The sequence below is a fragment of the Actinoplanes sp. NPDC051851 genome (assembly GCF_040681165.1).
Taxonomy (GTDB): Bacteria; Actinomycetota; Actinomycetes; order Mycobacteriales; family Micromonosporaceae; genus Actinoplanes.
Map to the genome: position 1 here is coordinate 1 of NZ_JBFAYF010000033.1, position 56,688 is coordinate 56,688.

At 71.8% G+C, this 56,688-nt stretch carries 52 protein-coding genes and 1 pseudogene (1 of these 53 only partly in view); 18 read left to right on the top strand and 35 right to left on the bottom strand.

Annotated elements, in window-relative coordinates; translation table 11 throughout:
* Positions 1-134: 134 nt before the first annotated feature.
* The 4 genes from infB to rimP form a co-directional block, all read right to left on the bottom strand.
* Positions 135-3,251, bottom strand: coding sequence for a translation initiation factor IF-2 (infB, locus tag AB0M08_RS27870; protein WP_364499191.1), 3,117 nt, complete (start codon positions 3,249-3,251; stop codon positions 135-137).
* Positions 3,252-3,358: 107 nt separating this feature from the next.
* Entirely contained in the window at positions 3,359-3,772 is a 414-nt protein-coding gene (locus tag AB0M08_RS27875) for a YlxR family protein (protein ID WP_364499194.1), read from the bottom strand.
* Positions 3,723-4,739, bottom strand: coding sequence for a transcription termination factor NusA (gene nusA / locus AB0M08_RS27880; RefSeq protein WP_364499196.1), 1,017 nt, complete (start codon positions 4,737-4,739; stop codon positions 3,723-3,725). The genes AB0M08_RS27875 and nusA overlap by 50 nt, the downstream gene beginning before the upstream one ends.
* On the bottom strand, positions 4,736-5,362 hold the full coding sequence (gene rimP / locus AB0M08_RS27885; RefSeq protein WP_364499199.1) for a ribosome maturation factor RimP: 627 nt from the start codon (positions 5,360-5,362) through the stop codon (positions 4,736-4,738). The genes nusA and rimP overlap by 4 nt, the downstream gene beginning before the upstream one ends.
* A 197-nt stretch (positions 5,363-5,559) precedes the next feature.
* Between rimP and AB0M08_RS27890 the strand changes: the two genes are divergently transcribed.
* From AB0M08_RS27890 to AB0M08_RS27900, 3 genes are read left to right on the top strand one after another with little or no spacing between them, the layout of a single operon-like run.
* On the top strand, positions 5,560-6,012 hold the full coding sequence (locus tag AB0M08_RS27890) for a hypothetical protein (protein ID WP_364499201.1): 453 nt from the start codon (positions 5,560-5,562) through the stop codon (positions 6,010-6,012).
* Between the two features lie 45 nt (positions 6,013-6,057).
* Complete coding sequence (locus AB0M08_RS27895; RefSeq protein ID WP_364499204.1) at positions 6,058-6,486, top strand: ferritin-like domain-containing protein; 429 nt, start codon at positions 6,058-6,060, stop codon at positions 6,484-6,486.
* 38 nt (positions 6,487-6,524) lie between these two features.
* Positions 6,525-7,232, top strand: coding sequence for a nucleotidyltransferase domain-containing protein (locus AB0M08_RS27900; RefSeq protein WP_364499207.1), 708 nt, complete (start codon positions 6,525-6,527; stop codon positions 7,230-7,232).
* Between the two features lie 17 nt (positions 7,233-7,249).
* Here the strand turns inward: AB0M08_RS27900 and map are convergent, their stop codons facing one another.
* Positions 7,250-8,107 (bottom strand): type I methionyl aminopeptidase, encoded by an 858-nt coding sequence (map, locus tag AB0M08_RS27905; protein WP_364499209.1) that lies wholly within the window; start codon positions 8,105-8,107, stop codon positions 7,250-7,252.
* 71 nt (positions 8,108-8,178) lie between these two features.
* On the opposite strand from map, the gene AB0M08_RS27910 reads away from it, so the two are divergent.
* Complete coding sequence (locus AB0M08_RS27910; protein ID WP_364499212.1) at positions 8,179-8,490, top strand: STAS domain-containing protein; 312 nt, start codon at positions 8,179-8,181, stop codon at positions 8,488-8,490.
* Here the strand turns inward: AB0M08_RS27910 and AB0M08_RS27915 are convergent.
* From AB0M08_RS27915 to AB0M08_RS27945, 7 genes are all read right to left on the bottom strand, one after another.
* Positions 8,480-12,019 (bottom strand): SpoIIE family protein phosphatase, encoded by a 3,540-nt coding sequence (locus AB0M08_RS27915; RefSeq protein WP_364499215.1) that lies wholly within the window; start codon positions 12,017-12,019, stop codon positions 8,480-8,482. The genes AB0M08_RS27910 and AB0M08_RS27915 overlap by 11 nt on opposite strands.
* A gap of 107 nt (positions 12,020-12,126) precedes the next feature.
* Positions 12,127-12,858, bottom strand: a complete 732-nt coding sequence (locus AB0M08_RS27920; RefSeq protein WP_364499218.1) for a gamma-glutamyl-gamma-aminobutyrate hydrolase family protein — start codon at positions 12,856-12,858, stop codon at positions 12,127-12,129.
* Positions 12,859-12,872: 14 nt separating this feature from the next.
* Entirely contained in the window at positions 12,873-13,568 is a 696-nt protein-coding gene (locus AB0M08_RS27925) for a gamma-glutamyl-gamma-aminobutyrate hydrolase family protein (protein WP_364499221.1), read from the bottom strand.
* A gap of 181 nt (positions 13,569-13,749) precedes the next feature.
* Positions 13,750-14,514 (bottom strand): 3-oxoacyl-ACP reductase, encoded by a 765-nt coding sequence (locus tag AB0M08_RS27930; protein WP_364499224.1) that lies wholly within the window; start codon positions 14,512-14,514, stop codon positions 13,750-13,752.
* The gene (locus tag AB0M08_RS27935) at positions 14,515-15,876 is read right to left on the bottom strand and encodes an aldehyde dehydrogenase family protein (protein ID WP_364499226.1); all 1,362 of its coding nucleotides are present in this window, start codon (positions 15,874-15,876) and stop codon (positions 14,515-14,517) included.
* Between the two features lie 16 nt (positions 15,877-15,892).
* Complete coding sequence (locus AB0M08_RS27940) at positions 15,893-17,251, bottom strand: glutamine synthetase family protein (RefSeq protein WP_364499229.1); 1,359 nt, start codon at positions 17,249-17,251, stop codon at positions 15,893-15,895.
* 10 nt (positions 17,252-17,261) lie between these two features.
* Positions 17,262-18,743, bottom strand: a complete 1,482-nt coding sequence (locus AB0M08_RS27945; protein ID WP_364499232.1) for an amino acid permease — start codon at positions 18,741-18,743, stop codon at positions 17,262-17,264.
* 709 nt (positions 18,744-19,452) lie between these two features.
* On the opposite strand from AB0M08_RS27945, the gene AB0M08_RS27950 reads away from it, so the two are divergent.
* Positions 19,453-19,788: a MerR family transcriptional regulator gene (locus tag AB0M08_RS27950; protein WP_364499234.1), complete on the top strand. Its 336-nt coding sequence runs from the start codon at positions 19,453-19,455 to the stop codon at positions 19,786-19,788.
* Positions 19,789-20,388: 600 nt separating this feature from the next.
* Here the strand turns inward: AB0M08_RS27950 and AB0M08_RS27955 are convergent.
* The 4 genes from AB0M08_RS27955 to AB0M08_RS27970 all read right to left on the bottom strand — a co-directional run bounded on the left by AB0M08_RS27955 (position 20,389) and on the right by AB0M08_RS27970 (position 24,322).
* On the bottom strand, positions 20,389-21,444 hold the full coding sequence (locus AB0M08_RS27955) for an ABC transporter permease (RefSeq protein ID WP_364499235.1): 1,056 nt from the start codon (positions 21,442-21,444) through the stop codon (positions 20,389-20,391).
* Complete coding sequence (locus AB0M08_RS27960; protein WP_364499237.1) at positions 21,441-22,334, bottom strand: ATP-binding cassette domain-containing protein; 894 nt, start codon at positions 22,332-22,334, stop codon at positions 21,441-21,443. The genes AB0M08_RS27955 and AB0M08_RS27960 overlap by 4 nt, the downstream gene beginning before the upstream one ends.
* A 72-nt stretch (positions 22,335-22,406) precedes the next feature.
* Positions 22,407-23,066 carry a response regulator transcription factor gene (locus AB0M08_RS27965; protein ID WP_364499239.1) on the bottom strand — a complete coding sequence of 220 codons (660 nt, stop codon included), beginning with the start codon at positions 23,064-23,066 and terminating at the stop codon, positions 22,407-22,409.
* Positions 23,063-24,322: a histidine kinase gene (locus AB0M08_RS27970; RefSeq protein WP_364499241.1), complete on the bottom strand. Its 1,260-nt coding sequence runs from the start codon at positions 24,320-24,322 to the stop codon at positions 23,063-23,065. The genes AB0M08_RS27965 and AB0M08_RS27970 overlap by 4 nt, the downstream gene beginning before the upstream one ends.
* A gap of 62 nt (positions 24,323-24,384) precedes the next feature.
* Here AB0M08_RS27970 and cutA point away from each other — a divergent pair, with 62 nt between their 5' ends.
* The gene (gene cutA, locus AB0M08_RS27975) at positions 24,385-24,711 is read left to right on the top strand and encodes a divalent-cation tolerance protein CutA (protein ID WP_364499242.1); all 327 of its coding nucleotides are present in this window, start codon (positions 24,385-24,387) and stop codon (positions 24,709-24,711) included.
* On the opposite strand, the gene AB0M08_RS27980 is transcribed toward cutA, so the two are convergent.
* From AB0M08_RS27980 to AB0M08_RS27990, 3 genes are read right to left on the bottom strand one after another with little or no spacing between them, the layout of a single operon-like run.
* Positions 24,712-25,299, bottom strand: coding sequence for a TetR family transcriptional regulator (locus AB0M08_RS27980; protein WP_364499244.1), 588 nt, complete (start codon positions 25,297-25,299; stop codon positions 24,712-24,714).
* 29 nt (positions 25,300-25,328) lie between these two features.
* A complete protein-coding gene (locus tag AB0M08_RS27985; protein ID WP_364499246.1) occupies positions 25,329-27,467 on the bottom strand; it encodes a YhgE/Pip domain-containing protein in 2,139 nt (712 codons plus the stop codon).
* The gene (locus AB0M08_RS27990; protein WP_364499247.1) at positions 27,464-28,174 is read right to left on the bottom strand and encodes an ATP-binding cassette domain-containing protein; all 711 of its coding nucleotides are present in this window, start codon (positions 28,172-28,174) and stop codon (positions 27,464-27,466) included. Before AB0M08_RS27990 ends, AB0M08_RS27985 begins: the two co-directional genes overlap by 4 nt.
* A gap of 131 nt (positions 28,175-28,305) precedes the next feature.
* Here AB0M08_RS27990 and AB0M08_RS27995 point away from each other — a divergent pair, with 131 nt between their 5' ends.
* Positions 28,306-29,268: an LLM class F420-dependent oxidoreductase gene (locus tag AB0M08_RS27995; protein ID WP_364499445.1), complete on the top strand. Its 963-nt coding sequence runs from the start codon at positions 28,306-28,308 to the stop codon at positions 29,266-29,268.
* Between the two features lie 51 nt (positions 29,269-29,319).
* Positions 29,320-30,018 (top strand): winged helix-turn-helix domain-containing protein, encoded by a 699-nt coding sequence (locus tag AB0M08_RS28000; RefSeq protein WP_364499250.1) that lies wholly within the window; start codon positions 29,320-29,322, stop codon positions 30,016-30,018.
* Here the strand turns inward: AB0M08_RS28000 and AB0M08_RS28005 are convergent.
* Both AB0M08_RS28005 and AB0M08_RS28010 read right to left on the bottom strand, forming a co-directional pair.
* Positions 30,015-32,015 (bottom strand): PAS domain S-box protein, encoded by a 2,001-nt coding sequence (locus AB0M08_RS28005; protein WP_364499253.1) that lies wholly within the window; start codon positions 32,013-32,015, stop codon positions 30,015-30,017. The two genes, AB0M08_RS28000 and AB0M08_RS28005, sit on opposite strands and share 4 nt — an antisense overlap.
* A gap of 122 nt (positions 32,016-32,137) precedes the next feature.
* On the bottom strand, positions 32,138-32,743 hold the full coding sequence (locus tag AB0M08_RS28010) for a PadR family transcriptional regulator (protein WP_364499256.1): 606 nt from the start codon (positions 32,741-32,743) through the stop codon (positions 32,138-32,140).
* A gap of 122 nt (positions 32,744-32,865) precedes the next feature.
* Between AB0M08_RS28010 and AB0M08_RS28015 the strand changes: the two genes are divergently transcribed.
* Complete coding sequence (locus AB0M08_RS28015; protein WP_364499259.1) at positions 32,866-33,705, top strand: GNAT family N-acetyltransferase; 840 nt, start codon at positions 32,866-32,868, stop codon at positions 33,703-33,705.
* Positions 33,706-33,848: 143 nt separating this feature from the next.
* On the opposite strand, the gene ispG is transcribed toward AB0M08_RS28015, so the two are convergent.
* The 3 genes from ispG to dxr are packed head-to-tail and all read right to left on the bottom strand — an operon-like array spanning position 33,849 to position 37,505.
* On the bottom strand, positions 33,849-35,024 hold the full coding sequence (ispG, locus tag AB0M08_RS28020; protein WP_364499262.1) for a flavodoxin-dependent (E)-4-hydroxy-3-methylbut-2-enyl-diphosphate synthase: 1,176 nt from the start codon (positions 35,022-35,024) through the stop codon (positions 33,849-33,851).
* A gap of 7 nt (positions 35,025-35,031) precedes the next feature.
* Entirely contained in the window at positions 35,032-36,306 is a 1,275-nt protein-coding gene (locus AB0M08_RS28025; RefSeq protein WP_364499265.1) for a site-2 protease family protein, read from the bottom strand.
* Entirely contained in the window at positions 36,306-37,505 is a 1,200-nt protein-coding gene (dxr, locus tag AB0M08_RS28030) for a 1-deoxy-D-xylulose-5-phosphate reductoisomerase (RefSeq protein ID WP_364499268.1), read from the bottom strand. Before dxr ends, AB0M08_RS28025 begins: the two co-directional genes overlap by 1 nt.
* A 120-nt stretch (positions 37,506-37,625) precedes the next feature.
* Between dxr and AB0M08_RS28035 the strand changes: the two genes are divergently transcribed.
* Complete coding sequence (locus AB0M08_RS28035; RefSeq protein ID WP_364499271.1) at positions 37,626-39,194, top strand: NAD(P)/FAD-dependent oxidoreductase; 1,569 nt, start codon at positions 37,626-37,628, stop codon at positions 39,192-39,194.
* Between the two features lie 256 nt (positions 39,195-39,450).
* Here AB0M08_RS28035 and AB0M08_RS28040 read toward each other — a convergent pair whose 3' ends face one another.
* Entirely contained in the window at positions 39,451-41,013 is a 1,563-nt protein-coding gene (locus AB0M08_RS28040; RefSeq protein ID WP_364499274.1) for a Rieske 2Fe-2S domain-containing protein, read from the bottom strand.
* 99 nt (positions 41,014-41,112) lie between these two features.
* Here AB0M08_RS28040 and AB0M08_RS28045 point away from each other — a divergent pair, with 99 nt between their 5' ends.
* Positions 41,113-41,376, top strand: a complete 264-nt coding sequence (locus tag AB0M08_RS28045) for a DUF2631 domain-containing protein (RefSeq protein ID WP_364499277.1) — start codon at positions 41,113-41,115, stop codon at positions 41,374-41,376.
* 50 nt (positions 41,377-41,426) lie between these two features.
* Here AB0M08_RS28045 and AB0M08_RS28050 read toward each other — a convergent pair whose 3' ends face one another.
* From AB0M08_RS28050 to AB0M08_RS28085, 8 genes are all read right to left on the bottom strand, one after another.
* Positions 41,427-42,689 carry a DivIVA domain-containing protein gene (locus AB0M08_RS28050; RefSeq protein ID WP_364499279.1) on the bottom strand — a complete coding sequence of 421 codons (1,263 nt, stop codon included), beginning with the start codon at positions 42,687-42,689 and terminating at the stop codon, positions 41,427-41,429.
* Positions 42,690-42,725: 36 nt separating this feature from the next.
* Positions 42,726-43,904, bottom strand: a complete 1,179-nt coding sequence (rlmN, locus tag AB0M08_RS28055; RefSeq protein ID WP_364499282.1) for a 23S rRNA (adenine(2503)-C(2))-methyltransferase RlmN — start codon at positions 43,902-43,904, stop codon at positions 42,726-42,728.
* 43 nt (positions 43,905-43,947) lie between these two features.
* Positions 43,948-45,057, bottom strand: a complete 1,110-nt coding sequence (locus AB0M08_RS28060) for a phosphatidate cytidylyltransferase (RefSeq protein WP_364499285.1) — start codon at positions 45,055-45,057, stop codon at positions 43,948-43,950.
* The gene (gene frr, locus AB0M08_RS28065; protein WP_364499288.1) at positions 45,057-45,614 is read right to left on the bottom strand and encodes a ribosome recycling factor; all 558 of its coding nucleotides are present in this window, start codon (positions 45,612-45,614) and stop codon (positions 45,057-45,059) included. The genes AB0M08_RS28060 and frr overlap by 1 nt, the downstream gene beginning before the upstream one ends.
* Positions 45,615-45,669: 55 nt before the next feature.
* The gene (pyrH, locus tag AB0M08_RS28070; RefSeq protein WP_364499448.1) at positions 45,670-46,422 is read right to left on the bottom strand and encodes a UMP kinase; all 753 of its coding nucleotides are present in this window, start codon (positions 46,420-46,422) and stop codon (positions 45,670-45,672) included.
* 106 nt (positions 46,423-46,528) lie between these two features.
* Complete coding sequence (gene tsf / locus AB0M08_RS28075) at positions 46,529-47,359, bottom strand: translation elongation factor Ts (protein ID WP_364499291.1); 831 nt, start codon at positions 47,357-47,359, stop codon at positions 46,529-46,531.
* Between the two features lie 87 nt (positions 47,360-47,446).
* Entirely contained in the window at positions 47,447-48,346 is a 900-nt protein-coding gene (gene rpsB / locus AB0M08_RS28080; RefSeq protein ID WP_364499294.1) for a 30S ribosomal protein S2, read from the bottom strand.
* Positions 48,347-48,753: 407 nt separating this feature from the next.
* On the bottom strand, positions 48,754-49,443 hold the full coding sequence (locus AB0M08_RS28085; RefSeq protein ID WP_364499297.1) for a hypothetical protein: 690 nt from the start codon (positions 49,441-49,443) through the stop codon (positions 48,754-48,756).
* Between the two features lie 132 nt (positions 49,444-49,575).
* On the opposite strand from AB0M08_RS28085, the gene AB0M08_RS28090 reads away from it, so the two are divergent.
* The 3 genes from AB0M08_RS28090 (at position 49,576) to dprA (ending at position 52,857) form a co-directional block, all read left to right on the top strand.
* Positions 49,576-49,935 (top strand): YraN family protein, encoded by a 360-nt coding sequence (locus AB0M08_RS28090; RefSeq protein WP_364499300.1) that lies wholly within the window; start codon positions 49,576-49,578, stop codon positions 49,933-49,935.
* The gene (locus AB0M08_RS28095; RefSeq protein ID WP_364499303.1) at positions 49,935-51,455 is read left to right on the top strand and encodes a YifB family Mg chelatase-like AAA ATPase; all 1,521 of its coding nucleotides are present in this window, start codon (positions 49,935-49,937) and stop codon (positions 51,453-51,455) included. The genes AB0M08_RS28090 and AB0M08_RS28095 overlap by 1 nt, the downstream gene beginning before the upstream one ends.
* Positions 51,456-51,684: 229 nt before the next feature.
* Positions 51,685-52,857: a DNA-processing protein DprA gene (gene dprA, locus AB0M08_RS28100; protein ID WP_364499306.1), complete on the top strand. Its 1,173-nt coding sequence runs from the start codon at positions 51,685-51,687 to the stop codon at positions 52,855-52,857.
* A 210-nt stretch (positions 52,858-53,067) separates the two neighbouring features.
* On the opposite strand, the gene AB0M08_RS28105 is transcribed toward dprA, so the two are convergent.
* Complete coding sequence (locus AB0M08_RS28105) at positions 53,068-53,253, bottom strand: AlpA family phage regulatory protein (protein ID WP_364499450.1); 186 nt, start codon at positions 53,251-53,253, stop codon at positions 53,068-53,070.
* A gap of 267 nt (positions 53,254-53,520) precedes the next feature.
* Here AB0M08_RS28105 and AB0M08_RS28110 point away from each other — a divergent pair, with 267 nt between their 5' ends.
* Positions 53,521-53,811, top strand: a complete 291-nt coding sequence (locus AB0M08_RS28110) for a hypothetical protein (RefSeq protein WP_364499309.1) — start codon at positions 53,521-53,523, stop codon at positions 53,809-53,811.
* A gap of 71 nt (positions 53,812-53,882) precedes the next feature.
* A complete protein-coding gene (locus tag AB0M08_RS28115; protein WP_364499311.1) occupies positions 53,883-54,137 on the top strand; it encodes a hypothetical protein in 255 nt (84 codons plus the stop codon).
* 181 nt (positions 54,138-54,318) lie between these two features.
* Here AB0M08_RS28115 and AB0M08_RS28120 read toward each other — a convergent pair whose 3' ends face one another.
* Positions 54,319-54,780 (bottom strand): pyridoxamine 5'-phosphate oxidase family protein, encoded by a 462-nt coding sequence (locus AB0M08_RS28120; RefSeq protein WP_364499313.1) that lies wholly within the window; start codon positions 54,778-54,780, stop codon positions 54,319-54,321.
* A gap of 79 nt (positions 54,781-54,859) precedes the next feature.
* Here AB0M08_RS28120 and AB0M08_RS28125 point away from each other — a divergent pair, with 79 nt between their 5' ends.
* Positions 54,860-55,891 carry a tyrosine recombinase XerC gene (locus tag AB0M08_RS28125; RefSeq protein ID WP_364499316.1) on the top strand — a complete coding sequence of 344 codons (1,032 nt, stop codon included), beginning with the start codon at positions 54,860-54,862 and terminating at the stop codon, positions 55,889-55,891.
* 105 nt (positions 55,892-55,996) lie between these two features.
* Positions 55,997-56,688 (top strand): annotated as a pseudogene (locus AB0M08_RS28130) (aminotransferase class V-fold PLP-dependent enzyme); it runs 497 nt beyond the window's last position.

Sequence of the window (56,688 nt, forward strand, 5' to 3'; positions counted from 1 at the left end):
GGCATGCAGGGCATAAATGGTCCACCGCCCTGCATGCCCACCCACGGGCCCCAACCGTCCCCAGGGTGAGAAAGCCGTGACCCCGGCACTCACAGGGAGTACCGGGGCCACGGATGGAACCATTCAGCCGACGATCAGGACCGCGGCTTCTCGCGCATCTCGAAGGTCTCGATCACGTCGCCGATCTGCGGCGTGCCGAACCCGGCGAGCGTCAGACCACACTCGAAGCCCTCGCGGACCTCGGTCGCGTCGTCCTTGAACCGCTTGAGCGAGCTGATCGTGACGTTGTCCGCCACCACGGTGCCCTCGCGCAGGATGCGCGCCTTGGCGTTGCGGCGCAGGAGGCCCGACCGGACCATACAGCCGGCGATGAGACCGATCTTGGACGAGCGGAAGACCTCGCGGATCTCCGCCGTGCCCAGCTCCACCTCTTCGTACTCCGGCTTGAGCATGCCCTTGAGGGCCGCCTCGATCTCCTCGATGGCCTGGTAGATCACGCTGTAGTAGCGGATCTCCACGCCGGCGCGGTCGGCCATCTCCTTGACCTTGTTCGAGGCCCGGACATTGAAGCCGATGATCGTGGCGATCGAGTCCGAGGAGGCACTCGCCAGGTTGACGTCGCTCTCGGTGATCGCACCGACGCCGCGGTGGATGACCTTGAGCTGCACCTCGTCCGGGATGTCGAGCTTGAACAGCGCGTCCTCGAGAGCCTCGACCGAGCCCGAGCTGTCGCCCTTGATGACCAGGGTGAGCGCGGTCTTCTCGCCCTCCTTGAGCTGCTCCATGAGCGTCTCGAGGGTGGCCTTGGTGCCCGAGTTGGCGAAGGAGGCCGCGCGGCGGCGAGCCTGCCGCTGCTCGGCGATCTGCCGCACCGTGCGGTCGTCCTCGGCGGCGAGGAACGTGTCGCCCGCGCCGGGAACCGAGGTGAGACCGAGGACCAGGACCGGACGCGCGGGAAGCGCCTCCGCCACCTGGTTGCCGTTCTCGTCGAGCATGGCGCGGACGCGGCCGTGCGCGCCGCCCGCCACGATCGAGTCGCCGGCACGCAGCGTGCCCTTCTGGACCAGGACGGTCGCGACCGCACCACGGCCCTTGTCGAGGTGCGACTCGACGACGGCACCCTGAGCCGGCCCGTCGACCGGAGCGGTGAGCTCCAGCGACGCGTCGGCGGTCAGCAGGACCGCCTCGAGCAGCTCGTCGATGCCGATGCCGGGCTTGGCCGCGACGTTGACGAACATCGTGTCGCCGCCGTACTCCTCGGCGAGGAGGCCGTAGTCGGTCAGCTGCTGGCGGACCTTCTCCGGGTTGGCGTTCGGCTTGTCGACCTTGTTGACCGCGACCACGATCGGGACCTCGGCGGCCTTGGCGTGGTTGAGCGCCTCCACCGTCTGCGGCATGACGCCGTCGTCGGCGGCCACGACCAGGATGACGATGTCGGTCACCTGGGCACCACGGGCACGCATGGCGGTGAACGCCTCGTGACCCGGGGTGTCGAGGAAGGTGATCGCCCGGTCCTCGCCGTTGTGCTCGTACGAGACCTGGTAGGCACCGATGTGCTGGGTGATGCCACCCGCCTCGCCGGCCACCACGTTGGTCTTGCGGATCGCGTCGAGCAGCTTCGTCTTACCGTGGTCGACGTGACCCATGACGGTCACGACCGGCGGACGGGCGACCAGACGGTCCTCCGCCACCGCGGCGTCGAGGTCGATGTTGAACTGCGCGAGCAGCTCACGGTCCTCGTCCTCGGGGCTGACGATCTGCACGTTGAAGCCCAGGTGCTCACCGAGCAGCAGCAGGGTGTCGTCGGACACCGACTGCGTCGCGGTGACCATCTCGCCCAGGTTGAACATCTCCTGGACGAGCGAGCCCGGGTTCGCGTTGATCTTGTCGGCGAAGTCGGAGAGCGAGGCACCACGCGACAGCCGGATCTCCTGACCCTGACCGCGGGGGGCGCCCGAGCTCATCTGCGGAGCCGACAGGTTGTCGAACTCCTGACGCCTCTGCTTCTTCGACTTCCGGCCACGCGTCGGACGGCCGCCGGGACGCCCGAAGGCACCCGCCGCGCCACCGCCACGACCACGGCCACCGGCACCACCCGGACGACCCGGAGCACCGGCACCGACCGGACCACCGGTTCCGCCGCCGGGGCCACCACGGTAGCCACCGCCGCCGGCACCGCCGCCACCACCGGGACGGAAGCCACCACCGGCACCGCCGCCACCACCGGGACGGAAGCCACCACCGGCACCGCCGCCGCCACCGGGACGGAAACCACCGCCGCCGCCACCGGGACCGCCACGGCCGCCACCGGGACCGCCGGGACGACCGGCACCGCCGCCGGGACCACCACGACCGCCGCCGGGACCGGCCGGGCGCTGTGCCGGCATGGACGCGGGGCTGGGACGGGGCGGCATCGACGCGGGACTCGGGCGCGGCGGCATGCCGGCCTGATTCGGGCGCGGCATCTGGCCCGGCGTGGGCCGCGGAGCGGCACCGCCGGAGACACCGAACGGGTTGTTGCCCGGGCCACGCGCCGGCGGGCGCGGAGCGCCACCGGCCGGACCGGGACGGGGACCGCCCTGGCCACCGTGACCGCCCTGGCCACCACCGGCACGCCCGGCGGCCGGGGAACCCGGACGCGGCGGGACGCTACCCGGACCGGGCCGGGGACCGCTGGGCCGCTGACCGCCCTCGTGGGGCGACGCGGGGGGACGGCGCTCGGTGTCCCGGGCACGGGCGGCCTGAGCCGCCTGCGCGGCCTTGACCGAAGCCTCCTGCTCGGCCTTCAGCGCCTGGGCGCGGGCCTCGGCGGCCGCCACCTCGATGTCGTGCGCGCTCGCCGGCTTGGCGACCGGGCCGGGCACCGGGCCGGGACGGCCCATCGGCGGCTTCGGACGGACGAACGGGCCCGGAGTCGGGGCCGGCGACGTCGGGGACGCGGCCGGAGCTGACGGACCGGGGGTCGGTCCGGGGCGACGCGGGGGACCCGGCCGAACGGACGGCGGGCCCGGGCGCGGGGCACCGGACGGGTTGGGGGCGCCGGCCGGGGCGGAGCCGCCGCCGGACGCCGGGGACGCCGGAAGGGCGCCACCTGCTTCGAGGGCACCACGGAGCCGCCGGGCCACCGGGGCCTCGACGGTGCTGGATGCGGACTTAACGAACTCGCCCATCTCCTTGAGAGTGGCGAGCACGGTCTTGCTGTCGACCCCGAGCTCCTTCGCGAGCTCGTGTACGCGGGCCTTGCCTGGCACTGCACTCCTCACTTCGAGGTCGTGCGAGCAGTACCCGCACAGACCTCACTCGTGCACTAGAAGCCTGGTCATTTCAGGGACTTCATCGTGTGCTCATCTGGGTCGTCCTACCTTGCTGGGTCGTGACGGGGCGCCGACGCCTCGTCATCGGTGGTTCCGGACGGCACGGAGACCGTTCGGATGTGCTCGGCAAGCAGTGTGGTGTCAGCAACACCAAGAACTCGCAACGCCCGCCCGAAGGCTCGGCGTCGCTCCGCTTGCGCGAAGCAAGCCGGATCGGGATGCAGATGAGCTCCCCGGCCCGGCAGTCGGCGGCGCGGATCGGGCAGAAGCCGGAGGTCTCCCCCGGATCCGGCCGCGACGAACCGCAGCAATGAAGCGGCCGGCGCGCGTTTGCGGCAGCCGACGCAGGTTCGCGTCGGGCCGACCGAGAGCAAGTCTACCCCTCGATCGCGGCGACCGCTTATCCGGTCAGTTCCCCGCCTCGGCCGCATCACGGTCCGAGACTCCGGCAGGCTCATTGTCCGGACGGATGTCGATACGCCACCCGGTGAGACGCGCGGCCAGCCGGGCGTTCTGTCCCTCCCGGCCGATCGCCAGCGAGAGCTGGAAGTCCGGCACCGTCACCCTGGCCGTACGGGTGGCCGCGTCGACCACCTCGACCCGCAGGGCCTTGGCCGGGGAGAGCGCGTTGCCGACGAACTGGGCCGGGTCGTCCGACCAGTCGATGATGTCGATCTTCTCACCGTGCAGCTCGCTCATCACCGCCCGGACCCGCTGGCCCATCGGGCCGATGCAGGCGCCCTTGGCGTTCACGCCGGCCACCGTGGTGCGGACCGCGATCTTCGTACGGTGCCCGGACTCCCGCGCGATCGCCGCGATCTCCACGGTCCCGTCCGCGATCTCCGGTACCTCGAGGGCGAAGAGCTTCTTCACCAGCGCCGGGTGCGAGCGGGACAGGGTGATCTGCGGGCCGCGGAAGCCCTTGGCCACGTGCACCACGATGCAGCGGATCCGGGACCCGTGCTCGTACTGCTCGCCGGGGACCTGCTCGGACTGCGGCAGGACCGCCTCCAGCTTGCCCAGGTCGACGATGACGATGCCCTTCTCGGCGCGGGCCGCGTCGGCCTGCACCACACCGGTCACCAGGTCGCCGTCGCGTCCCGCGTACTCACCGAAGTGCTGCTCGTCGGTGGCCTCCCGGAGCCGCTGCAGGATGACCTGCTTGGCGGTCATCGCGGCGATCCGGCCGAAGTCGTGTGGGGTGTCGTCCCACTCGCGGACGACCGTGCCGTCCGCGTCCAGCTCCTGCGCCAGCACCGAGGCGACACCGCTCTTCCGGTCGATCTCCACCCGGGCGTGGCTCTCCGCGCCCTCGGTGTGCCGGTACGCCGTGAGCAGCGCGGTCTCGATCGCCGCGAGGATCGTCTCGAACGGGATCTCCCGCTCGCGCTCCAGGGCGCGCAGCGCCGCGAGGTCGATGTTCATTCCTCGCCCTCCCCTTCGTCTTCTTCGTCATCGTCGGCGTCTTCGTCGCCGAAGTCGGCTTCGTCCATGCGCTTGAACTCGATCTGGACCCGGCCGGGACCCAGCTCGGCGAACGGGAGCACCCGTGCGGTGCCGTCCACGTCCAGCTCGACGCCGGTCTCGTCGGTCCGGACCACCCGGCCGGTCAGCCCGCCGACCTCCACCAGACGGCCGACGTTGCGGCGCCAGTGGCGGGGCTGGGTGAGCGGCCGGTCGACTCCGGGGGAGCCCACCTCCAGCTGATACTCCCCGGCGAGGAGCTCGCCACCCTGCTCATCCGCGAGATCGAGGGCCTCGGAGATCTCCCGTGAGACGACGGCCACGTCGTCCAGGCCGATCCCGCCGTCGGCGTCGATCATGATGCGGACCACGAAGCGGCGGCCGGCGCGGGAGACGGTCAGGTCCTCCAGGTCGTACCCGGCCTTGGCGACCACCGGCTCGATCACCTCGCGCAACCGGGCGCGGGCGGCGGTGAGGTCGACCCGCGGGGCGACCGGTGTGGAACGGGTGTCCGGCTCCGGCCGGGTACGCCGGCCCTGGGGGCGACCACCGGGCCGGGCCCCGGCGCGACCACGCTGCGTCATCGGGCTCGACCTCTCGCTAGCTTTTGCGCTGGAACGACTATATGCCGCCGGGCAGTCAACGGCCCCGCGGCTGACGCAGAGCGTAACGCGCCCGCCGGGGAACCGGAGCAGCGCCACTGAAGAAACCACCTCCCGCGCAGCTCAACGGGCCGACATACCACCTACGGAGGGATGTGGTGTTGACTGATGTGGTGCGGATGACAACTCGCCGGCGGATGCTTCAGGCGACCGGCGCCATGGTCGGTGCGGTGACGCTGAGCGGCTGCGGCCTCTTCGACGACGATCCCGAGCCGGCGCCCGAGCCGGACGCCCTCCAGCCGGTCCTGGACGAGGCGGTCGCCCTGGCCGCGGCGTACGACCGGGTCGCCCTGCTCCAGCCGGCGATGGCCGAGACACTGTCCACGCTGGCCGGCAACCACCGGCAGCACGCCACCGAGCTGGCCAGGGTGATCGGCACGACGGTGCCCTCGGCGGCGCCCTCCGCCTCGGCCGCGACCGGCGGCGACGACACCGTGGCCGGGCTGAAGAAGGCCGAGCAGTCCGGGCAGCGGACCGCGGTCGCGGCGTGCAAGGCGGCACCCGCCGAGCGGGCCATGCTGGTCGGCTCGATCGCCGCCGGCCGGGCGACGCACATCGAAGCGCTGCGCTGACCCCTCGAACGCGCGGACCCCCGGGAACGCGATAGCTTCTCAAACGTGAAAGATGAACTCGCCGGGGCGCTGGCCGCCGAGGAGGCGGCCATCTGGGCGTACGGCCTGATCGGCGTGCACCTGCCCAACCAGGGCGAGCAGAACCGTGCCCGGGCCGCCGAGGACGCGCACCGGGTCCTCCGCGACGACCTGGTCGAGCAGGTCGCCGCACTCAAGGCGAGCACCTCACCCACCCCGGCCGGGTACGAGCTGCCCTTCCCGGTGGAGGACCGGGCCGGCGCGCTCAAGCTGGCCATCCACATCGAGGACGGCGTGGCCCAGGCCTGGCGGGTGGTGCTGCCGGTCACCGAGGGCACCGCGCGGACCGACGCGCTCGCCGCGATGACCGCCTCGGCCGTCCGGGCCACCCGCTGGCGCCGGATCGCCGCGGTCACCCCGCTGGCGCTGGCCTTCCCGGGGCGACCGGAGGCATAAGGCCCTGAAACCGGGGCGATCCGGTCGACAATGAGCGGGTGATCGGCGAGATCGACACCTCATCCGTCCGCGGATCGCTCGCGATCCGGCTGAGCGAGGCGATCCAGCATCGGTGGTCGGCCGAGGTCCAGGCCATCGGGGTCGGCGGCTCGGTGGCGCACGGCGACGACAACGACAGCAGCGACATCAACCTGGTCGTGGTGACGTTCCGGCCGCGTACCGGGCCGAAGCCGGTGATGCGCAAGGTGGACGGGATCCCGGTCGACCTCAAGGTGGCGCACGCCGAGGAGTCGCTCGGCCAGGCCCGGATGCTCACCCCACGCTGGCCGCTGGAGGCCGACACCTTCGTCACGACCTTTCCGCTGTACGACCCCAGGAGGAGTTTCACCGAGCGCCGGGAGGCCCACCTGACGCTGCTCGCCGAGGCGCGCCCGGTCGAGTTCACCCGGCTGGCCCGGCACAACTGGGCGGTGGCCGGTGCCGCGCACGCCCGCGCGGTCCGGCTCGCCCAGTGGTACGACACCGACACCGCGATGGTCCTGATGGCACAGGCCCGGCTGCACGTGGCCCTGGTCGCCGGCCTGCTGACCCGGACGTACTTCCGCAACCCGGCGGACGCGGTGAAGCGCACCGGGGTCGCCTCGGCCGACATCCAGGAGCTGGGCGCGATCCTCAAGTACCAGGCCGAGGAGCTGGCCGCCCGGGGCCGCCCGGTGGACGGCGCCCTGGGCGCGCTCTTCGACTGAGGCTTTTCGACCGAGGCTTACGGCAGGGTCAGGATCTCGTAGCCGTCGTCGGTGACCACGAGGGTGTGCTCGAACTGGGCGGTCCACCTCCGGTCCTTGGTGACGACCGTCCAGCCGTCCTTCCAGATCTCGTACTCGTGGGTGCCCAGCGTGATCATCGGCTCGATGGTGAAGGTCATCCCCGGCTCCATCACGGTGTCCAGCCGCGGGTTGTCGTAGTGCGGGATGTACAGGCCGGAGTGGAACGTCTCGCCGATTCCGTGGCCGGTGAAGTCGCGGACCACGCCGTACCCGAAGCGGCGGGCGTACGCCTCGATGACCCGGCCGATCGCGTTGATCCGCCGCCCCGGCGCGACCGCGCGGATGCCGCGCATCATCGCCTCGTGGGTCCGCTCGACCAGCAGCCGGGCCTCCTCGCCCGCCTCGCCGACGCAGAAGGTGGCGTCGGTGTCGCCGTGCACCCCGTTCAGGTACGCCGTCACGTCCACGTTGATGATGTCGCCGTCCTCCAGCACCGTGGAGTCCGGGATGCCGTGGCAGATCACCTCGTTGAGCGAGGTGCAGCAGGACTTGGGGAAACCCTTGTAGCCCAGCGTGGACGGGTAGGCGCCGTGGTCGAGGATGAACTCGTGCACCACCCGGTCGATCTCGTCGGTGGTGACTCCCGGCTTGCAGTGCTCGCCCGCGAGCTGGGTGGCCTGGGCGGCGATCCGGCCCGCGATCCGCATCTTCTCGATGGTCTCGGGGGTCTGGACGTGCGAGCCGCGCCACGGCCGCGGGCCCTTCTTGCCGACGTATTCGGGGCGGACGATCTGAGCCGGGACCGACCGCCAGGGCGATTGCTTTCCCGGCAGGAGAGGGGCACGTACGGTCATGGGCACAGCGTATCCCCGGCCCCTGGAGCGTCTTCTTGCCGCTTGCGCGAGGGCTGTGAAATCGTGTGTTCGTGGATCAAGCGGGTGGGGACACCGACTTCTCGGCGACCGGCGAGGTGACCGGTGACCGCGTCACCGTGACGGTGCGCGGCGAGGTCGACATGTCCACGGCCGACGCGCTGTTCCGGGTGGCCACCCCGGAGGCGACCGCCGGCGCCACCCTCGACCTGCGGGCGGTCACCTTCTTCGACTCGGCCGCGATCCACACGCTGATCCGGCTCGCCGAGCGCTATCCCGGCACACTGGAAGTGATCCCGTCGGACCGGGTGAAGCGGGTGCTGGACATCTCCGGCCTGGGCGAGCAGCCCTGGCTCAGGGGCTGAGCGGCCGCCGCAGCGTCACCTCGGTGCCCTGCGGCGAGCGGTGCACCGAGAACTCGGTCAGCGCCCCGATCAGCGCCAGGCCCCGGCCCCGGAATCCCGCGTCGGTCGCCGGGCGCCAGCTGCCGGTGTCCCGTACGGTCACCACCACCGCGTCCCCGGTCAGGCGGCCGGCCACCGTGATCACCGGCTCGGCCGGGTCGACCGGGTGCTCGATCGCGTTCGCCGCCGCCTCGGAGACCGCCACGATCAGGTCGAAGACGTCCGCCTCCGGCACCCGGTGCGCGGCCAGGAAGTCCTCCAGCCGCTTGCGCAGCACGCTGAGCTTGCCCGGCTCGGCCGGCAGCCGCATGGTGAACTCGCGCGGCTCGGTGACCTCCAGCGCGATCATCGCGATGTCGTCCCGCCGTACCTCGCGCATCGCCTTGGCCAGCAGCGTGTCCAGCAGGTCGTCGACGTGCCCGGTCGGCGTCGCCGCGTCCGCGGTCAGCTCGGCGAGACCGGCGTCGATCCCCTGCCGCCGGTCCTCGACCAGCCCGTCGGTGTAGAGCAGCAGCCGGCTGCCGGGCGCCAGCCGGGTCTCCCGGGTCGGGTAGGACACGTCGCCGAGCGCGCCGATCGGCGGCCCCAGCGCGCTGGTGTAGAGGAACGTACCGCGCTCGCCCGGGTTCACCAGGATCGGCGAGGGGTGCCCGGCCGCGGACCAGCGCACCGTCCGGGTGCCCGGGTCGAACCGCACGCAGAGCACCGTGGCGAACATCCGCCGGCCGAGCGTGTCCACCAGCCGGTTGAGGCGGCTCAGCGCCGGTCCACAGTCGAACCCTTCCATGATGTACGCCCGCAGCGCGTTCCGCAGCTGTCCCATCGTCGCCGCCGCGTGCACGCCCTTGCCGACCACGTCCCCGATCACCAGGTAGAGCTGGTCGTCCGGGCCGGCGATCACGTCGTACCAGTCGCCACCGACCCGGGCCTCGCTGCTGCCCGCGACGTACCGGCCGGCCACCACCGCGCCCGGCACCCGGGGCAGCGAGGAGGGGAGCAGGCTGTGCTGGAGCGTCCGGGCGATCCGGTGCTCGGTCTCGTAGAGCCGGGCGTTCGCCAGCCGCAGCCCGATCAGCCGGGCCAGCTGGGTCAGCACCACCGGGTCGGCGGGCCGCCCGGGACCGGACCAGACGCGCAGCTCGCCCAGCGCCCGCCCTTCGTCGTCCGGCAGCGGCAGCACCAGGTCCGGTGCGGCCGAGGCCTCGGCGCCGCCGTCCCGTTCGGCACGCGCGTCCGGGGAGGTCACCACCACCCGGCCGGCCGAGGTCATCTCCCGGACGTGCCGGGCCGCGACCTCCAGCACCTCGGCGGTGCCCGGCACCGCGTTCAGCGCGGCCATCGCGTCGACCAGGCCGCGCAGCCGGCTGACGGTCTGCCGGCGCAGCTGGCCCAGCTCCAGGTTGGCCCGGACCCGGGCCACCAGCTCACGGGTGGAGAAGGGCTTGACCAGGTAGTCGTCGGCGCCCGCGGCCAGGCCCTCGACCGCGGCCTCCTCGCCGGCCCGGGCGGAGAGCACCACGATCGGCACCTCCCGGGTCCGCTCGTCGGCGCGCAGCGCGGCGATCAGCCCGAACCCGTCCAGCCCGGGCATCATCACGTCGGTCAACACCAGGTCGAACGAGCCCTCCCGGGCCAGCTCCAGCGCCCGGGTGCCGTCCGCCGCGAGGACCACCTCCCAGTACGGCCGGAGCAGGTGCGACACGTGCTCGCGCAGGTCGGCGTTGTCGTCGGCGAGCAGGATCCGGCCGCCGGCGTGCCCGGGCGCGCCCGTCTGCGCCGGTTCCCCGCCCGGCGCCCACCAGGTCACCTCGTCCGCCCAGAGCCGGGACTCGGCGCCGGGCGCGGACGGGGCCGGGTCGTCGGTGACCCGGTCGGCGGGCAGGTGCCCGGTGCCGAACGGGATCCGGACCGTGAACTCGCTGCCGGAGCCGGGCACGCTGGTCACGCTCACCGTCCCGCCGTGCAGCTCGGCCAGCTCACGGACCAGGGCCAGCCCGATGCCGGTGCCCTCGTGGCTGCGTGACCAGGCGCCGGTGACCCGGTGGAAGCGGTCGAAGAGCATCGCCTGCTCGGACTCGGCGATGCCGACGCCGGTGTCGCGTACGGCCAGCCGGGCGTGCCCGTCCTCGGCGGTGACGCGCACCTCGATCCGGCCCTCCCGGGTGAACTTCACCGCGTTGGAGAGCAGGTTGAAGACGATCTTCTCCCACATCTCGTGGTCCACGTGCACTGGTACGGGCGACGGGGCCGCCGCGATCACCAGCTCCAGCGCGACCCGCTCGACGGCCGGCCGGAAGGTGGCCGCCAGGCGCGCGGTGTGCCCGGCCAGCTCGGTCGGCCGGTAGAGCGCGCCCATCCGGCCGGACTCCAGCCGGGAGAAGTCCAGCACCGTGTTGACCAGTTTGAGCAGCCGCAGACCGTTGCGGTGCACGGGCTGCAGCCGGTCGCGCAGCGCCAGGCCGGTCCCCGGGTCGGCGAGCATGTCCTCGACCGGTCCGAGGACCAGGGTCAGCGGCGTACGGAACTCGTGGCTGACGTTGGAGAAGAAGTCGGTCTTCGCCCGGTCCAGGGCGGCCAGCTCGGCGGCCCGCTCGCGCTCCTGCTCGTACGCCCGTGCGTTCGCCACCGCCCGGGAGATCTGCGCGGCCGCCAGGTCGAGGAAGTCCCGGTACGCGTCGTTCGGCGCGAGGTGACAGCTCACCCCGGCGACCAGCGCACCGACCGTGTCGGTACCCGCGCCGATCGGCAGCACCAGCGCCTCCGGGGCCGCGGTGGGCGGCACCGCGGTCAGCTCGGCCAGCGGAACCCGGCTCTCCCGTCCGGTCTCGATCACCTCCCGGACGGCCGGGTGCGCGCCCGCCGGGTCCAGCGTCAGCAGGCTGAACGGCAGATCGCCGGGGTTCTCGCCGAGCACCGCCGCGGCCTCGGCGACCAGCGCGGCCTCGTCCGGCGCGGCGGCCAGCCGGCGGCCCAGGGCGCTGAGCGTCCGGGCCCGGCGCTCGCCGATCACCCGGCCGGTGGTGTCCGTGACGATGCACATCACCCCGTTGATCGCCCCGTCCGCGCCCCGGATCGGGTCGTACGAGATGTCGAAGTAGGTCTCCTCCAGGAAGCCGTACCGATCGATCAGGAAGAGCAGGTCGGTCGCGTAGAACGCCTCACCGGCCTCGGCGACTCGGTCGAACAGCCCGCTGATCTGGTCCCACGCCTCGGCCCAGAGCTCGACGCCGGGCCGGCCCAGATAGGCCGGGTGCTTGGCACCGGGCGTCGGGATGTACGCGTCGTTGTAGAACACCACGTGCCCGGGTCCCCAGAAGATGACGATCTGGGTCTTCGAGGCGAGCGCCGTGATCACCGCGCCGACCAGTTCGGGTGGCCAGGTGGACGGGTCGCCGGCCGGGGAGCCGGACCAGTCGAGGGCGGCCATCCGGGCACCCATCTCGCCGCCGCGCTCGAAGGCGATGCGCAGCCGGTCCGGCACGGCGCCCATCGAAGCCTCCCGAAGGGTCGGACGACCGGAGAACCCGGCCCGGGTGTGCACGGTAACACCGCTCCGGGCACCCTGCCCGGAACGCTGCACCGAAGATCAAACAGGGTCTATGCGAGGTCGCGGCGCTCGGCGGCGGCCCGGATCAGCGCGGCGAACACGCGCAGGTCGCCGGTGCGCTCCGGGTGCCACTGCACGCCGACCGCGAACGTGTGATCGGGGCACTCGACGATCTCCACCACCCGGTCGTCCGGGCACCAGCCGGTCGGCACGCACTTGCCCGGATCGGCGACCGCCTGGTGGTGGAAGGAGTTCACCGTCAGATGCCGCCCGAACAGCTCGTACGCCCGGGTCCCCTCGGCGACCATCACGTCGTGCCGCCCGTAGTCCGAGGCGCCCGCGGCGAGCGGGTCGGTGCCCGGCGCGCCCCGGTGCCGGTCGTGGCCGAGCAGGTCGGGCAGGTGCTGGTGCAGCGACCCGCCGGTGGCCACCGCCATCACCTGGTGCCCCCGGCAGACGCCGAGCAGCGGCAGGTCCGTGTCGAGCGCCGCGCGCATCAGCATCATCTCGGCGAGATCCCGCTCCGGGTCCGGCGCGGTCTCCGCGTGCTTCACCTCTCCCCAGTGCTCCGGGTCGACGTCGTTGCCACCGGTGAAGACGATGCCGTCGAGGTGGTCCAGCACGTCGGTGCCGGGGTCGTCGGGCGTGATCAGGACCGCCCGGCCACCGGTGGCGTGCACCGCTCTGACGTACGACATGGGAAGCATGCCGGCGAAGAGCTCGTTACGTTCGTAGTGCACATGCTGCGCGTACGCGGTGAGACCGATCAGGGGTCTGCGCATCGCGGCCTCCTCCTTCAGCTCCTGTCTCGGGCCGACTCCACCAGGGCGCCGAAGAGCCGCCGGTCGTCGCGGGAGACCTCGGGATGCCACTGGACACCGAGGACGAACCGGTGGTCCGGCGCCTCGACCGCCTCGGGCAGGCCGTCCGCGGCACGACCGGTGACGACGAGCTTCCCGGGGTCGGCGACGCCCTGGTGGTGGTAGCAGTTGATGGTCGCCTCCTCGCCCAGCAGCCCGGCGATCCGGCTGCCGGGGGTGAAGACCGCCTCGTGCGCGCCGTACACCGCGGGAGCCGGGCGGTGCCTCTCGTGGCCGAGGACGTCGGGTAGGTGCTGGTGCAGCGTGCCGCCCTGGACCGCGACGAGCAGTTGCATGCCGCGGCAGACGCCGAGCACCGGCATGTCCCGGTCGAGCGCGGCGCGCATCAGGGTCAGCTCGCCGGCGTCCCGCTCCGGGTGGGTCACGGTCTCCGGAGCCGGCTGCGCGCCGTAGCAGGACGGGCCGATGTCCGGGCCGCCGGTGAAGACGATGCCGTCCAGCGCGCCGAGCACATCGGCGTCCCGCTCGTCGGGGGGCAGCAGCACCACGCGGCCGCCCGCGAGCCGGACGGCCTCGGTGTAGTCGTACGGGAGGAGGGTGGTGGGGAGATCGTGCCAGACGCCCCAGGAGGCGGGCATCACGTAGGTCGTCATCCCGATGATCGGACGCATCGCACCACCGTAGTCAGCCCTCGGCCGTCGTCGTCGCACAGGCGCGCGGCGCCGGAGGTCTCCGGCGCCGCGCGACGGGCCCATCTGTCCCACCCCCGCGAGGATCGAACCCGCGAGAGCGGGGATTCGGCCCCTGTGGGTGTACGAAATCCTTAACCCAGCTTGACAGGACTTAAACAGATCAGAGGGGCGTTACGTAAGCACCGGTGATCCCGCCGTCGACGACGAACTGCGCGGCGGTCATGAACGAGGCGTCGTCGCTGGCCAGGAAGGCGACCGCGGCGGCGATCTCGTCGGGCTCGGCGAACCGGCCCATCGGCACGTGCACCAGGCGACGGGCGGCCCGCTCCGGGTCCTTGGCGAAGAGCTCCATCAGCAGCGGGGTGGCGACCGGGCCGGGGCAGAGCGCGTTGATCCGGATGCCCTCCCGGGCGAACTGCACGCCCAGCTCCCGGGTCATCGCCAGCACCCCGCCCTTGCTCGCGGTGTACGCGATCTGCGAGGTCGCCGCGCCGAGCAGGGCCACGAACGAGGCGGTGTTGATGATCGAGCCCTTGCCCTGCCTCTGCATGTGCGGGATGGCGTACTTGCAGCAGAAGAAGACGCTGGTGGTGTTGACCTTGAGGACCCGCTCCCACGCGTCCAGCCCGGTCACCAGGATCGAGTCGTCGTCCGGCGGCGAGATGCCGGCGTTGTTGAAGGCGATGTCGACCCGGCCGTGCCGCGCGGCGACCCCGTCGAAGAGCGCCTTGACCTGCTCCTCGTCGCTGACGTCGCAGGCCACGAACTCGCCGCCGACCTCGGCCGCGACCGCCTTGCCGGCCTCCTCGGAGATGTCCACGGCGACGACCTTCGCGCCCTCGGCGGCGAACCGCCGGGCGGTGGCCAGCCCGATACCGCTGCCGGCGCCGGTGATGACGGCGATCCGGTCCTGCAAGCGCTCCACTCAAGCCCCCATCGAGATGAACACGTTCTTGACATCGGTGAACGACAGCAGTGCGTCCGGGCCCAGCTCACGGCCGAGGCCGGACTGCTTCATCCCGCCGAACGGGGTCCAGTAGCGCACCGACGAGTTGCTGTTGACGCTGAGCGCGCCGCTCTCCACCGCGCGCGACACCCGCAGCGCCCGGCCCACGTCGCGGGTCCAGAGCGAGCCGGAGAGGCCGTACTCGGTGTCGTTGGCGAGGCGGACCGCCTCCGCCTCGTCCCGGAACGGCAGGACACTGACCACCGGCCCGAAGATCTCCTCCCGCCAGTGCCGGTCGGTTGTGGACCGCGCCAACAGGACCGTGGGCGGGAACCACCAGCCGTCCGCGTCCGGCGAGGCGCCCTGGAATGCGACGTCGGCGCCCTCCAGAAATCCCGAGACCGACGAGCGTTGGCCGGAAGAGATCAGCGGACCCATTTCGGACTTATCGTCAGAAGGGTCCAATACCCGAAATTTCTTGACGGCCGGCTCCAGCAGCGCCAGGAACCTGTCATAGACCGAGGCCTCGACGAGGAGCCGCGACCGGGCGCAGCAGTCCTGGCCCGCGTTGTCGAAGACCGCCCCGGGAGCGGCGGCGGCAGCGGCTTCCAGGTCCGCGTCGGCGAAGACGATGTTGGCGCTCTTGCCGCCCAGCTCCAGCGTCACCCGCTTCACCTGGTCGGCGCAGCCCGCCATGATCGACTTGCCCACCTCGGTGGAGCCGGTGAAGCAGACCTTGCGCACCGCCGGGTGGGTCACGAACCGCTGCCCCACCACGCTGCCCTTCCCCGGCAGCACCTGGAAGACGTCCTCCGGCAGGCCCGCCTCCAGGGCCAGTTCGCCGAGGCGGATCGCGGTCAGCGGGGTCAGCTCGGCCGGCTTCAGCACCACCGTGTTGCCGGCGGCCAGCGCGGGCGCGAAGCCCCAGCCGGCGATCGGCATCGGGAAGTTCCACGGCACGATGATCCCGACCACGCCGAGCGGCTCGTGGAAGGTCACGTCGAGGCCGCCGGGCACCGGTATCTGCCGCCCGGCGAGACGCTCGGGCGCGCCGGCGTAGTAGTTCAGCACGTCCCGGACGTTGCCCGCCTCCCAGCGCGCGTTGCCGATCGTGTGCCCCGCGTTGCGTACCTCGAGAAGGGCGAGATCTTCGAGGTTCTCCTCGACCACCGCCGCGAAGCGGCGCAACAGCCGCGCCCGGTCACCGGGCGCGAGATCACGCCAGGCCGGGAAGGCCTTCCGGGCACGGTCGATCGCCGCGTCGGTCGCGGCGAGATCCAGCGAGGGTACGGTCGTGAACACCGAACCGGTCGCCGGATTGATGACGTCAGTAGTCCCCACGCCAAGATCCTCACACTCAGAGGCGCTCGAATCCACGACGTAGTTCCCAATCGGTCACCGCCGCGTCGAAGGCCGCCAGCTCCACCCGCCCCATGTTCGCGTAGTGCGCCACCACATCGGCCCCGAACGCGCTCTCCGCGGCGGAAGAAGCCGCCCAGAGGTCCGTCGCCTCGCGAAGAGTGCTCGGCACCCGCCCCGCCGTCGCATCCTGATAGGCGTTCCCCACGAATTCCTCTTCGAGGGACAATTCACTCTCGATGCCGTGCAGGGCACCCGCCACCAGCGCGGCGATCGCCAGGTAGGGGTTGACGTCCCCGCCCGGCACCCGGTTCTCCACCCGCATGCCCTGCCCGTGCCCGGCGATCCGCAGCGCGCAGGTCCGGTTGTCCACGCCCCAGCGCAGCGCGGTCGGCGCGAACGACCCCGGCTGGTACCGCTTGTAGGAGTTGACGTTCGGCGCGAAGAGCAGGCTGAACTCGCGCATGGTGGCGAGCAGCCCGGCGAGCACCCGCTGCCCGGTCACGCTGAGGTGCGCCGGGCCCGCGCCTTCGCCCTCACCCAGCATCGCCGACCGTCCGTCCTCTCCGCGCAGCGAGAAGTGGATGTGGCAGGAGTTGCCCTCGCGCTCGTTGGGCTTGGCCATGAAGGTGAGCGCCATCCCCTCCTGCGCGGCGATCTCCTTGGCCCCGTTCTTGTAGATCACGTGGTTGTCGGCGCTGGTCAGTGCGTCGGCGTAGCGGAAGGCGATCTCGTGCTGACCGAGATTGCACTCGCCCTTGGCGCTCTCCGGGAGCAGGCCGGCGCCGTACATGTCGTTACGGATCCGGCGCAGCAGCGGCTCCACGCGTGCCGTGCCGAGCAGCGAGTAGTCCACGTTGTACTGATTCGCCGGGGTAAGATCTTTAAAACCCTTTACATGCGCTTCCTCGTACGTGTCCCGGTAGAGGATGAACTCCAGCTCGGTACCGGCGAAAGCGGTCAGCCCGTGCGCCGCCAGCCGGTCCAGCTGGCGGCGCAGGATCTGCCGTGGTGACGCCGGCACCGGCGCCCCCGCGGTGTCGAAGAGATCGGCCAGCACCAGGGCGGTCCCCGGCTGCCACGGCACCGGCCGCAGCGTGCCGAAGTCCGGCCGCATCACGAAGTCGCCGTACCCGGTCGACCAGGAGGACATCGCGTACCCGTCGACGGTGTTCATGTCGACGTCGACCGCGAGCAGGTAGTTGCACCCCTCACTGCCGCCGCTCGCCACCTCGTCCATGAAGTACCGGCCGTGCAGGCGTTTGCCCTGCAGACGGCCCTGCATGTCGGTGAGTGCCAGCACCACGGTGTCGATCGAGCCGGAGCCGATCGCGACGTCGAGGTCCTCCAGGTCCATACCGGGCTTCCTAACTCTTCGAGTCTTCGAGCACGTTCTGCCGAGGGCCGGTGAACCACCTGCGTGCACCGGCGAACCACCAGATCGTGGCACCTCCGACCACGAAGGCGACCGCGACGATGGTGTAGTTGAAGTTCTTCGCGGTGATCGGGCCCGCCGTGGGGAGCACGAACAGCACACAGATGATGATCACCCAGACGATGGCGATCCACCCGACCGGCGCGCTCCACCGGCCCAGGTTCCACGGGCCGGCCTGGAAACCGCGGTCACGGCGGCGCAGGAAGACCGGGCCGACGTACGCGATGTAGAGGCCGATCACCGCGATCGAGGTGGCCGCCAGGTACGCCGTGGTGTTCCAGAGCGAGGGCAGCACCAGGATCGTGGAGATCGTCACGCAGAGCCAGATCGAGTTGGTCGGCGTACCGGTCCGCGGGTTGACCTGCTTCCAGAGCCGCGAGCCGGGCAGCGCGCCGTCGCGGGCGAACGCGTACGACATCCGGGAGTTCGCGGTGACCGAGGCCATCCCGCAGAACCACTGCGCGATCATGCAGATGAAGAGCAGGAACGCACCCACGTCGTGCCCCGCCGCGTCGATGAAGATCTGCGCCGGCGGCAGGGCCAGCGGGGTGAGCATCTCGGCGTCGTAGTCCTGGATGGACCAGGTGATCGCGAAGAGCAGCACGAACCCGGCGAGCACCGAGACCACCACCGACATCACGATGCCCCGGGGAGCGGCGTTGGCGGCGTCGTGGGTCTCCTCGGCGACGTGGGCCGAGGCGTCGTACCCGGTGTAGGTGTACTGCGCCATCAGCAGCCCGATCAGGACCGCGTACACGCCCGCCCCGGTGAAGGTGAACCCGGTCGCGTTGCGTACCTCGAAGAACACCTCGGAGACCGGCTTGTGCGCATCCGGCAGGACGGCGAGCAGCACCACGATCACCGCGACGCCGATCAGGTGCCACCAGGCGCTCACGTCGGAGAGCACCCGGACGAGGTTCACGCCGAACGTGTTGAGCAGCCCGTGCGCCACGATGATGACCAGGAAGATCAGGAAGGTCCGGCCCGGGGTGACCTCCATGTCGACGGTCAGCCCGAGGAAGGCCGCCGTGGTGATCGCCGCGCCGAAGTCGATGGCGGCGGTGACCGCGACCTCGCCGAGGAAGTTGAACCAGCCGATGAACCAGGCCCAGGCGGCCTTGTTCCGTTTGGCCAGCGCCGCGGCCCACCAGTAGAGCGCGCCGGCGGTCGGATAGGCGGAGCAGACCTCGGCCATCGCGAGCGCCACGAAGGTCACCATGACACCGACGAAGAGCCAGCCGAGGGTGATGGCGGCCGGCCCACCGGCGATCATGGCGATCCCGTACGAGGTGATCGCGCCGGCCAGAATCGAGATGATCGAGAAGGAGACGGCGAAGTTGGAGAAGCCGGAGAGCCTGCGGTGAAGCTCCTGTTTGTACCCGAGTTGGGCGAGTCGTTCCTCGTCGGTACTCATGATGGACGCTCCCTTCCCTGAAGGGTGTGACCTGAGACACGGATGTCGTGATGATCTCCCCGCCCCGTGACGGGCGTCAATGACCGCGGTTAATTGCGTTGCCGCTCTCCCCGCCCGGTGCGAACCTGGACTCAGCGATCCCCTCGGCAGGACGCTGACGGCAACACCCCCGCGGCGGTGCGGGGCGCGGTCACCTCTCTCTTCCCGCAGCGCGTTCCCGACACGGTGGATCGCGCAGCGCCCGCCCCGCACCGCCGCACCTAAACATTCACGGCAACGACTGTTTTCCCAGCTCACCACGGTTGTCGCCTAAAAAATCTACAGCGGCGAGTCTAGAAATCCGCTCGACGAGGGCATATCTTTGTCCTGTCGGCTCCGGCCGGCATCGCAACTGGCACTGTCGCTGAGTTGGATAGGAGGACCGAGATACCGCAGCAACGCGAAATCACGACGTCCCCGACCCGACGAGAGGTGATCGCAGCCGATGCCCATCACTCCGGTCGACCGCTAGCGGCACGCAGCCGGTCGACCACATGCGCCGACTGAGATCGGCACCAGAATTGAAAAGCCAGGGCCCCGGTTACCCGCCGGGGCCCTGGCCTGTCTCTCGTAGCGGCCGGTCCGGGCGGAACCCCTGATACCGCACCGCATTGCCCCGAAAGGCACTATGCCGGATTTATCAGGCGAAAATGACGCTCCTGCATACTCCATGGGCCGTGCGGCCGAGCTGATCGGCGTCACCCAGGCCTTCCTCCGCTCCCTCGACGACACCGGCCTGATCGAGCCGGAGCGCTCCCTCGGCGGCCACCGGCGCTACTCCCGGCACCAGCTCACCCTGGCCGCCCGCGTCCGCGTCCTCCTCGACGAGGGCTTCCTGCTGACCGCCGCCGTCCGCGTCGTCACCCTGGAGGACCGCCTGGCCGCGGCCCACCACCGCATCCTGTCCCTGGGCGGCACCCTCACCCCCGACGAGGACGCCTCCATCCCCACGCGCACCCTCCCCCGCCAGCCCATCCCGGACTCCCCCGTCCACCCGCCCACCTAGTCCGCCACCCACACCGCCACACCCCACCCCTGCCGGCTTCTTCGGTGCGGAACGAGCGCACACACAAACAGCGCGGAACGAGCGCACACACAAACAGCACGGACCGGGCGACACGCACACCCAAACGCCACCGACCGGGCCGTGGGCGCACACGATCGACCAGCACCCCCAAGTTCGAGCACCCGGCGCCACGATCGGACTCCCGGTCGGCCGACGTTCTCCGCTAGCCGACGGTTTCCCAGCGGACGGCTCTGCCGCTCACTCGAGAAGAAACACATACCCGGGCAGCCGGGACTGTCCACCGATCGCCGTGACGGCGGTGCGCGGAAGGCGTCGACCTGGCACTCCGCGATCGATGCGGTGCCGTTTACACCGTTTCCCGGGCAGTCCCGGGCAGCCGGCGGCGGGCACCGGCCGCGGACGGCGGCGGACGGCAGACGGCAGACGGCAGACGAGCCCGGACAGCGCGCAAGCCCGGGCGGTGCGTGGGCAGAGCGCGCGCAAGCCCGGGCGGTGCGTGGGCAGAGCGCGCGCAAGCCCGGGCGGTGCGTGGGCAGGGAACACGCAAGCCCGGGCGGTGCGTGAGTAGGGGCGGGTGGGTCAGGTGTGGCGCCAGGCGGCGGTGAGGGAGGTGCGGACGTTGGTGCGGAGCAGGGAGCCCTGGTAGACGCGGGCGCCGACCCAGAGCAGGGCCACCGCCGAGAGGGCGAGCAGTGCCAGGGCGGCGAACGGCTCCCCGGCGGCGGCCGTGCCGTCGAAGATGCGGATCGGCATGGCGATCGGGGCGGAGAGCGGGATGTAGGAGAGGACCTGCAGCACGCTGTCGTCCTCGCGCAGCGTGAGGACCGCGAAGAACGGGATCAGCACGGCCATCTGCACCGGGGTCGACGTGTTGGCGATCTCCTCCTGGCGGCTGGCGAGTGCGCCGACGCCGGCCCAGAGCGCGGCCAGCATCACGAAGCCCAGCACGAAGAAGGGCAGGAACCAGCCGAGGGCCGGGGCGAGCGCGTCGAGGACCCCGTTGTCGGCGCCGGTGACCGTCATCCCGACGATCGCGACGGCGGCGAGCAGGGCGATCTGGCCGAAGGCGAGCAGCGTCATCGCGGCGACCTTGCCGGCCAGCAGGGCGCGGACCGGGATGCTGGCGACCAGGATCTCGACGATCCGGGTCTGCTTCTCCTCGACGACGCTCTGCGCGATCTGCAGGCCGTACATGTAGGACGTCAGGAAGAAGAGCATGGCCAGGGCGGTCGGCACCATGAAGGCCAGGAACGGGTCGAGCGCGTCCGTGTCGAGCAGCCGGACCGGTGGGGCGGTGCTCAGCGCGGAGACCACGTCGTCCGGGGCGTCCTCCATCGCGAGCACCTCGGGGCCGGGCACCACGGCGGCCTCCACCTCGCCGTCGCGCAGCAGCCGCTCGGCCGCGGCGGTGCCGGCGGCGTCGACCACCTCCAGGCCGGCGGCGCGCAGGGCGCTGACCGAGGCCGGATCGGCGACCGCGACCCGGGTCGGCCCGCCGTCGAACATCGCCGGCAACGCGATCGAGGCGAGGACCACGACCAGGAAGAACGCCGTACTGTAGAGAAACGCCTTGTCGCGGAGCTTGACCCGGATCTCCCGGGCCGCCACCAGTCGCGCGGCCTCGAACGTCGTCATCGGATGACCTCCCGGAAGATCTCGGCCAGCGACGGCTGGACCGGGGCGAAGGCGCGGACCGGGCCGCGGGCCAGGGCGGCCTTGAGGATCAGCTGGTCGTCGGCGCCCTCGTCGAGCTCGACCACGGCGCGGCGGCCGTCCAGGTCGACCAGGGTGACGCCGGGCTCGTCGCGCAGCCAGCCGGCGTCCGCGTCGACCTCGACGGTGTAGCGCGGACGGGTGTGCCGGGCGCGCAGCGACGACCGGCTGCCGGCCGCCCGCACGGTGCCGCCCGCGATGATCACCAGGTCGTCGCAGAGGCGCTCGACCAGATCGAGCTGGTGGCTGGAGAAGAGCACCGCGGTGCCGGCCGCGGCTCGCTCACGGAGCACGGCGAGCACCGTGTCGACGGCGAGCGGGTCCAGGCCGGAGAAGGGCTCGTCCAGGACGAGCAGCTCGGGGTCGTGGACCAGGGAGGCGGCGATCTGCACCCGCTGCTGGTTGCCGAGGGAGAGCTTCTCCACCCGGTCACCGGCGCGCTCGCCCAGCTCCAGCCGGTCCAGCAGCTCGCCGGTGCGCCGGCGGGCGTCCGTGCCGCTCAGGCCGTGCAGGCGGCCGAGGTAGACGATCTGGTCGGCGACCGTCATCTTCGGATAGAGGCCGCGCTCCTCGGGCATGTAGCCGAAGCGCTGCCGGACCTCACGGGTCAGCGGGGCGCCGTGCCAGCTCAGCGAGCCGGCGTCCGGGGCGATCACGCCGAGGATGATCCGCATGGTGGTGGTCTTGCCGGCGCCGTTCGCCCCGACGAAGCCGGTGAGCCGGCCGGACTCCACCGCGAACGAGACGTCCTTGAGGACCTGCCGGTCGCCGAACGACCGATCGACGGCGTCGATGTTCAGGACGTTTGTCATGCCTCGACGCTAGGCCTCCGGACCGGCCGCGTCGTCAGACCACGGAACGACTACCCGGGTCCTGCACGCGGCCTACCCGGGTCCTCCGTGCGACGGACGGACCACCCCCAGTTCGTACGCGAGAACCACCGCCCGGGTCCGGTCCCGCGCGCCGAGCTTCATCAGCACCCGGCTCACGTGGGTCTTCACCGTGGTCTCGCCGAGGTGTAGCGCGACCGCGATCTCCGCGTTGGTCGCCCCGCCGGCCAGCTGGACCAGGACCTCGTGCTCCCGCGGCGTGAGCTCGTCGAGCCGCCGCGCCTCCCGGGGACGCGGGCGGCTGAACCCGGCGATCACCCGGCGAGTCACCGCCGGGGCGAGCAGCGCATCCCCGGCGGCGAGCACCCGGACCGCCTCGGTCAGCGCCTCCGGTGTGCCGTTCTTCAGCAGGAATCCGCTGGCCCCGGCCTGGAGCGCGGCGAACAGGTAGTCGTCCCGGTCGAACGTGGTCAGGATCAGCACCGAGGGCCCGTCGCCCTCGACGATCCGGCGGGTCGCCTCCAGGCCGTCCACGCCGGGCATCTCGACGTCCATCAGCACCACGTCGGGGCGCAGCCGCAGCGCCAGGTCGACCGCCGCCGCGCCGTCGGCCGCCTCGCCGACCACGGTGATGTCGTCCTCCATCTCGAGGATGACCCGGAAGCCGGAGCGGACCAGCTGGTGGTCGTCCGCGAGGAGGACCCGGATGCTCATGCGGCCACCCCCGCGGCGTACGGGAGACGGGCCCGGACCCGGAAGCCGCCGCCGGACCGCGCGCCGTGCTCCAGCGTCCCGTCGTGCACGGTGATCCGCTCGCGCATGCCGATCAGACCCATCCCGCCCGGACCGCCGGCCGGTCCCCGCCCGTCGTCGGCCACGTCCAGTTCCAGCTCGCCCGCGAGGTAGCGGACCCGCACGTCGAGAGAGCCCGCCCGGGCGTGCTTGAGCGTGTTGGTCACCGCCTCCTGCACTATCCGGTACGCCGCCCGGGAGACCGAGTCCGGCAGCGGGACGGGATCGCCGTACACCCCGAACTGGACCGTGAGACCCGCCTCGGCGGCCCGCTCGGTGATCTCGGCGAGCCGGTCGATCCCCGCGACCGCCTCACCGAGATCGTGCGGCTCCCCCGTGGCGCGCAGCGCGCCGAGCATCCGCCGGAGCTCGTCCACCGCGGTCCGCGCGCCCTCCTCGACCGCGGTCAGCGCGATGACCGCCCGCGGCGGGTCCTTCACCATCGCCCGGCGGCACGCGGAGGCCTGGATGCCCATCACCGAGACGTGGTGCGCGACGACGTCGTGCAGCTCGCGGGCGATGCGTACCCGTTCCTGGAGGACCGCCTGCTCGGCCGCGACCGCCTGGGCGGCCCGCAACTCGTCGGCCTGCTCGGCCAGCCGGTGCTCCCGCCACACCCCGCGCCACGCCGCGTCGCCCATCAGGTAGACGAAGGCGAAGAAGACCGCGTTCTGCAGGTACAGGTTGAAGACCAGCGACCAGAGGGCCGGCAGCTCCCCCGAGGCGTCGGTGATGGTGATCTCGGCGTGCGACCGGACGAAGGAGATGGTCAGCCAGGCGAACATCGCCGCGATGATCGCCAGCCGGATCGTCCGGGCCCGCTGCCGGCCCGGTCCCCAGGCGCCCAGCGTGTAGATCGCGGCGAACAGGACGGCCGAGGTGACCTGCTGCTCCTGGGTCCCCCGGACCTGGCCGGCGATGAAGAACACCGAGATCACCACGGCGACCGCCTCCGGCGCGCGGCGGCGCCAGGCCAGCGGCAGCGTGGTCGCCACCGCCCAGAGGATCTGCTCGGGGACCCGCGGTGCGCTCTCCCCGGCGAGGTACCCGGTGCTGCGGAGCACGTACAGGTTGAGGACGGCGAGCGCCGCGAGCGCCACCCCGATCCCGAGATCCGTGCGGCGCTGCCGGTCGGTGGGCCCGGGCCGCCGCCATTCGTCGACGTTCCACGCTGGCATGCCCGCGACGATGCCACGCCGTGTCGACCGCCGGCACACCGGCGGCGGGCGATGATGGGGTCATGACCGACTTCCGGCACGCGCAGGCCGTCACCACGATCGACTCCCGGGAGGTCGCCGAGGCCCTGGCCCGTGGCGCGGTGCAGGCCCGTCTCGCCGCCTGTGCCCAGGTCTCCGGCCCGATCCGGAGCACCTACCGGTGGGAGGGGGCCGTGGAGACCGCAGAGGAGTGGCAGATCACCCTCAAGACCACGACCGACCGGTACCCGGCCCTGGCGGAGTACCTCCGCGCCCACCACGGCTACGAGACCCCGGAGATCATCCTGCTCCCGATCCTCGCCGGCGACCCGGCCTACCTGGCGTGGATCACCACGGAGACGGCCGGATAGTCAGGCGACCCGGCGGACGATGGCCAGCAGGGACTCCTCGACGTCCTCGATGGGGCGGTCGGGCTGGAAGACCAGCCAGTCGACCGCCACCACCAGGCCGACGCCGAAGAGGGCCGCGGAGGCCACCCGGACGTCCAGGTCGGCGGGGAGTTCGCCGGAGTCCACGCCGAGCTGGACCGTCTCGGCGATCACGCCGATCGCCTGCTCGCGGAGGAGGACCAGGGTCTGCTGCCACTCGCGGTTGGTCCGCCACATCTCGGAGAGCAGCAACTGGGCGAAGGCCCGGTACTTCCGGATGTACTCCAGCTGGGCACGGACCAGGGCACGGACCGCCTCGCGGGGCGGCAGCCCCTCGACCGCCGCCCGGAACTCCTCGGTCAGCAGGCCGACGCCGTGCCGGAGGAGCTCCTCGAACAGATCCGTCTTGGACTTGAAGTTGTAGTAGACGGTGCCCTTGGCGACCTTGGCCCGCAGCGCGATGTCGTCCACCGTGGTCGCGGAGAAACCCTGCTCGGCGATGAGCTGCACGGCCGCCTCGTAGAGCTTCTGGCGGGTGTCCGCACGCCGCCGACCACGACCATCCGTCATTTCCACAGGTCATCTGTCATTGCCACAGGTTAAAGGACCAGCTCGGGGTGGAGGTCCGCGGTCCGCAGCCGTCGCTTCCGGCCGGCGAGCAGGACGGTCAGCAGGAGCGCGGTCAGGCCGTAGGCGGCGAGCAGCAGCGTGCCGTGGAGCACGGGCCCGGGCGCGCCGCCGTCGACGGCGTGGCGAAGAGCCTGCACGACGTACGTCATCGGAAGCAGCGGGTGGACCGCCTGGAAGAACCAGGGCGTGGTCTCCACCGGATAGGTGCCTCCGGAGGAGGTCAGCTGGAGCATCAGCAGGACCAGCGCGACGATCCGGCCGGGTGCGCCGAGGGCCGCGCCGATCAGCTGCATGATCGCCGCGAAGACCGCGGCCGTGCCGGCGAGCAGCGCCCAGGTGACCACCGGGTGCACCGGGGAGAGGCCGAGCGCGAGCGTCACCACGGCGTAGAGCAGGGTCGCCTGGACCAGGCCGATGAGTACGCCGGGCAGCAGGCCGGCGAGCGCGACCCGGAAGCCGGGCGCGCCGGACATCAGGTAGCGGCGGTTCAGCGGCCGCAGCAGCATGTAGTTGATCATCGCGCCCACCCAGAGGGCGAGGGCCAGGAAGTACGGTGCGAAGCCGACGCCGTACGTGCCGGCCGGGTTCTTCACCACGCGGTCCAGCGAGACCGGGTCGGCGAGCACGTCCGAGCGGGTGTCCGCGTCGTCGTAGGCGGGGATCTCCTCGGCCCCGTCGGCCAGCTTGGTGGCCAGCTCGGACGCGCCGTCGCGCAGGTCGGTGAGGCCGTCGGCGAGCTTGTGGCCGCCGGTGGAGAGCGTCTCGAGGCCGTCGTCCAGTTGCCGGGCGCCGGTCGCCAGCCGGTAGACGCCGTCGCTCAGCGCGGTGGCGCCGTCGGCGGCGTCGCCGATGCCGCTGTGCAGCTTCTTCGCGCCGGTCGCCAGGTCATCGAGGCCGTCGGCGAGCTCGTCGACCCGGGCACGGGCATTCGCCACGTCGTCGGCGAGGTGCGGCGCGGCGGCCGCCACCTTCCGCGCGGTCGACGCCACCTCCCGCAGCCGTGCCTCGAGGCCGTCCAGATCGGCGGCGTCCACGGTGGCCTCGATGCGTTCGGCATCGGTCACCAGGCGCGCGGCGAGCTGCTTCGCCTCGGCCAGACCGGGGGTGTCCTCCGGGAGGCCGTTCAGGTAGGCGCGCAGCTTGCGGGCGTCGTTCAGGGTACGGTCGGCGGCCGTGTCGATCGCGCCGATGTTCTCCGCCAGCTCGTCCGCGCCCTTCGCCACCAGCGTCGCGGCCTGCTCGATCGTCGCGGCGTTCTCCCGCAGCACCGGCTCGATCTCGTCCGCCGCCGCGTCCACCGCGGTGGCGAGCTGCCGACCGCCGGTCGCCGCCTCCGCCGTTCCGGACGCCAGTTGCGCGGCGCCCTCGTCGAGTTGTTCCAGGCCGTCCGCGAGTTCGTCGGCGCCGGTCGCGGCGGTGCCCAGCCTGCTCGCGAGCCGCCCCGCGCCGCTCTTCGCGTCGTCGATGCCACCGGCCAGGCTCCCGGCGCCGTTCGCCAGCGTCGTCGCGCCGTCGGTGAGCTGATCCGCGCCGTCCGCCGCCTTCTCGGTCTGCGCCTTCAGATCGGTGAACCCGATCAGCATCTGGTCGAAGTACTTCGCGGACGCGCTCGCCGAGGCCGCGGCGCGCACCTCGTCGAAGGCGGTGCGCGCGAAGACGCCGGAGAGGTAGTTGGTGGAGTCGTCGCTGACCGCGTCGAGCTGCGCGTACTTCGCCAGCGCGTCCTCGTCCGGTGCGGTCGCCAGGTGGGTGGAGAAGTCGGCGGGGATTCGCAGCTCGATCTGGTAGTCGCCGTCGGCCAGGCCGCGCCGGGCGGTGGCCGCGTCGACCACGTGCCAGTCGAAGACCTCCCGGTCGATCAGCTCGTCGGCCAGGTCCCGCCCGGCGTGCACGGTGGACCCGTCGGAGGCGGTGGCGGCCTCGTCCTCGACGACCAGGGCCGCGGGGATGTGGTTCAGGTGGCCGTAGGGGTCCCAGAACGCGTAGAGGTACAGCGCTCCGTAGAGCAGCGGGATGACGGCGAGCGTGGCGACCGCGGCGACGGTCAGCCTGCTCCGCGTGAACCGCCGCAGTTCCATCCCCGCCAGTGCGAATGCCGGAAGTCTCACCGGTCCGCCTCCTCTTCCTCGTCGGCTTCCGGTTCCTCGTCGGCTTCCGGTTCCTCGTCGGCTTCCGGTTCCTCGTCGGCTTCCGGTTCCTCGTCGGCTTCCGGTTCGCTTTTCGCCACGGGGTCCGGGCTTTCGCCGTACCCGAGGTGAACGATCTGATCGGCGCTCTCCGGAAGCGCCTCGCGAACCGTGGCCAGAACGGTGACGCCCCTGGCGGTGAAACCGCCGATGAGCCGCCGGAGAGCCTCCTGCTCGGCCGCGTCGAGACCCGCGTCGAGGCCGTCGAGAGCGATCACCGACGGCCGGTTCAGATCAGCCAGAACCAACCCCAGGACCTGCTTCCGGTACGGCGACAGGTCCCGTCCCCGCGCCCGAGGATCGAGGCCGTGCAGGTCGACTGCGGAGGCCTCCCGACGGGAGCGGCCGAGCAGCGCCAGGCGTTCGCGGACGTGCTCGGCGACCGTGAAGACGGGTTCAGGATCGGTCACGTCGGGCACATGACCGAGAGCGGCACGACCCTCGACCGTCACCGTGCCGGAGCTGAGGCGCATCCGGCCGGCGAGCGCGAGCAGCGTCGTGGTCCGCCCGCTGCCCGGCGGCCCGGCGATCGCGACCGTCTCGCCCGGCTCGACCCGCAGGTCCAGGTCGCGCACCAGCCAGCGACGACGGTGCCGCACACCGGCGCCGGTCGCGATGAGCACCGACATGAAGGCTCCTGAATTTAGACTGACTGGTCAGTTCAAAAACATACCCGGGTACGGACGGCGGGCTATCCCCGGGTGGTGGACATCACGCGCGGTGGCCCGGCAGGATCAAGGGCATGTCGATGCGATGGGGCATGACCGTGCCGCTCGGCGGCGTCCCGCTCTCCGGGCACGCCGCCGTCTATTCAGCGATCGCGGACGCGGGATTCACCGACGTCTGGTCCGCCGAGGTGAACGGCACGGACGCCTTCACGCCGCTGACCCTGGCCGCCGCGTGGGAACCCCGGCTCCGGCTGGGCAGCGCGATCGCCCCGGTCTTCACCCGCGGGCCCGGCCTGCTCGCGATGACCGCCGCCGCCCTGGCCGAGGCCGCGCCGGGGCGTTTCCAGTTCGGCATCGGCGCGTCCTCCCCGGTCGTCGTCGGCGACTGGAACGCGGTGGACTTCACCGAGCCGTACGCCCGCAGCCGCGACGTGCTGCAGTTCCTCCGGGCGGCCCTCGCCGGCGAGGTGGTCGACCGGGAGTTCGCCACGTTCGCGGTCCGGCGCTTCCGGCTGGAGCGCCCACCGGCCGTCCCGCCGCAGATCATGCTGGCGGCGCTGCGCCCCCGGATGCTGCGGCTGGCGGCCTCCGCGGCCGACGGGGTGATCCTGAACTGGCTCTCCGCCGGGGATGTGCCGACGGCGCTGGCCGAGACGAAGGGGGCGCCGGACGGGTTCGACGTGGCCGCGCGGATCTTCGTGGTGCCGACCGGGGACGCCGCCTACGCGCGGAACGTGGGGCGCCGGCTGATCACCTCCTACCTGACCGTTCCGGCGTACGCCGCGTTCCACCGCTGGCTGGGCCGGGGCGAGGTGCTCGCGCCGATGTGGACGGCGTGGGCGGCCGGCGACCGGCGGGGCGCCCTCACGGCGATCCCGGACTCGCTCGTCGACGAGCTGGTGATCCACGGGTCACCGGACGAGGTGCGGGAGCGCGTCCGGGCGTACGCCACCGCGGGCGTGACCGTCCCGGTGATGGCCCTGCTCCCCACCCCGGAGCTGGAGCAGGGCGGTCTCCCCGCGCTGCTCTCCCTGATCAGCGCCCTGGGTCGCTGAGACGGGGACGGTTCGGCGCGCGGCGAACCGTGGGCGTACCAGAATGGGGTCATGACGGATGCCTCGGGGCTGGCGGCGTTCGCGGCTCTGCTGGCCGACCGGACCAGGGCCGCGATGTGCCTGGCGCTGCTCGACGGGCGCGCCTGGACCGCCGGGGAACTGGCCGCCCACGCCGGGGTCGCCCGCTCGACCGCCTCCGAACACCTCGACCGGCTGATCGGCGGCGGTCTGCTCGTCGAGTCGCGGCAGGGGCGGCACCGGTACGTGAGCCTGGCCGGCCCCGGGGTGGCCGGGCTGCTGGAGGACATCACCGCGCGGCTCGACCCGGCCCTGCCACCACCGAGGGGCCTGCGGGCGGCCACCGTGGACGCCGCGTTGCGCCGCGGGCGTACCTGCTACGACCATCTGGCCGGGCGTCTCGGTGTCGCGGTGACCGACGCGCTGACCGGGTCCGGGCTGATCGAGCAGGAGGGCGGCTTCGCGGTCACCGGGGCCGGGATGTCGTGGCTCACCGAACGGCTCGGCGTGCTGCCGGAGCGGCTCCGGGCCGGGCGGCGGCCACTGGCCCGGGCCTGTCTGGACTGGACCGAGCGGCGTCCCCACCTGGGCGGGCTGGCCGGCGCCCGGATCTGCGAGTCGTTCCTGGACCGGGGGTGGGTGGCGCGGATCGGGTCGGGGCGGGCGGTCCGGGTCACGCCGGCCGGCGAGGGCGCCCTGCACGACCTCCTCGGCATCGGCGCTCTCGGCTAGGCGACGTCCAGCGCCTGGCGCAGCCTCTCCAGGAGCTCCACCGGGGTGAACGGCTTCGTGATCAGGATGGTGTTCGGATCCAGCCGCCCCTGTCCGGTGATGAACGGCTGGGCGTACCCCGACATGTAGACCACCGGAACCCCCGGCCGCAGTTCCCGGATCAGATCGGACAGCTGCTGCCCGTGCATGTGCGGCATGATCACGTCGGTGAGGAGCAGGTCGATGTGGAGCTCCGTGTTCTCCGTGATCTTCAGCGCCTCCGGGCCGCTGCCGGCGGTCAGCACCGAGTACCCGTTCCGGGTGAGGATCCGCTCGGTGACCGCGCGCAGCGCCGCCTCGTCCTCGACCACCAGGATCGTCTCGCCGCCCCGCTTGAGCTGCTTCGGCGCGGCCGGCTGGGCCGCCGGCGACGGCAGCTCGTCGGTGACCGGGAAGAGCGCCGCGAACGTGGTGCCGACCCCGATCGTGGACTGCAGGGTGGCGAACCCGCCGGCCTGCGTGACGATGCCGTAGACGGTGGCCAGCCCCAGCCCGGTCCCCTCGCCCGGCGGTTTCGTGGTGAAGAACGGCTCGAAGACCCGCTCCAGTACGTCCGCCGGGATCCCGGTGCCGGTGTCGGCGACCCGGAGCTGAACGAACCGCCCTGGCGGCGCGGTCGGGTGCCCGTTCACCGCGTCGATGACCGGATCGGCCTCCTCCTCGACGACCATGTTGCCGGTGTGCACGGTGAGGATGCCGCCGCCGCGCATCGCGTCCCGGGAATTGACCGCGAGGTTGACCAGCACCTGCTCGATCTGGCCGGGGTCGGCCATCACCGCCCAGAGCCGGGGCTCCAGCTGGACGTGCAGCTGGATGTGCTCGCCCAGCGTCCGCAACAGCAGCTGCTCCACCTCGCTGATCACACCGTTCAGGTCGAGCACCCGGGGGCGGACCACCTCGCGGCGGCCGAAGGCGAGCAGCTGGTGGGTGAGCTCGGTGGCCCGCTGACCGGCCCGGATCACCTGCTGGAGGTCGCGGGCCGCCTGCGGCCACTGCTCGCCCTCGTCGTCGCCCTCGGCCAGCTCCTGGATCTGGTCGGCCACGAACGTGGTGTAGTTCAGCATCACCGCGAGCAGGTTGTTGAAGTCGTGCGCGACCCCGCCGGCGAGCTGGCCCAGGCTCTCCAGGCGGCGGGCCTGGTGCAGCTGGGCCTCGAGGCGCTCGCGGACGGCGGCCGCCTCGTGCCGCTGGCGTTCGGCCTCGAGCCGCTGGCGCAGGTCCGCCGCCTCGATCCGCTCGGTGACGTCGCGGATGGCCGCCGAGACGATCAGGCCGTCCTCGGTCTCCAGCGCGGAGAGGCTGATCTCGGCGGGGAACTCGCTGCCGTCCTTGCGCCGGGCGCTGAGCGGGCTGCCCGAGCCCATCGGCCGCGGCTGCGGATCGGCGAAGTAGCGGTTCCGCAGGTCCGGATGGCGGCTGCGGGCGGCGTCCGGCACCAGCACCTCGATCGGCTGGCCGAGCAGTTCGGCGCGCTGGTATCCGAAGAGGCGCTCGGCCTGGGCGTTGACCAGGGTGATCCGGCCGGTGGCGGCGACGCCGACGATGGCGTCCGGTGCGGACTCCAGCAGGCCCTGGAACTTGGCCTCGCGGCGGACCCGGTCGCTGACGTCCCGGACGGCGGCGACCACCATCTGCTCGGACGGGAGCGTGGAGAGGCTGATCTCGGCGGGGAACTCGGTGCTGTCCTTGCGCCGGGCGGTCAGCGGGATGCCGGCACCCATCGGCCGCGGCTTCGGATCCTCCAGATAGGAGGCGCGGTGGGCGGGGTGCACGCCCCGGAAGCGCTCCGGCACGAGCAGCTCGATGGCCGTGCCGATCAGCTCCGCGCGCTCGTAGCCGAACAGCCGCACGGTCTGCGCGTTGACCACGGCGATGTGCCCGTCGCGGTCCACCCCGATGATCGCGTCCGGCGCCGCCTCCAGGAGACCGATCACCACAGCGTCGGACGGCCCGTTCATGGCCACCAGCCTATGCCGCCCGCTGTCCGGTGCGCTGTTCGTTCTCCCAGGTCAAATGCTTTTTATCGTACGCACGAAAAGGAGCGCACCCCTGCGGATGCGCTCCCGTCCGGCTCACGCCCTCACTCGCTGTCGGCGAGGATCGCGTAGAGCTTCCGCTTCGTCTCGTTGAGCACCTCCAGCGCCTTCTGACGCTGCTCGGGGGTGCCGGAGAAGCCGACCTGCTTGAGCGCGGCCATGATGCCGACCGCCGCGTCGCGGAAGTCCTGCACCTGGTTGAGCGTGTCGTCACCGAAGCGGGCCCACGGCGGGTTCTCCGCCGCGGTCTCGGCCTCGGCGCGCCCCGCGTCGGTGAGCTGGTAGCTCTTGCGACCGCCCTCGGCGGTCGCCTCGATCAGACCCTCGTCCTCCAGCAACTGGAGGGTGGGGTAGATCGATCCGGGGCTCGGCCGCCAGATCCCGTTGGTCCGGGCGTCGAGCTCCTGGATCATCTCGTAGCCGTGCATCGGGCGCTCCAGGAGCAGCGCCAGGACGGCGGGGCGGACGTTGAGCCGGCCTCCCCCGCGGCCACCGCGCCGACCGCGGGGACCACCGAAGCCCTCCGGCCCGAAACCGCCGGGGCCGCCGGGGCCACCCGGGCCGAAGGGGAATCCGGGCGGGAAGCCGAAGCCCCGCATGCGGCCCTCGCGGCCGAAACCACGTCCGTGTCCCTCGTGTGTGTGCCTCATGACTATCTCCGTTCTGTTGTCGATAGTTAGACGATATATCGGCAACGTGTCGGACGCAAGGGTTTCGGAAATCGAGGGGCGGGCGTGCGCGTCGATGGCCGCGATCTGGCAATGTGGTAGTCGTGTTGACGGTGCCCCTTCGCCAGCTCGGCGAGAACGAGCGCGCGGCGGTCGAGCGGATCCTGGACGCCGACCCCTACGCGGGCGCCCAGATCGCCGAGCGGGTCGCCGCTCACGGCCTGAACTGGTGGCGCTCCGACGGCCGGATCTACGGCTACGACGTCGGCCGGCGCATCGAGTCGATCATCTGGTCCGGCGCCCATCTGGTGCCGGTCGGCGCGACTCCGGTGGCCACCGCGGCCTTCGCCGGGCTGCTCAGCGGGGAGCCGCGGATCTGCTCCTCGATCATCGGCCGGGCCGACGCGGTGCTGGACCTGTGGGACCGGCTCAGCGCGTACTGGGGCCCGGCCCGGGACGTCCGGCCGCACCAGCCGCTACTGGTCACCGACCGGATCCCGCCGGTGCCCGCCGACCCGGCCGTCCGGCTGGTCCGCCCGAGCGAGGTCGACCAGCTCTTCCCGGCCGCGGTGGCGATGTACACCGAGGAGGTCGGCGTCTCGCCGATGCAGGACGACAGCGGGCGCGGTTACCGGCGGCGGATCGCGGAGCTGGTCAAGGGGAAGCGGGCGTACGCGCGCTTCGACGGCGACCAGGTGATCTTCAAGGCCGAGCTGGCGATCATCACCCGGCGGACCACGCAGGTGCAGGGCGTCTGGGTGCACCCGGACTACCGCGGGCGCGGCATCGCGGCGGCGGCGATGGCCGCGGTGGTGCACGACGCGCTGCACCGGGTCGCACCGACGGTGAGCCTCTACGTGAACGACTACAACACCGTGGCGCGGCGCGTGTACCAGCGCTGCGGTTTCGTCAGCGCCGGCGCCTTCGCCACCGTGCTCTTCTAACCAGTCCAGCCCCACCCTCCGCGATTCGCCGCCGATGACGAGAGGCCTGGTTCTTCGACGCCCGCGGGGTTTGCGGGTGGCGGAGAACCAGGCCTCTCGTCATCGGTTACCAGGCGAAGCGCCGCGGAGCGAAGCGAAGCCGGTCAGCCCAGCACGGTCACGGTCGGGCCGGGCATCAGCTCGCGGAGCTCGTCCGGGAGGTCCGCGCCCATCTCGTCGGCGAGGCGGAGGGCCTCCTCGACCAGCGTCTCCACGATGATCGACTCAGGCACGGTCTTGATGACCTTGCCCTTGACGAAGATCTGGCCCTTGCCGTTACCGGACGCCACGCCGAGGTCCGCCTCGCGCGCCTCGCCCGGCCCGTTGACGACGCAGCCCATCACGGCCACCCGCAGCGGCACCGGGAAGCCGTCCAGCGCCGCGGTGACCTGCTCGGCCAGCGTGTAGACGTCCACCTGGGCACGCCCGCAGGACGGGCAGGAGACGATCTCCAGACCGCGCTCGCGCAGGCCCAGCGACTCCAGGATCTGGTTGCCGACCTTGATCTCCTCGACCGGCGGGGCGGAGAGCGAGACCCGGATGGTGTCGCCGATCCCCTCGGCGAGCAGCGCGCCGAACGCCACCGCCGACTTGATCGTGCCCTGGAACGCCGGGCCGGCCTCGGTGACGCCCAGGTGCAGCGGGTAGTCGCACTGCTCGGCCAGCTGCCGGTACGCCCGGATCATCACGACCGGGTCGTTGTGCTTCACCGAGATCTTGATGTCGCGGAACCCGTGCTCCTCGAAGAGCGAGCACTCCCAGAGCGCCGACTCGACCAGCGCCTCGGCGGTGGCCTTGCCGTACTTCTCCAGCAGGCGCTTGTCGAGCGAGCCCGCGTTGACGCCGATCCGGATCGGGATCCCGGCGTCCGAGGCCGCCCGGGCGATCTCCTTCACCTTGTCGTCGAACTGCCGGATGTTGCCCGGGTTGACCCGGACCGCCGCGCAGCCCGCGTCGATCGCGGCGAAGACGTACTTCGGCTGGAAGTGGATGTCGGCGATCACCGGGAGCTGCGACTTCTTGGCGATCGCGGGGAGCGCCTCGACGTCGTCCTGGGACGGCACCGCGACCCGGACGATCTGGCAGCCGGACGCGGTCAGCTCGGCGATCTGCTGCAGCGTCGCGTTGACGTCGGAGGTAAGGGTGGTGGTCATCGACTGGACACTGACCGGGGCACCGCCACCGACCAGTACCCCACCGACGTTGATCTGCCGGCTCTTACGGCGCGGAGCCAGCGGCGGCGGGGGTACGGCGGGCATACCGAGACTGATCGCGGTCACATCTCACTCACTTGAAGATCGTAATGGGGTTGATGATGTCAGCTGTCGCGGTCAACAGGGTGAACGCGCCACCGATCAGGATGACCGCATAGGTGAGCGGCATGAGCTTGTAATAGTCGACTCGTCCCGGATCGGGTCGGCGCAGTCGCAGGTAGAGCCAGGACCGGACCCGCTCGTACCAGGCGATCGCGATGTGGCCGCCGTCGAGTGGGAGCAGCGGCAGCAGGTTGAAGAGGCCGATGAAGACGTTCAGCGAGATGAAGATCTGCCAGAAGACCTCGGGTACGCCCTTCTCGATCGCCTCGCCGCCGAGCCGGCTCGCACCGATCACGCTGATCGGGGTGTCCGGGTCACGCTCGTCGCCGGTGATCGAGTGCCAGAGCGCCGGCACCTTCTCCGGGATCTTGGCCATCGCCTTGAACGAGCCCTTGACCAGGTACCAGTTGTACTCGCCGGAGGCCGCGATCGCCGAGATCGGGTTGCTCTTCACCATCACCGGCTCGTCGGTGGTCCAGCTGACGCCGGCCACCGAGACCGTGCTGACCGTGCCGTCCGGGTCGTCCAGCGGCGGGCGCTCGTCGGAGACCAGGTCGACGGTGGCGGTCGCGGTCTGGCCGTTCCGCTCGTACGTGAAGACGGTCGCCCCGGCGGCGGAGGCCCGGATCGCGTCGGTGAGCTCGCCGTAGGTGCTGACCGCGGTGGCGCCGACCTTGGTGATCAGGTCACCGGTCTGCAGCCCGGCGGCCGCCGCGGGCGAGACCAGCACGCCGTTCTGGCCGGGCACGCAGTCGTCGGAGGAGGCCATCGTGGTGGTGGCCTCCTTCTGCAACTGCACGCACTTCGCCACGTAGACCATCGCGGGCGCGTCGCGCTGCTCGGCGCTGGTCTGCGGGAGGTGGATGTTGGGCAGGCCCACGAAGATCGCCATCACCCAGGCACCGGCCAGGGCGAGCAGGAAGTGGGTGATCGAGCCGGCGGACATCACGATCGTCCGCTTCCAGACCGGGAACCGCCACATGGCGCGGGGCTGGTCCTCCGGCGCGACGTCGTCGTCCTGCGGGGTCATCCCGACGATCTTGCAGAAGCCGCCGAGCGGGATGGCCTTGAGCCCGTACTCCGTCTCACCCCGCTTGAACGAGAAGATCGTCGGGCCGAAGCCGACGAAGTACTGCGTCACCTTCATGCCGAGGCGCTTGCCGGTGATCATGTGACCCAGTTCGTGCAGGCTCACCGAGATCAGGATGGTCAGCGCGAAGGCCGCCGCACCTAGCCAGAACAGCATCAGGCTCCTTCAGCCACAGTCGCGATCGTCCGCTGGGCCTGGGCACGCGCCCACGCCTCGGCGGCCAGCACGTCATCGACGGTACCCGGCTCCGCAAGATCGGGGGCCGCCGAGAGCACCCGTTCCAGGGTGTCGACGATGCCCAAGAAAGGTAGCCGACCATCCACGAACGCGGCCACACACTCCTCGTTGGCCGCGTTGAAGATCGCCGGACGGCAGCGGCCGGCCCGGCCCGCCTCCTTGGCCAGCTCCACCGCGGGGAACGCCTCGTCGTCGAGCGGCCGGAACTCCCAGTTGTGCGCCTCGGTCCAGTCCACCGCGGCGGCGGCCCCCGGCACCCGGTCCGGCCAGGCCAGCGCGAGCGCGATCGGCAGCCGCATGTCCGGCGGGCTGGCCTGGGCCAGGGTCGAGCCGTCGATGAACTCGACCATCGAGTGGATCACCGACTGCGGGTGGACCATCACCTCGATGTCGTCGTACGGCACGCCGAAGAGCTCGTGCGCCTCGATCACCTCGAGCGCCTTGTTCACCATCGACGCCGAGTTGATCGTGACCACCGGCCCCATGTCCCAGGTCGGGTGCTTGAGCGCGTCCTGGGGTGTGACGTTCGTCAGCTCCTCGCGCCGGCGGCCCCGGAACGCGCCGCCGCTCGCGGTCAGGACCAGCCTGCGCACCTCCTCGGCCCGGCCGCCGCGCAGGCACTGGGCCAGCGCCGAGTGCTCCGAGTCGACCGGGACGATCTGGCCCGGCTCGGCGATCGCCCGAACCAGAGGACCGCCCGCGACCAGCGACTCCTTGTTGGCCAGGGCCAGGGTGCGGCCGTGCTTCAAGGCGGCCAGGGTGGGCGCCAGACCGAGGCTGCCGACCACGCCGTTGAGCACGACGTCGCACTCCCAGGAGGCCAGCTCGGTCATCGCGTCCGGGCCGGCCACGATCTTGGGAAGCTTGAAGTCGCCGGACGACCAGCCACGCTTCTGCGCCTCGGCGTAGAACGCCAGCTGCAGGTCCTGAACGGCCGAGGCGCGGGCCACGCCGACCACCTCGACGCCGAGTTCGAGGGCCTGGGCGGCGAGCAGGGCGATGTTGCCGCCGCCCGCGCCGAGCGCCACCACCCGGAACCGGTCCGGGTTCCGGTTGACGATGTCGATGGCCTGGGTGCCGATGGATCCGGTCGAGCCGAGCAGGACGAGGTCACGCATGGCCCCATCCTTCCGGATGCCGTCCAGCGGGTACTGCGCGGGCCGGGCCCCCGTCAAGGCTCATTTATCGGACGAATCGCCGACTCTGAAAAACTGAACGTCCAGGTACCGTCGATGGACATGACCCCCCTACCCGACCGCGCCGACGTGGTGATCATCGGAGCCGGTCACAACGGTCTCGTCTCCGCGATCCTGCTGGCCCGCGCCGGGCTCGACGTCGTCGTGCTCGAAGCGGCCGGGGTGCTCGGCGGCGCGACCCGCACCGAGCGCCCGTTCGCCAAGGTTCCCGGTCTCGGCCAGTCCACCGGTTCCTATCTCCTCGGCCTGATGCCACCGGAGCTCCTGCGCACCCTGGATCTGAAGATCCCCACACTGCGCCGGGATCCGCACTACTTCCTGCCCACCCCGGGGCCGGCCGGCTCGCCGTACCTGCTCTTCGGCAGCGATCGCGCGTCGACCCGGCACCAGCTGGAGACGTTCTTCTCGCCCCGGGACGCGGACGCCGACGAGGCGCTGGCCGTGGAGATCGCCGCGCTGCGCGCCGACCTGGCCCCGGCCTGGCTGGAGGAGCCGTCGTCGCTGGAGGAGGTCGCCGACCGGCACATCCGCCCGCAGCTGCAGAGCACCTTCCTGGACCTGGTCCGCGGCTCGGTCACCGGCTACCTCGCCCGGTTCGGCTTCAAGAGCGAGCTGCTGACCAGCATGTACGTGGTCACCGACGGCCTCTCCGGGCTGAACGCCGGCCCCGACGACCCGGGCACCGGCCACAACTTCCTGGTGCACAACATGTGCCGGCTCCCCGGCGCGGACGGCACCTGGATGATCGCCGAGGGCGGGATGGGCGCCGTCTCCCGGGTCTTCGCCGACGCCGCCCGGGCCGCCGGCGCGACGCTGCACACGGACGCGAAGGTCACCGCGGTCACCCTGGACGGCGGGGCGGCCAGCGGCGTCGTGCTCGCCGACGGGCGGGCGATCCGGGCCCGCGCGGTGCTGGGCAGCTGCGACCCGTACACCCTGATGGGCCTCGTCCCGGACGGATCACTTCCGGTCACGCTCACCGAGCGCATGGCGGCGGTGAAGCGCCCCGGCACCACTCTCAAGGTCAACCTCGCGCTGCGCGGCCTGCCCCGCTTCGGCTGCCTGCCCGCGGACGCCCCGTCACCGTTCGGCTCGACGATCCACCTGCTGCCGGGCGCCGCCGACTCGCCGATGTCCGCGCTGCGCGGGATGTGGGCCGACGTCCAGGCCGGCCGCCTGCCCGCCGAGCCGACCATCGAGTGGTACCTGCACACCACGGTCGACCCGTCGCTGCAGGACGCCGAGGGGCACCACTCGTCCGCGCTCTTCGTCCAGTCGGTCCCCTACGACATCGCCGGCTCGTCCTGGGACGCCGAACTGCCCGGCTACCTCGACCGCCTGCTGGCCATCTGCGACCGCTACGCGCCCGGCACCTCCGACCTGGTCGCCGACGTGTTCCCGCTCACTCCCTCGGGCATCGAACGCCACTTCGGCATCGCCGGCGGCCACATCCACCACGTCGACAACACGGTCGCCTTCGACCAGCGCATGCCCTACGCCACCGGCCTCGACGGCCTCTACGCCGGCTCCGCGGGCACCCATCCCGCGGGCAGCGTCATCGGCGCAGCCGGACACAACGCCGCGAAACGCATCATTCACGATCTTCTTTGAGGTACGCCCGACGCCCGCCCCGCCCGCGCTCAACAGGCGGCCCGCGTCCCCCGTCCGCGAGGCCCGTGCCCACGCGATGCCCGTAGCGCGTCCCGCTGTCCTGGCTGGCCCTCAGGGGTCTCTCAAGGCTCTCCAGGCACCCCTGAGCACCAGCCAGGACCTGGGGCGCGCAACGGCCCGGAGTGGGCACGGGCCTCGCGGACGAGGGACGCGGGCCGCCTGTTGAGCGCGGTGGGGGCGGGCGTCGGGCGTACCCCTAGCTCTCGGTCTTGGAAGCTCTGATCTTGTGGCCGACGCTGGTCAGGCAGCGGCCGGAGGGGAGGTCGAACTTCCAGCCGTGCAGCTGGCAGGTGAGCTGGTTGCCCTCGACGATGCCGAAGCGGCTCAGGTCGGCCTTCAGGTGCGGGCAGCGGCGCTGGACGGTCCAGTCGTCGAACTGGATGTCCTCGGCGTCGACGGCCTTCTCGTGCTCGTCGTACCAGCCCTCGGCGTACTGCAGGCGCTCCTCGGAGAGGCACTTGAAGAACGCGTAGACGAACTCGTTGTACTGGCCGATCCGGGCGGCGGAGAAGCGGCAGGAGAGGAAGAGCGAGTTCACCCAGTCGCCCTCGCCGATGAAGATCAGGTGCTCGATCAGCGCGCGGCCGGTCTTGAAGCGGTACCGGACCTTCTCGTCGGCGTACGGGCGGACCTGCTTGCCGGGGAAGTCCACCACGATCGACTCGACGATCTCGCCGTCCGGGCCGAACGAGTCGGTCAGGTCGAAGCGGACCGGGCCGCCGACGCCCTTCGCCATGTAGATCGACTCTTCGAGCAGCGGCTCGATCTGCTTCTTGAGCGCGCCCAGCACGTCGATTTCCGGGTGCCGCCAGGACGCCTTCTCCGCGGCGATGACCGGGGCCTTGCGCTCCCGCATCTCCTCCAGGTGCGCCGCCTTGTTCGCGAAGAACTCGTCGACCGGCATCGGGTGCTCGGTGGTCTGCTTCGTGCCGCCCTCGGAGAGCACGGTCACACTGCCCGGGAGCTGCACGACCGCGTTGGTGCCGCCGACCTTCGCGTACTCCGACAGGAAGACGCTCTGGTCGGGGAAGATGTTGCCCTCGTCGCCGTGGATGTCGTTGAACTGCCACAGGGTGTCGTCGAGGAAGCACGGCGGGCCGGCGATCGGGAAGACGAAGTCGGCCTTCAGGTCGTCGATGTAGCGCCAGGTGCGGTCGAACTGCCGCTCGCGCTTCTGCTTGCCGAACGCGGTCTTCGCGTTCTCCGGCAGCTCGTAGACCATCGGGTACCAGATCGCGCCGGAGAACTGCAGCATGTGCGCGTGCACGTGGCCCAACTCGTTGAAGCGCTGCAGGTCGGTGGGGCGGGCGTCGTTCTGGTTCAGCACCCGGACGCCGTCGTACTCCACCCAGAGCGAGGAGTCGCCGATCGGGCCGTCGGTCGGGCTGATCAGCGCCTGGATCATCACCTTGAGGCCGCCGTCGAGCTCGTGCACCTCGTCGGACCTCGTCCGCAGGAAGCTGGTGAAGCCCAGCTCGCGCAGCTCGTCCTCGAGCTGGCTGGTCGGGTACTCCGGCAGCAGGACCGTGGCCTTCTTACTGATGAAGCGCTTCAGGTGCTCCGCGTCGAAGTGGTCCCGGTGCAGGTGCGACACGTACAGGTAGTCGACGTCGCCCAGCGTCTCCCAGTCCAGCTGGGAGTTGTCCGGGAAGGGAAACCACGAGGCGAAGTACGCCGGATTCACCCACGGATCGCACAGAATGCTGCCGGCGGCGGTGTCGATACGCATGCTCGCGTGGCCGGTGCCCGTGATCCGCACTAGATCGCTCCTCAAACTCGGCTGCTGACCGCCCTTGAAAGTACAACCGGGTTGGTGGCTACCGCCCGGCGACCCCGTGACAGACTGAGATCCTGCTTCATGAACGTCGACGAGGAGGACGCGACCGTGGCCGCGGAAGAACACGACGAGGTCTACGCCCCGGACCAGCTCAAGCCGACCAACCGGCGGCGGGCCCAGCGCGGCGCCATCATCTCGGCAGTGATCATGCTGATGTACTTCTGGGGCAACCAGCAGGGCAACACCGAGAAGGTGTGGCTCGTCCTGATCGCGATCGGGCTGGTCGCCGTCGTGGTCGGCGACGCCGTCCTGCGCAAGGCCGGTCTGCGCCCGAACGACAACTAGGTCTTCGACGGGAAAGGGCCCGCTTCCGCGGGCCCTTTCCCGTATGCCCGTCAGCGACGGCGCAGCAGGATGTCCTTGACCTCGCGCAGCGCGGCGTCGACCTCGGCCTCGAAGTAGCCGTTCGGCACCAGGCCGAACTGGAGCATGTCCAGGTCGTTCTCGTTCACCGGCATCGGGCCGCGGCCGGTCATCGCGTTCAGGATGCCCTCGAAGAGCCGGTCGACCTGCATCGGGTCGTACCCGCTGCCGAAGCGGCGTGGCTGGAACGTGCGGCGCAGCTGGTCGACGCGGTAGAGCTCGCCACCCGGCTCGCCCATCGGCGGTGCGGCCTGCTGTTGCTGCTGCTGTGGCGGCGGGCCGTAACCGGGAGGGCCGCTCATCGGGGAACCCGGTACCGGGGAGCCCGGCATCGGGCCGCCACCCATCGGGGGCTGGCCGTAGCCGCCACGGGGGTCCATCCGCGGGTCGCGGGGCATCTGGATCTCGGCGGTCATGTCGGTCTTGCCGTGCCGGCCCGCCTCGAAGCCGTCGTAGCCACCCTGGTCGTACGGGTTCTGCTGCTGCTCGTACGGGTTCGGCGGCTGCGGGGCCGGCCGCTGCGGCAGCTCGGGGCGCTGGGCGTAGCCGGTGGGCTCGTCGTACCGCCCGCCGTACGGGTCGGGCTGCGGCGGCTGCTGCATCTGCTGGCGCTGCGGCATCTGCGGCGGCATCATCCGGGGGTCCTCGCCGCGCGGCGGCAACTGGATGCGCTCGGTCGGCGGGGCCATGCCCGGGCCGCCCATCTGCTGCGGGCCACCCATGCCGGGCGGCGGGCCCTGCTGCATGCCGGGCGGGGGTCCACCCATGCCCGCGGCGCCCATCCCGGCGCCGGCCATCCGGTCCCGGGGCATACCTCCGGGGCCCATACCTCCGGGGCCCATGCCGCCGGGGCCCATGCCGGGGGGCGGGCCACCCATGCCGGGCGGCGGGCCCTGCTGCATCCCGGGCGGCGGGCCGCTCGGCGGGCCCGCGGGGGTAGCCGTCAGGCCGCCGCGCATCGAGTCGCGCATCGGGTCGACCGGGCGGCCGCCGCGCTCCTCGAACTCGGCGAGCTGGCGCTCCACCCGGTCCAGGTGCAGGTCGACCTGCCACTCGTCGTACCCGCCGAAACGCACCCGGAAGACGACGTCGTGCACTTCCTGAGCACCGACCGGCGGGCCGACCTGCTCCCCGGCCAGGGTCGCCTCGACCCGGTCCAGGAAAGCGTCGACCTCGTCGACCTTGTATCCCCGCCGCAGCGCACGACGCCGGAAACGCTGCCCCTGACTACTCACAACGTCTCCCACTCCGCTCGCTGGACCTGCGCCCAGTCACTGTGCCACCTCCGCGCCGACGGCGGGGACCCCTGCGCCCGCCTGCGTCAGTTCGCCCGCGGCCAGCTGGCCGCACGCGCCGTCGATCTCGCGCCCCCGGGTGTCGCGCACCGTCGTCGCCACGCCGGCCTCCCGGAGCCTGCGGACGAACTCCCGCTCGACCGGCTTCGGACTGGCATCCCACTTACTGCCCGGGGTCGGGTTGAGCGGGATGAGATTCACATGGGCCAGCTTGCCGTTGAGAAGGCGGCCGAGCAGATCGGCACGCCAGGGCTGATCGTTCACGTCCCGGATCAGGGCGTATTCGATGGAGACCCGACGGCCGGTCTGCGCCGCGTAGCCGAACGCGGCATCGAGCACCTCGGCCACCTTCCAACGCTGGTTGACGGGTACTAGCTCATCGCGCAGATCATCATCGGGGGCGTGCAGTGACAACGCAAGAGTCACCGAGAGCTGTTCGGCGATCAACCGGCGCATTGCGGGCACCAAACCCACCGTGGACACCGTGATGTGCCGTTGTGAGAGGCCAAGGCCCTCGGGAGCGGGGCTGGTGAGACGCCGGACGGCCTCGATCACCCGGGGGAAATTGGCCAGCGGCTCACCCATGCCCATGAATACCACCCGGGAGAGCCGGGGCGGTGATCCAGTGACCGTTCCCGATGCGGCGACACCGGCCAGGTAGACCACCTGATCGACGATCTCCGCCACCGAGAGGTTGCGGGTCAGGCCCTGCTGGCCGGTCGCGCAGAACGGGCAGGCCATACCGCAGCCGGCCTGGCTCGAGACGCACGCGGTCACTCGATCGGGGTAACCCATCAGGACGCTCTCGACCAGCGCGCCGTCGTGCAGACGCCACAGCGTCTTGCGGGTCGCGCCGTCGTCGCAGGCCTGCTCGCGCAGCGGGGTGAGCAGTGTGGGCAGCAGCTCGGCGGCGAGCCGGTCCCGCGCGGCGGCCGGCAGGTCCGTCATCGCGGCGGGGTCGCGCACCAGGCGGCCGAAGTAGTGCGTCGACAGCTGCTTGGCCCGGAAGGCCGGCTCACCCAGCTCGGCGACCGCGGTCCTGCGGGCGGCGAGGTCGAGGTCGGCCAGGTGCCGCGGGGGCATGCTGGGCCGGCGCCGGGTCTTCACGGCGTCGGGTTGGTCGAGGTTGATCGGGATGACCGGAAGAATCGTCATGGCGTCTCCAGTCTCCCACGCCGGACGGATAGGTCGCCCATAGCTAGTTGGGCGCAATGATCGCGAAAAGCAGGTATGCGGTAGGGACCGCGAAGAGGATGGAGTCCAGCCGATCCATCAGTCCACCGTGACCGGGCAGCAGGTTGCTCATGTCCTTCACGCCGAGGTCGCGCTTGAGCATCGACTCGGCCAGGTCGCCCATCACCGCCACCACCGAGATCACCGCGCCGAAGAGCAGGCCGTAGTAGACCGGCACGTCCATCAGCGCGAAGAGCAGTCCGGCGCTGCCCAGGGCGGACGCGGTGACCGAGCCGGCGAAGCCCTCCCAGGACTTCTTCGGGCTGATCTTCGGGGCCATCGGGTGCGAGCCGAGGAAGACGCCGGCCGCGTACCCGCCGGTGTCCGAGAGCACCACGCCGACCACGGTCGCCAGGACGCGCCACTGGCCGTCCTCCGGGCGGACCAGCAGGGCGGCGAAGCTGAGCAGGAACGGCACGTAGACCGCGATCAGCACGCTCGGGGTGAAGTCACGGCGCAGCGCGGCGAAGCCGTCGGCGACCCGCCACAGCATCGCGGCGCCGATCGTCGCCACCAGGCCGAGGAAGAGCGCGTCGGCGCCCTCGTACCAGGCCAGGCCGGTCATCAGCACGGACCCGGCGATCAGCGGGATCAGCGGGGGCTGGGCGCCGGTGACGGTGAGCGCGCGGGCGGTCTCCCAGACACCGATGCCGGCGGCCACCGCGACCACACCGAGCAGGGCCGGCGGCCAGACCAGCAGCGAGGCGAGCACCACCAGGCCGAGGCTGAGGCCGACGGCGATGGCGGCGGGCAGGTTGCGCCCGGCCCGCCCCGGTCCCTTCTCCCCGCCGCGGCCGCGCTTGGCCCGGCGCTTGCCCTTGACCCGCTTGCCACCCGGAGGCCCCGGCTCAGGATCAGGATCAACATCAGGATCGGTTTCCGGTACGGGTACGGGCTCCGGCTCGCCCGCGCGCCAGGCCTGGTCCGGGTACGCCGGATCGCCCTGCGGGTACGCCGGAGCACCCGCCGGATAGGCCGGGGCGCCCGCCGGATACGTCGAGTCGTGGACGTACGGCGCCGGCACGCTCGTGTCGTCGCCGGAGGCCTGCCCGGCACGCGGATCGAGGTAGGACATCAGACCTCGAGCAACTCGGCTTCCTTGTGTTTGAGGAGCTCGTCGATGGAGGCGACGTAGCGGTGCGTCACGTCGTCGAGCTCCTTCTCGGCACGGCGGCCGTCGTCCTCGCCGGTCTCGCCATCCTTGACCAGCTTGTCGATCTGCTCCTTGGCCTTGCGGCGCACGTTGCGGATCGCGACGCGCCCCTCCTCGGCCTTGGTGCGCGCGACCTTGATCATCTCGCGGCGCCGCTCCTCGGTCATCTGCGGCAGGTGGATGCGCAGCTGGGTGCCCTCGTTGTTGGGGTTGACCCCGAGGTCCGAGTCACGGATCGCCCGCTCGATCGGGCCGAGCTGGGTGTTGTCGTACGGCTTGACGATGACCATGCGCGGCTCCGGGACGCCGACGGAGGCCATCTGGGTCACCGGGGTGGGCGCGCCGTAGTAGTCGACCATGATCTTCGAGAACATGGCCGGGGTGGCCCGGCCGGTGCGGATGGCGGCGAACTCCTCCTTGGCGTGTTCGACCGCGCTCTCCATCTTCTCCTCGGCCTCGAAGAGGGTTTCCTCGATCACCGGCTCTTCTCGCCTCCTTGCTGTCTTCGGTGGTGCGGGATGTGGGGACGCCGGCTCAGGCGGTGATCAGGGTGCCGATCTTCTCACCGGCGCACGCGCGCACGATGGTGTCGTCGCCGTCGGCGCCGAAGACCAGCATCCGCAGCTTGTTCTCCTCGCAGAGGCTGAACGCCGCCTGGTCGGCCACCCGCAGCCCGCGCTGGATGACCTCCTGGAAGGTGATGTGATCCAGCTTCTGCGCGTCCGGGTCGATCCGCGGGTCGGCGGTGTAGACCCCGTCGACACCGTTCTTGCTCATCAGCACCATGTCCGCGTGGATCTCCAGCGCGCGCTGGGCGGTCACCGTGTCGGTGGAGAAGTACGGCATGCCCGCGCCGGCGCCGAAGATCACGACCCGGCCCTTCTCCAGGTGCCGGATGGCGCGGAGCGGAATGTACGGCTCGGCGACCTGCGCCATGGTGATGGCGGTCTGCACCCGGGTCTCGATGCCCTCCTTCTCCAGGAAGTCCTGGAGGGCCAGGCAGTTCATCACGGTCCCGAGCATGCCCATGTAGTCGGCCCGGTTCCGGTCCATGCCACGTTTCTGCAGCTCAGCGCCGCGGAAGAAGTTGCCGCCGCCGACCACGACGGCCACCTGGATGCCGCGCCGGTTGACCGTGGCGATCTGCTTCGCCAGCGCCTGCACCACATCGGGGTCGACGCCGACCGCGCCGCCGCCGAAGACCTCGCCGGACAGTTTCAGCGCGACCCGGCGCGGCCGCATGGCCGGCGGGACCTCGTCGACTGTGGCGGACTGTTCGGTCACCATCGTCATGAGACCCGCCCTCCCTTCGTTTCTGCAGGAGACCTTATGCGACCGGGAGGCCGGACGCTCCATCGCGTGCCCGACCTCCCGTGCCATGGTGTGTGGAGCCTTACTCCTGGCCGACCTCGTACCGGACGAACCGGGTGACCTGGATGCCGGCCTCTTCGAGGATCTTGGCGACGGTCTTCTTGTTGTCGACGACCGACGGCTGCTCCAGCAGGACGAAGTCCTTGAAGAAGGAGTTCACCCGGCCCTCGATGATCTTCGGAAGGGCCTGCTCCGGCTTGCCCTCCTCGCGAGCGGTCTGCTCGGCGATCCGGCGCTCGGAGTCGACGACCTCGGCCGGGACCTCGTCACGCTTGAGGTACTTCGGCCGCATCGCGGTGATCTGCATGCCGACGCCACGGGCGTCCGAGTCGGCCGCCTCGTCGTCCTTGCCGGTGTACTGCACCAGGACGCCGACCTGCGGGGGCAGGTCCTGGGCCTTACGGTGCAGGTAGACCGCGACGGTGCCGTCGACGATCGTGAAGCGGTTGAGGACGATCTTCTCGCCGATCTTGGCGGCGTAGTCCTGCACCAGGTCGGCGACGGTCTTGCCGTCCTCGATCGTGGCGGCGAGCAGCGCGGCGGCGTCGGCGAGCTTGTTCTGCTCACCGAAGCTGACCAGGCGCTGGCCCAGCTCGACGAAGTCGGCGGTCTTGGCGACGAAGTCGGTCTCGCAGTTGAGCTCGAGCAGCGCCGAACCGGAGTGGCTGACGATGCCGTTCGCGGCGGTGCGGCTGGCGCGCTTGCCGACGTCCTTCGCACCCTTGATGCGGAGGAACTCGACGGCCTTCTCGAAGTCGCCCTCGGACTCCTCCAGCGCCTTCTTGCAGTCCATCATGCCGGCACCGGTGAGGTCGCGGAGCTTCTTCACGTCCGCGGCGGTGTAGTTAGCCATGACTCTTCTCTCGATGTCAGTTCGGGACTCAGCCGCCGCCGCTGTCGCGGCGACGGCTGAAACACACCTGGGTCGACTGAGCTCTGATTACTCGGCGGGCGCGGCGGCCGCGACGGGCTCGGCCGGGGCCTCGGCGGCGGGCGCCTCAGCGGCCGGGGCCTCGGCGGCCTCGGCCGGAGCCTCGGCGGCCTTCTTCTCGGCACCCTCGTAGAGGTCCCGCTCCCACTCGGGCAGCGGCTCGCCGGCGGCGACGGTGCCCGCCTCGGGCTTCTCGTCGGCGCCGCCACGGCCACGGCCGGAGCGCTTGATCAGACCGTCGGCGACGGCCGCGGCGATGACCTTGGTCAGCAGCTCGGCGGACCGGATCGCGTCGTCGTTGCCCGGGATCGGGAAGTCGACCTCGTCCGGGTCACAGTTGGTGTCCAGCACCGCGATGACCGGGATGCCCAGCTTGCGGGCCTCGTCGACGGCGATGTGCTCCTTCTTGGTGTCCACGACCCAGATCGCCGACGGCGTCTTGGTCATGTCCCGCAGACCGCCGAGGGTCTTCGTGAGCTTGGTCTTCTCACGGAAGAGCTGGAGGGTCTCCTTCTTGGTGTAACCCGCGGCGGTGCCGGTCAGGTCACCCAGGGCCTCGAGCTCCTTCATCCGCTGAAGGCGCTTGTACACCGTCTGGAAGTTGGTCAGCATGCCACCCAGCCAGCGGTGGTTGACGAACGGCTGGCCGACCCGCGTCGCCTGCTCGGCGATGGCCTCCTGCGCCTGCTTCTTGGTGCCGACGAAGAGGATGTGGCCACCCTCGGCGACGGTGTCCCGCACGAACGCGTACGCCTTCTCGATGTAGTCGAGCGTCTGGCGCAGGTCGATGATGTAGATGCCGTTACGCTCGGTGAAGATGAAGCGCTTCATCTTCGGGTTCCAGCGACGGGTCTGGTGCCCGAAGTGGACACCGCTCTCCAGCAGCTGGCGCATGGTCACGACGGCCATGGTGGTGCTCCCTGATCTATCCCTGGTTGTCACGCCCACCGGCGGTGGGCGTCCTGGCGCCCGGTCACCGGCCACGGTCGGACCCGACGATCATCGGGACCAGGGAGGACCGGCGCCGCCGGCCGTCGCTGAGTGAACAGCGCTCAGAACCGTCGGAGGGCGCGCGAGGTCGACCGCGTGGGCGGTCGCCGGAAACAAGCATACGCCAACGTGTTGATCGACCCGGTCCGCCCTCGGGCGAGCGGCTCTCCCCCGCTCGTCCCGCGCCTCGGCCTTTCCCCCGCTCCCCTGTTCACTTCCGGTCAGGCCCACGCGGCCGTTCCTCCATCGGGGTGTCCTTCCCCCTCAGGCGGCGCTCTTCCTACGCGCGGGCCTCCGGTCAGGCGGTTCCGGTCAGACGGTTCCGGTCAGGCGACCGCGAGGCCCGCGGCGAGGAGGAGGATCAGGCCGGCCGGGAGGTAGACCAGGGGCGGGCGCAGCCACGCCTCGCGGGGCGCGGCCGTGGTACCGGCCGCGGCGAAGAGGCCGAAACCGGTCAGCGCCAGCCCCAGGGTGAGCAGCACCGCCGGGACGATCCCGCGCGCGGTCGGGGTGCCGGCGAAGGTCGCGGTCATCAGCAGCCGCAACACCGGCACCAGCAGTACCAGCACCGCCACCGCGAGGATCACCGCGGAGAGCGGGCGGCGAGTGCGGTACACCCCGTCGGCGGGACGCCCCCGGTCCGAGCGCCCCTGGTCCGACCGGCTCTGCGTCGAACGGCCCTGGGTCGAACGGCCCTGGGCCGAACGGCGGCGCTCCGCGGTGACCGGCGGGACCAGGCTCGTCGGCTCGGCGACCGGCGGCACCGGTTCGAGCGGGGCGGGCGGACCCGGTGCCGGAAACGGCGGAACCGACGGCTGGACCGGCGGGTACTCCGCGCCGCGGATCGGGATCCGGCCGGAGTCGGCGGGGCGCTGCTCGGGCAGGCGCAGGCCACCGGTGTCGTACGGATCGCCGCCGAACGCGTGCGAACCCGTCGCCTCCTCCTGGTCACGATCGGGGTACCGGTTCCCCGTGTACCAGCTGGGCCCGCTCTCGTCGGCGTAACGATGCTCCACGACAGGGGACCGTAGCGCGGAATCCCCCTCCCCGCGCTATCACACCGAAAGGTGACGCACCGGGAATCCACAATCCCGGCCTGTCCACAGCGCCCCGGCGGGACGGACCGGATCCCTGCCACCGTCCGCCGCATGACGACTCAGCGACGGGCGGTCGGCGCGTACGGCGAGCGACTCGCCGCCCGGCATCTCGAGGACAGCGGCCTGACCGTCCTGCGGCGCAACTGGCGCTGCCCGGACGGCGAGGTCGACCTCATCCTGCGCGACGGCGAGGACGTGGTCTTCTGCGAGGTGAAGACCCGGCGTACCGCGGCCTTCGGCCCACCGGCGGCCGCGGTCACCCGCCGAAAGATCCGCAAACTGCGGCAACTGGCCGCGCGCTGGCTGGCCGAGTCCGGCGAGCACGCCCGCCAGATCCGCTTCGACGTGGTCGAGGTCCTCCCCCAGCCACGGGGCGCCGCCCGCGTGGTGCACATCCGGGACGCGTTCTGATGAGCTACGCCCGCGTACTCTGCGTCGGCCTGATCGGCGTGAGCGGCCGCCTGGTCGAGGTCGAGGCCGACCTCTCCACCGGCCTGCCCGCCCTGGTCCTGACCGGCCTCCCGGACGCCGCCCTGAACGAGGCCCGCGACCGGGTCCGGGCCGCCATGGTCAACTCCGGCCAGGAGTGGCCCAACCGCCGCATCACGGTGAACCTCCTCCCCGCCGATCTGCCCAAACACGGCAGCGGCTTCGACCTCGCGATCGCCGCGGCCCTGATGGCCGGCACCGGCAGACTGCCGCCCGCGCCGCTCGACGGTGTGGTGCTGCTGGGCGAGCTCGGACTGGACGGCACGGTCCGCCCGGTCCGCGGGGTGCTGCCGATGGTGGCCGCGGCGGCCCGCGCGGGCGTCACCCGGATGATCGTCCCCGTCGAGAACGCCCGGGAGGCCGCGGTGGTGCCCGGTGTCACGGTGCGCGGCGTGGACTCCCTGCACCGTTTCGTCGACTTCGTCCTGGGAACCGGGCCGCTCCTCGAACCGCCCCCGGAGAGCACCGTGCCGGTCACGCCCGGCCCGGACCTGGCCGATCTGACCGGTCAGCAGATCGGCCGATACTCCCTGGAGATCGCCGCCGCGGGCGGGCATCACCTCGCGCTCTTCGGCCCGCCCGGAGCCGGCAAGACGATGCTCGCGGAACGCCTTCCGTCCCTCCTGCCACTGCTGGACGACGACGCGGCGCTCGAGGTGACCGCGCTCCAGTCGATCGCCGGTCTGCTCCCGTCCGACGGCGGGCTGATCCGCAGACCGCCGTTCCAGGCGCCGCATCACACATCGAGTCAGGCCTCCCTGATCGGCGGAGGTCCCGGGCTCGCCCGGCCGGGCGCGCTCTCCCTGGCTCACCGCGGCGTCCTCTTCCTCGACGAGGCCCCCGAGATAGCCCGCGCCACCCTCCAAGCCCTGCGGCAGCCGCTGGAGAGCGGCCGGGTGGTGCTGGCCAGGGCGCGCGGCACGACCGAGTACCCGGCCCGGGTCCAGCTCGTGATCGCGGCGAATCCCTGCCCGTGCGCGTCGCCGGCCGGCGACCACCTGTGCACCTGCGGTCCGGTGATCCGGCGGCGATACCTGGGCCGGCTCTCCGGGCCGTTCCTGGACCGGATCGACATCAGGGTCAACCTGCTGCCGCTGCGCGCCTATCACCTGCTGGACCCGGCCCAGGCGTCCGAGGCCTCGGCCACGATCGCCACCCGGGTCGCGCGGGCGCGTTCCGCGTCCGCGGCGCGCTGGGCGGCGGACGGATGGCGCCTCAACGGCGAGGTTCCGGGCCCGGCACTGCGGCAGCACCCCTGGGCCCTGCCACCCGCGGACACGGTCATGTTGCGCCGTGCCCTGGACCGGGGCGACATCTCGGCACGGGGCTTCGACCGCGTGCTGCGCATCGCCTGGTCGATAGCCGACCTCGACGGACGCGACCGGCCGGGCCGGGCCGACGTCGGCGAGGCCCTCCAACTACGAACCGGAGAAAAAGGATGACCACCGACCCGACGACACGCCCCGCGGCCCGCCTCCGGCCGACGGCCGCAGGTGAAGCCACCATCCCGGCGTGCTTACGGCCACGCCCCTCCGGGAGACCGAAACGCCGGGAACGAGCCGCGTGGCTGATCCCGCCTCTTCGGGCGAAACGGGTTCGGTACCGCCCGGACGGGGGTTCGCTGCGGCCGGTCGTCGCCGGGGCGGATTCGTCGGTGGGGCGGAGGGAGCCGTGACCGACGGCGTGGTGGAGGGAGCGGATGTGGCGGCCCGCGTGGCGCTCACCTGGCTGGCGGAGCCCGGGAATCGGGTGGTCTGGGCGCTGGTGAAGGCGCACGGGGCTACTGAGACACTGGAGCGCTTGCTGCGTGGTGACATACCGGACGGGCCGTTGCGGGCGGCGGTCAACGCGCGCACCGCGAACGCGGACGCGCGGAAGGTCGCCGAAGCGGCGCTGCGGCGCGGTGAACGGGTCGGGGCACGGCTGATCGTGCCCGGAAGTCCGGAGTGGCCGCCGTGCGTGGACGAGCTCGCCGGGCTGGAGATGACGGCGCCGGGGCGGGTCAACTGGGACACCCGGACGCCGCTCTGCTTCTGGGTACGCGGAGAGCACCCCCTGCACGAGACCCTGGACCGATCGATCGCGGTCGTCGGGGCGCGGGCCGCCACGTCGTACGGGACCCATGTGACCCATGAGATGGCGTACCAGCTGGCCGGTGAGAGGTGGACCGTCGTGTCGGGCGGCGCGTTCGGGATCGACGCGGCGGCACACCGGGCGGCGCTGGCGGCCGGTGGCCGTACGGTCGCGGTGCTGGCCTGCGGGGTGGACCGGCCCTATCCGGTGGGCAACACCGCGATGTTCGAGCGGGTGCTGGCGAAGGGGCTGCTGATCAGCGAGTGGCCGCCGGGCGCGGAGCCGCTGCGGCACCGGTTCCTGATCCGGAACCGGGTGATCGCGGCGGCGACGGCCGGGACCGTGGTGGTCGAGGCGTCGGCGCGCAGCGGGGCCGCCCAGACGATGAGCCGGGTGCTGGCCCTGAACCGGCGGGCCATGGTGGTGCCGGGGCCGGTCACCTCGGCCATGTCGGTCGGGTGCCACGAACTGCTGCGGACTCACCCGTACGCGAGGCTGGTGACCTCGGCCGCCGACGTGCTGGAGGAGGTCGGCCGGGCCGGTGAGTACCTGGCGCCGCCGCCACGCGGGCGGGAGCACCCACGGGACGCGCTGGACGAGGAGTCGGCGCTGATCCTGGAGGCGCTGCCGCGGAACGGGACGTCCACACCGGAGGAGATCTCCGCGGGCGCACGGCTCGGCCTGCGCACGGTGCTGCGGCGGCTGTCGCTGCTGGAGGCCGAGGGCCTCGTGGTCCGCCGGGAGTCCGGCATCGCCCTGGCCCGCTCCTGACTCCGCGCAGCCCCGGAACCGACCGCGGAACAGAGCCCCGCGCACATTGCGCGCAGCGCCTAGCTGGCGTTGTGTCAACGCCCGGGAGAGGGAAATCCGCAGATTCGTTCGCGGGTTCCGCAAGGCTCCGGCCACGGTCCCGGCCGGGTCACGCGGCCCGCGAAGACCCTCGTCCGTTGTCGCGCCGCGCGATGCGGGGCGACAACGGTTTCACTCCTCGGTCTCGTCCACATCCCGTCGGTGGATCTTCATCCACGCCTCGACGTCCTCGGTCAGCCAGACCTTGCCTTGTGCCAGGTCAGCGACCGGTTTCGGAAAGTCGGCCCGGCTGGTGATCTGGTACGCCCGCTGCCGGCTCACGCCGCCCAGGCGGATGCGGATCTCGTGCGCGCCCATGAGTCTGATCGGCTTCACTCCCACATGATCGACCGTAGGCGCGGGACTATTAGTCGCTTGCAGGGTTGTCGGCCGACAGCTTGTCTGGTGCTACCTAGGATCCGCCTCATGCCTTCCCGTCGGACAGGCACTCCACGAGTGCCCCTTTCCCCTGTTCACCGCCGAGACTGGCGGACACTGTGGCGACGCTGTGTCTGCGGCCTCCGGGCACCCTGTGTGGACCTGCTGGTTCCGCCGTCGACACCCGACTATCCGATTCACTCTCCGGTGCGACCGACCTCCGAGGACCGGCCCCCTCCGGATCCCGGCGGCACGACGGCGGGGCCCGGCGGCACAGCGGCGGGGCCCGGCGGCACGCCATGGTCCGGTGCGGCGGCGCCGAGGCCCGGTGAGACGGCCCGGATCCCGCTCCCCCGCCACGTCGCCCGGAACGTGGGCCGTGCCGGGAACCTCACGCCCGCCCAGGAGTTCCGGACCGGTGGGAACGCCCCGGGCAAGCACCGCGACCACGGCACCGGCCACGGCACCGGCCACGGCACCGGCCGGCGATCCGCCTGACCGACCCGCCTGACCGACCCGCCGGAACGACCAGGTCCGGGACGCCGTGCCCGGACGGATCGGGGAGACCCATGAGCACCGACGACGAGCATCTGCACGATCGCCCGCACTGGAACTGCCGTGTCTGCGGCGCGCCCTGGCCCTGCGATCCCGCCCGGGAACGCCTGCTCCGGGAGTACCGCGCCTTCCCGTCCCTGCTGCGCGTCTACCTCTCCTCGCAGATGTACGACGCCATCGAGGACATGCCGGCCGGGAGCCGTACGGCGCCGCACGACCTCTACGAACGGTTCCTGGCCTGGACCCGGGACCCACCGGAGCGCCTCTGAGCGGGATAGGCGGCCCGCGTCCCGGAACCCGGCCCGCGTCCCGGAACCCGGCCGGCGTCCCGGAACCCGGCCGGCGCCACGGCCTGACCCGGAGCGCGCCCGGCCTCCGAGACGCGGACACAGCCGGGCGCCCGGGCTCCGAGCGCGGACGCACCCGGGCGCCCGGGCTCCGAGACGCGGGCTATGCGCGCGTCCGGCGCCGGTAGCCGCGGCCCTCGTGCCAGGACTCGATGACCAGGTGATCCGCGGGCACGCCGACGTAGGTCAGCACGACCTCGCGGATGTCCACCCGGAAGAACCCGGCGTCCTGGTGCGGGGAGTCCGCCGGTGGTGGGATGGCGACCGCCAGGCCGGCGAGCTTGGCGTCGCCCGCCCAGGTCTCCGGGTTCTCCGCCGGGGGCTCCAGCGTCGGGCAGTGCATGGCGATCCGCGGGTCCCGCTGGACGTCACGCAGCTTCACCGCGCCGGGCATCGAGCCGAAGGTGACCTCACCGTCCTTGAACTCCGCCTCGGTGGCGCTGATCCGGGGCGAACCGTCGCGGCGGAGGGTCGCGATGGTCTTGTTGGTGCCGGCCTCGAAGCGCTGCCGCACCCGCGCGGCGAACTCCGGCGCCGCCTTCTCGATCTCTTCCCACTGAGCCATGCCCCGACGCTATGCCGGGGGTGTGACAGGAACCGGGACGACTTGACGATCACGAGCACACGGGCCACGGTCGAGGACGATGCGTACCCGGGACATGCACGCCGCCCTGCCGCCCGCGCTCCGCGACGCGGCCGACCGTTTCGCGCGCTACCTCGCCTCGGTCGAGGGGCGCTCCGCGCACACCGTCCGCGCGTACGCCGGCGACGTGATCTCGCTGCTCGACCACGCGGCGCGGCAGGGCTACGCGGACGCCGGGGAGCTCGACCTCGCCGTGCTGCGCGGCTGGCTGGCCGCCCGGCTCGCCGAGGGGGCCGCACGCACCTCTCAGGCTCGCCGTGCGGCCACGGCACGGGCCTTCACCGGGTGGGCCCACCGTTCCGGGCTCACGGCCGCTGACGTGGGCGCTCCGCTGGCGAGCCCGAAGGCGCACCGCGACCTCCCCGCGGTCCTGCGCGCCGACCAGGCCGCCGCGCTGGTCACCCAGGAGAGACAGGCCACTCGAGAGAGACAGGCCACTCGAGAGAGACAGGCCACTCGAAAGGGGCAGTCCGGCCCGGGCGCTCGGGAAGGCCGGGAAGGACCAGGAAGAAACGACAATGCGGACGAGGCCCTGGCGATCCGGGACCGGGCCGTCCTGGAGCTGCTGTACGCCACCGGCATCCGGGTGAGCGAGCTCTGCCAACTGGACCGCGGCGACGTTGACCACGCCCGTCAGGTGGTCCGGGTGCTCGGCAAGGGCGCCAAGGAACGCGCGGTCCCTTTCGGTCACCCGGCCCGCGACGCCCTCGACCTCTGGCTGCGCGCGGGGCGGGATCGGCTCACGACGCCGGGCAGCCGGGACGCGCTCTTCCTCGGCCTCAAGGGCGGCCGCGTCCAGCAGACCGTGGTCCGCCGGATCGTCGCCGACGCCGCCCGCCGGGCCGGGCTGCCGCACACCAGCCCGCACGGCCTGCGCCACTCCGCCGCCACCCACCTGCTCGACGGCGGCGCCGACCTGCGCGCAGTCCAGGAGTTGCTCGGCCACAGCTCGCTGTCGAGCACCCAGATCTACACCCACGTCTCCACCGAACGCCTCCGCGCCGCCTTCAACCAGGCACACCCCCGCGCCTGAGACAGGAGGACGGCCCGGGAGGACGGAACGGGAGAGGCGGCCCGGGAGAAGCCGCCCGGGAGAAGCGGGGCGGGGAGCCCTGCCGGGACACGTACCATCCAGGCCATGAGCGCCGAAGATCCGCCACGGCCCGTTCCCGGCGCACGGCTCCTGTTCTCGCTGGATCCGGCGGTCTCCTACCTCAACCACGGGTCGTTCGGCGCGCTCCCGATCCCCGTGCAGCGCGCACAGCAGCGCCTCCGGGACGAGATGGACGCCAACCCGATGCGCTTCTTCGGCGACGGGCTGCTCGACCGGATCGTCCACACCCGACGGCACCTGGCCGGTTTCCTCGGCGCCGACCCGGACGGCAGCGCGCTGGTCCCGAACGCCACCGCCGCGGCCTCGCTGGTGCTGCAGTCGGTCCCGCTCGGCCCCTCGGACGAGGTGCTGCTCACCGATCACGTCTACGGCGCGGTCGCGATGGCCGTCCGCCGCCAGTGCCGCCGGACCGGCGCGAGCGCGCGGACGGTCGCCCTCCCCTGGGGCGCCTCCGCTTCCGAGATCGTTTCCCGGGTACGCGCTGCCCTGCGGCCGGGACGGACCCGGCTTCTCGTGGTGGACCAGGTCACGTCGCCGACCGCCACCCTCCTGCCGGTCCGCGAGCTCACCGCCGCGGCCCGGGAGCACGGCATCCCGGTGCTGGTCGACGCCGCCCACGCGCCCGGCATGCTGCCCGTGGACGTCGGTGCGATCGGGGCCGACTTCTGGGTGGGGAACCTGCACAAGTGGGCGTGGGGCACCGCGCGGCACCGGGC

Coding starts and splice junctions, on each gene's coding strand:
- AB0M08_RS27875 (WP_364499194.1), bottom strand. CDS start 3,772: ATGAGCCTGCCGGAGTCTCGGACCGTGATGCGGCCGAGGCGGGGAACT.
- nusA (WP_364499196.1), bottom strand. CDS start 4,739: ATGAACATCGACCTCGCGGCGCTGCGCGCCCTGGAGCGCGAGCGGGAG.
- rimP (WP_364499199.1), bottom strand. CDS start 5,362: ATGACGCAGCGTGGTCGCGCCGGGGCCCGGCCCGGTGGTCGCCCCCAG.
- AB0M08_RS27890 (WP_364499201.1), top strand. CDS start 5,560: ATGACAACTCGCCGGCGGATGCTTCAGGCGACCGGCGCCATGGTCGGT.
- map (WP_364499209.1), bottom strand. CDS start 8,107: ATGACCGTACGTGCCCCTCTCCTGCCGGGAAAGCAATCGCCCTGGCGG.
- AB0M08_RS27915 (WP_364499215.1), bottom strand. CDS start 12,019: ATGGGCGCCGTGCCGGACCGGCTGCGCATCGCCTTCGAGCGCGGCGGC.
- AB0M08_RS27920 (WP_364499218.1), bottom strand. CDS start 12,858: ATGCGCAGACCCCTGATCGGTCTCACCGCGTACGCGCAGCATGTGCAC.
- AB0M08_RS27925 (WP_364499221.1), bottom strand. CDS start 13,568: ATGCGTCCGATCATCGGGATGACGACCTACGTGATGCCCGCCTCCTGG.
- AB0M08_RS27940 (WP_364499229.1), bottom strand. CDS start 17,251: ATGGACCTGGAGGACCTCGACGTCGCGATCGGCTCCGGCTCGATCGAC.
- AB0M08_RS27945 (WP_364499232.1), bottom strand. CDS start 18,743: ATGAGTACCGACGAGGAACGACTCGCCCAACTCGGGTACAAACAGGAG.
- AB0M08_RS27950 (WP_364499234.1), top strand. CDS start 19,453: ATGGGCCGTGCGGCCGAGCTGATCGGCGTCACCCAGGCCTTCCTCCGC.
- AB0M08_RS27955 (WP_364499235.1), bottom strand. CDS start 21,444: ATGACGACGTTCGAGGCCGCGCGACTGGTGGCGGCCCGGGAGATCCGG.
- AB0M08_RS27960 (WP_364499237.1), bottom strand. CDS start 22,334: ATGACAAACGTCCTGAACATCGACGCCGTCGATCGGTCGTTCGGCGAC.
- AB0M08_RS27965 (WP_364499239.1), bottom strand. CDS start 23,066: ATGAGCATCCGGGTCCTCCTCGCGGACGACCACCAGCTGGTCCGCTCC.
- AB0M08_RS27970 (WP_364499241.1), bottom strand. CDS start 24,322: ATGCCAGCGTGGAACGTCGACGAATGGCGGCGGCCCGGGCCCACCGAC.
- cutA (WP_364499242.1), top strand. CDS start 24,385: ATGACCGACTTCCGGCACGCGCAGGCCGTCACCACGATCGACTCCCGG.
- AB0M08_RS27980 (WP_364499244.1), bottom strand. CDS start 25,299: ATGACGGATGGTCGTGGTCGGCGGCGTGCGGACACCCGCCAGAAGCTC.
- AB0M08_RS27990 (WP_364499247.1), bottom strand. CDS start 28,174: ATGTCGGTGCTCATCGCGACCGGCGCCGGTGTGCGGCACCGTCGTCGC.
- AB0M08_RS27995 (WP_364499445.1), top strand. CDS start 28,306: ATGACCGTGCCGCTCGGCGGCGTCCCGCTCTCCGGGCACGCCGCCGTC.
- AB0M08_RS28000 (WP_364499250.1), top strand. CDS start 29,320: ATGACGGATGCCTCGGGGCTGGCGGCGTTCGCGGCTCTGCTGGCCGAC.
- AB0M08_RS28005 (WP_364499253.1), bottom strand. CDS start 32,015: ATGAACGGGCCGTCCGACGCTGTGGTGATCGGTCTCCTGGAGGCGGCG.
- AB0M08_RS28010 (WP_364499256.1), bottom strand. CDS start 32,743: ATGAGGCACACACACGAGGGACACGGACGTGGTTTCGGCCGCGAGGGC.
- AB0M08_RS28025 (WP_364499265.1), bottom strand. CDS start 36,306: ATGCTGTTCTGGCTAGGTGCGGCGGCCTTCGCGCTGACCATCCTGATC.
- dxr (WP_364499268.1), bottom strand. CDS start 37,505: ATGCGTGACCTCGTCCTGCTCGGCTCGACCGGATCCATCGGCACCCAG.
- AB0M08_RS28035 (WP_364499271.1), top strand. CDS start 37,626: ATGACCCCCCTACCCGACCGCGCCGACGTGGTGATCATCGGAGCCGGT.
- AB0M08_RS28045 (WP_364499277.1), top strand. CDS start 41,113: ATGAACGTCGACGAGGAGGACGCGACCGTGGCCGCGGAAGAACACGAC.
- rlmN (WP_364499282.1), bottom strand. CDS start 43,904: ATGACGATTCTTCCGGTCATCCCGATCAACCTCGACCAACCCGACGCC.
- AB0M08_RS28060 (WP_364499285.1), bottom strand. CDS start 45,057: ATGTCCTACCTCGATCCGCGTGCCGGGCAGGCCTCCGGCGACGACACG.
- pyrH (WP_364499448.1), bottom strand. CDS start 46,422: ATGGTGACCGAACAGTCCGCCACAGTCGACGAGGTCCCGCCGGCCATG.
- tsf (WP_364499291.1), bottom strand. CDS start 47,359: ATGGCTAACTACACCGCCGCGGACGTGAAGAAGCTCCGCGACCTCACC.
- rpsB (WP_364499294.1), bottom strand. CDS start 48,346: ATGGCCGTCGTGACCATGCGCCAGCTGCTGGAGAGCGGTGTCCACTTC.
- AB0M08_RS28090 (WP_364499300.1), top strand. CDS start 49,576: ATGACGACTCAGCGACGGGCGGTCGGCGCGTACGGCGAGCGACTCGCC.
- AB0M08_RS28095 (WP_364499303.1), top strand. CDS start 49,935: ATGAGCTACGCCCGCGTACTCTGCGTCGGCCTGATCGGCGTGAGCGGC.
- AB0M08_RS28105 (WP_364499450.1), bottom strand. CDS start 53,253: ATGGGCGCGCACGAGATCCGCATCCGCCTGGGCGGCGTGAGCCGGCAG.
- AB0M08_RS28115 (WP_364499311.1), top strand. CDS start 53,883: ATGAGCACCGACGACGAGCATCTGCACGATCGCCCGCACTGGAACTGC.
- AB0M08_RS28120 (WP_364499313.1), bottom strand. CDS start 54,780: ATGGCTCAGTGGGAAGAGATCGAGAAGGCGGCGCCGGAGTTCGCCGCG.
- AB0M08_RS28125 (WP_364499316.1), top strand. CDS start 54,860: ATGCGTACCCGGGACATGCACGCCGCCCTGCCGCCCGCGCTCCGCGAC.